This is a genomic window from bacterium (assembly GCA_020444325.1).
Lineage (GTDB): Bacteria > Bacteroidota > Ignavibacteria > SZUA-365 > SZUA-365 > BM516.
This window is the reverse complement of the sequence record JAHLLD010000008.1, coordinates 57,672-113,493: the sequence shown is the minus strand read 5'-3', so window position 1 is coordinate 113,493 and position 55,822 is coordinate 57,672. Positions and strand designations below refer to the sequence as shown.

The window sequence follows — 55,822 nt, the reverse complement described above, 5'->3', positions numbered from 1 at the left end:
CGTCGTCGAGTCCTTCGTCAAAAAAGCGGTGAAGTAATTCCGTGGACTGCATTGTAATGGTCTATGCCTGGACTTTAGAAATTTCTATCGTGAAAGATCAGCAATGTATGGCTGCAGAATGCTGCGCACCTGGTCTTTGGCCCGCATGACGCGCACCTTGAGCGAGGAAACAGAGTCCCCCGTAATTTCCGCGATCTCCTTGTATGACAGCCCCTGGTAAAAGCGCAGGATGAACGCTTCCCTGTAGGTGTCGTCAAGCAATTCCAGCGCGGAGCTGATCATGGATAACAGTTCTTTTCGTTCGTACATCGGAACGCGATCAGCGATCTGTTCATCCTCGAACGGCGACCAGTACACCTTATTGCGGCGTGTGTTCAGGAACACATTGCGCGCACTGGTCAGGAGATAGGCAAGGATGTTGCTGACACGTTCATTTTCTTTGAGCGTCTGCTTGTAAAAGCGCGTGAACGTTTCCTGGAAAATGTCGTTTGCATCATCCGGGTTTCCGCACAACCGCAGGCTGAACATGTAGACTTTTCGCTCGTACCTCGAGAACAGCTCTCTGAAAGCCGCGTCCTTCTCCTTGCCGCTCTGTTTGAACGCCTCGAAGAGCTGTTCGTCGGTATGTCTGCTATAATTTTCAGGCATCCGTTGATGCGCTGTAATTGATCGCCTGTTTCTGGCGGTTACCAGTGAATAGACACCGTTTTACGAAGTGGGTTACATAAAGATACACGCTGGAATGCAGCAATTCAGGGCGAAAGCCCGATTCCCCGGAAAAACACCCCCAACGAGCCCGGATCAAGCAATATTGTCGTGAAAAAACCGGTCGCCGCACCGTAGAGATGCACATCGTGACCGATATTTCCCCAGTTCCGCTTCGCTCCAATGACACTTCCTGCGATGAAAAGAACGGCGAAAACAGGCCAGGGAAGCGGTATCGGCAGAAACAGCAGCATGACTTTGGCCGTCGGGAAATACAGCATTCCCGCGAAAAACAGTCCCGAAACAGCGCCGGACGCCCCGAGGGCCTTGTAATCCATGGTATTCCGCTTCACCCACACCGGTGGCAATGCTGCTCCGAGCATGGAGAGAAAGTAGATCGCGAGGAAGCGGCCCGTTCCCGTGACTGCCTCGATATACATCGCGACGGAGTAGAGTGCGATCAGGTTGAACGCGAGATGCATGTAATCCGCATGCAGGAAGCCGTAACTGATCACCCGAAAATACTCCTTCCCATGGTACACCTTCCATGGAAAAAGCAGGTATTTTTCCGTCAGCGTTCTGCTGCGAAATGCGATGAGACTGACAACCGTCGTCACAACAAGAATGACGAGAGACGCCGGAGCGTGCGATAGCATAAACTGGAGTTGCTGCATCAAAAATCCATGACGATCAGTGTTTTGGAAGTGCGGCTTCCAGCGGGCGGTCGCGCACGATGGCGCAGCCGAGGCTCATTTTCTCCTTGTGCCTGAGTGTCCCCCCCGCAAGCAGGGAATCGAGCGCGAGGCGAAGGGACTCTTCTTCCACGAAAAACCCGCTCTTATCATCATCGATGCGTCCATGATACTGCAGCTGCCAGGCGGGATCAAAGACGAAGACTTCCGGGGTGACGGTCGCATGCATCATATCCGCAGCGGCGGACATGTCGTCCCTGTACACGGGAAGAGGGTAGTCTTTCCGTTCGATATAATCCTGCATGCCGTCGACATTTTCATCCGCGTTGGCGTTGACTGCGATAAAAGACACGCCACGCTGTTCAAACGCAGTGCGCAAGTCTCGCAACCTGTCGATATAACCATCGGAGCAGGGACAACGGTATGAGCAGTATATCACTGTGGTCAGACGTCTGCCTGCAAGATCGTGCAGCATGACGGGACGCTGGTCCATGTCGACGAGAGCGACGTCGCTCATACGCGATCCGAATACCGGGGAGAGCCGGGACTCCGCATCATCCTTGCAGACCAGGGGTTCTTCCACGCTTCCGGCGGATTCGCCATCCACGAAGAGCACTACACTGAGCAGCAGCAATAGGGCCGCCGCTGCCACACCAACGCGGAGTCCGACACTGCGCCTGAGATCCATGCTCATTTGCCTGGAGCCTCTGAGAAACCAAGCCGGTCGATCATTCCCACAAGCGCAGCGCGTGCGGTCTGCGTGGTATCACAGTACACCGTGACCTCCTTGCTTTCGAGATCGGCATGCACCGAATCCACACCCTGCATTTTCGCAAGCGTCTCCTCCACTGTCGCCGTGCATCCGTCACAGTGCATACCGGGTGCCGACACCTGCACCATGGTGATACCGGGGGCAGCCATTCCCGCAGCTTCCTCCTCCGCATTGCTGTTCCCTGCATTCTGCTGGCATGCCGTGAATAGCAGCAGCACGGGGACAACCAGCAGCAAGAACCGAATGGTATGATTCATCTTCTTCATCACATCTCCTCTCGAATCCATCGTACGAAATTTCCTTCCCTCACGCCGTGTCTGTCACAGAACCCGGCATTGACTTCGACGACATACGTCGCCGGCGCCGTGGATGGGACGGATTCTTCCGAGTATGGAATGGTATTGCGCTGAATGGTAACGATGCTGCCTGCGCTGTTGACGAAGATAATGTCCAGCGGCAGGGGCGTATTCGCCATCCAGAACGACCGATATTCCTCATTCGGAAAAATGAACAGCATGCCCTGCTGTTCGCCCATATGTTCCCTTCCCATTAAGCCCTGCGTCCGTGTATTCTCGTCTTCCGCGATTTCGACGGCGATGGAGGTGAGGGTATCGCCCTCCGCTTCGGTGAAATACAGCATCGCGTCGTTACGGAACTGGATTGCCTCATGTGCCGGCTGCTCCCGCTCCTGCTTGATCACACGGGTGATCTCCGGGTCCCGATGATCCATCAGATAGTTTGAAATAAGGAGAAAGATGATGGTCAGAGCGATTACCGTGAGTCCGATAATGATGAGCGGCGAAGGGAAGCGCCTCTTCGTCCCCGGCTTTTTGTTCGTTTTTGTGTTCATGGTCTCTGTGTGTTCATGATACCTGGCAGATAAAGTAGCATTTTTCGGCGCACCTGCCCATTACATGGTATAACAACCGGCAGGCGGTTTGTATTCCCGGACTTCCTTTACTGGCGCTTGTCTTCAGCGAGCCGTATTTTTTCTCCTGCATTTCCAATTCCCCTGTAACCATCGCAGGATGCGGATTGTCAGTTTTCTGACAGGTCAAGTACATAAAAGCCCGGCCTGTAAACTGGACAACTGACATGAACGCGCTTCCCCGGAATACAGATGAACGAACGCGAACGGCGACAGCGTTTTAACGAATTATACGCGCTTTACGACAAGCGCATACTCGCCTATTGCATTTACGTTCTCAGTGACCGGGATCTGGCCAATGACGTGTATCAGGAGGTGTTTGTGAAGGCGTATCAGTCGCTGCATACACTGCGCGAGGAAGGAAAGGAAGCAAACTGGCTTTTCCGCATCGCGCGCAACGAATGCCTGAACAATCTGAAATCGCGTCAGCGCAGCGACAAACGCTCAGTGCCGATTGATAATGCGGAACGTTTTCTGGTCACCGGTGATGGCGCGGTGGAGCGCAACGAGGCAGAACATCTCCACCGGGCTCTGGATCAGCTGCCGGACGATTACCGGGAAGCACTGCTGCTGGCGGAATTTGAAGGATTTTCGATGAAGGAAATCGCGGAAATTACCGGTGCAAGCCTCTCCAACGTGAAAGTGCGCATCCACCGGGCAAAACAGAAATTGCATAAGATTCTCGAACCGATATTGAATGATTATGAATGAGCGCATCCAGGAACTGATCACCGCCTATTTGCACCGTGGCAGCACGGCCGAACAGGAACGGGAGTTATTCGACGCCTGCAAACGCGATCCGGAAGTCGCCGAGCAGCTTCGACAGCATCTGATTCTGTCACTGAAGCTGCGGAAATTGCGTGACGATGTCACCGTCCCTCCCACATTGCATGAAGCGCTGAACAGTCGCATTGCATCCCTGGCGGTTGACAATTCCGCCGCCGAGGACACCGACACTTCGTCCACCGCTGTTCCCGCAGCGGCACCTGCGCCGGCGCCCCGCCGATTCCGACTTGTCCATCTCTTCGGCACAGGCGTGGCGACAGCCGCTGCAGCTGCGGCGCTGGTGCTGCTGCTTCTCCCCGGACCCGAAACAACACTGCCGATCAGCGGCAGTCCGGTCGCCCGGCTCACCGACACGATGTACATCATCAAGAAGGATACTGTCACGCAGTTGCGTGAGGTTACGCGCGAAGTGTACATTGCGCGCAATGACAACCCTGCTCCCAGTTCAGTGCAGCAGCCGCAAACAGTTTCGACAACGGAGCAGCGACCTGCGACACCCGCGTCCTCTCCTGCGATGGCGGGAAACGGGACCGGCGCGGACCATGGCGAGGTGGATACACCGCCCGCGAACAAGCTGCATCCTGAAGAGCGTCCCTCGGTCACGCCCGAAGACAGAAACAACAACGGCGACAGTGGTGAATACTTTGCGGATGCGCGTCCCGTCGAGACGCTCACTCCGCATGAAAAAACCGAGAATTATCTCGACCAGTACAGTGCAATGCTCGTCACCGTCGCTTCCGTACAACTGACGAGCGCGGATAGAATATCACAGTAATGAAACAGTCGATTCCCTTCATACTTGGTCTGCTGCTGTTTTCAGGTTCCCTCCTGCAGGCACAGGACATCACGCCGTACACCCTTCGCAGCGGTGAAGAAGACATTTTCCAGCGGGAGGTGAATTCGGCAATCGCACAGGCTTCGCTCGACGAACGCCTGCCGAAACTCGGCTGTACGGTGGAATACCTGCGCCGCCTCGACGGTGAAGATATCGTCTACCGGCGTGGACCGATCGACATGCACCTGCACGGTGCGATGGGAGCCATTTCCACTGCCTCAAAACACCAGGTCGGCACACGACCGGTGTCGCCCGACGATGCGGCCACATCCTATTTCACCGGTGGTATTCTCGTCGATCTGCCTCGTCCCGGAGAGAGCGGCGAAGAACTGGCGATGCTTCCTGAAGGCTATCGCTACATGCTTCGTGTCGCACTGATTCCGCAGCGCTATGTCGATGGCAGGTTAAACGCCACGATTTTCCTCGAGCGTGCGGTTGTACGGGAAACAGGCAACCGCCTTGAACTCCATAGCAGCGAAGTCTTTTCCCGCTCGGTCGAGCTCGACGGGAATCTTCCCTTGAAATTTGATCTGCCGTCGTGGGACAGTACGCTGCCCGGCGGCGAACCCGCCGTCCCTGAGCGCCTCCGCGAAGGCGTGCTCATTACACTGGAGACGCCGCATCAATTCAGTCTTCCCGGAAGCTATCCGCAGCCGTTCAATGACAGGGCCCAGCTGACCTACGCCGTCCCGCGGACAAGCATGGTGCGGCTGACCATCCACGTACAGGGCGAAGAACGTGTGCTGGATGAAGGCCAGCGCAAACCCGGGACCTACGATGTGATCTGGGATGCGGAGGATCTGCCCGATGACAGCTATACGGCGACGCTCGTGGCAAGGGATGATGAAGGTACGACATTGTACAACAGCGAACACACATTGATCAAAAGCCGCGAAGCGGATTCCTGGAAACCGGAATCCATCACCATGCTGCGGCGCGATGGGTCTCATAACTTTGTCCTTTCAACAGAAAGTGGCATCGCCTACCAGTTCCCGCAGGACAATGCGCGGGGACTCCGCAACATGTTTACGCATGTCGTCTTCCGTCTCGGGTACCGCGTTTCCAGCAGCCTCGAACTCGGCGTCGTCGTCGGTCAGGATGCCTTCCACGAAACGCCCGGCGACGATGTGGACGTCGCACGTATTTCGGATTATGGTGGCGTTGTGGGCTACACATATGGATATGTCGGACCCTATCTGCGCTGGAACATCGGCAGCGCCATGCTTCAGCCCTTCCTGCAGACCTCCGCGGCGTTCTCCGATTCCGCGCCGGTCGTGGAAGCGGCATTCGGTGCACGCTACCAGGTGTTTCGCAACGTAAATGTCTACGCCGCTCCCGCGGTGCTTCTCCACATGCAGAGCGACGTCAGCTCCAAGTTCGGTATTCATTACGGCGTGCAGGTGGCATTCTGATGATGACATACAGGTACATTGCGTCCATGATATTTGCAGCCGTTCTGCTGCTGACGGCATGTGATTTCCCTTCCGATCCCCCGCTGAAGTCTCCTGAGAGCAATGATCCCGTGGTCGTGCCGACGGGACCGGATCAACTGCTTCCTCTCGAAGACGGGAATCTCTGGATTTACGTCGTTACAACACGCTCCAGGCCGAACAGCTCCGCTATCGGTGCGCTCATGCGCAAGCTGACCTTCCAGAATATGAACTACTACCTGCTGCGTTATGGCACCCTGCTCGGTCCCGCGGGCACAACGAAGCGGGCATTTCCCATGCTGCTCGCGCAGGACAGTGCCGGACTCGGCTTTTATCAGCCCGGGGATCCTGATGATACGCTTCGCCTCAACTCAAAGCCTATGCTCTCCTTCCACCTGCCCTACCCGGCGCAACCTGATGAAACCTGGGCACAGTATAACGGTGCGGAATTCGCGACACGCCTGACGGACGTCAACCTTGTCGTTCCCATGCTGACCACTGGCATTGAATTGCTGTGCAACCGCTACGAGGTGGCGCTTAATAACCGCCTCGTCGAAGTACTGTACATCGTTCCCGGCGTATGCATCCTGCGCGTCGATATTGAGGATGAGCAGTATCACACCGTTGGCTGGCATCTGAAACGCTGATGCCCCTTTCCCCCGTTCATGAGAATCACGATATTGCGGAATGTCTGCAGTATACGGTATCGGCTTACTCTGCACCACGCATTCGCTCGGTGGCATAGAGCTCAACGTGCTCCGCTTCGCCCGTTGGATGCGCGCGCGCGGGCATCGCGTTCTCATCATCGGAAGCAGCGGCTCGCCAATGCTGCAGATCGCACAGGATGAAGAGATACCCGCTTTTGCGCTGGGCACGCCACGCAAATACGGTGATCTCGGCGCGGCACGACGCCTCCTGCACACGCTTCGTGAGCATCAGCTCGACATCCTCCAGCTGAACACGACCCGCGACCTCAATCTCGGCATCCTCACCCGCGCACTGAGCCGGGATGCACTGAAGCTCGTGCATGTCCAGCACATGCAGTTTGGAGGGACAAAGACCGACCTGCTTCACCGCCTCCAGCATGCCAGGCTCTCCGCCTGGGTCGCACCGCTCCCCTCGCTCGCTGAGCAGACCCGGGAAAACACCACCATTCATCCAGACAGAATTCACATCATTCCATTCGGTATTGACCTCACGCAGTTCAAAGCCATGCCTGATGGTGATATGGCCCGAAAGCAATATGGATTGAAAACGGACGTTCCGGTCGTGGGTACCGTGGGGAGATTGGATAGAGGCAAAGGACAGGAATTCCTTTTCCGTGCCGCCGCACTGCTTCGCGAACAGGGCACGGAAGTGCAGTTGCTGATTGTCGGAGAGGACACCCGAGCGGAATCCCAGGAGTACGGAAGCATGCTGCGCGACCTCGCTGCGAAACTCGCTATTGCCGACGCGGTTACGTTCGCCGGCTTCGCTTCAAGCGTCGTTCCGGCGTATGCCGCAATGGACGTCTTCGCGCTCACCTCGCTTTCAGAAACCTATGGGATGGTAACGATAGAAGCCATGGCCGCGGGACTCCCTGTCGTTGGATCCGACAGCGGAGGAACGCCGGAAATTCTGCAACACGGCATGAGTGGACTGCTTGTGCCACCCCGTGACCCACAGGCACTGTCAGAAGCGCTTGCACGACTGCTCGGAAACCCCGATGAGCAGTTGCGGCTGGGCGTCGCAGCACGAACGCATGCAAACAAGGCATTCAGTCATTACGCGCAGTGCAGTGCCTATGAGAAGCTCTACGCGACAATCGGTGGAGCTTCGGAACACGCCACAACCTCTGACAACCCTGCCTCATAATGAATACCCGGCACTTGATGTTTTCTCGCAGAGACCGGATATTACTGTATTACACTCTTGTCTCATAACAAATCGAATAGAGGTACCATGAAAAGAATCATTCTCCTGGCCGCCGTCGTGCTCATTGCCACCGGTTGTTCCAAGCAGGAGGAGGAGAAAACGGACGGCAAGGCAATGGTCAAGGAAGCCATGGAGCATCCCGCGCCTGCAAAACGTGATGTCTCCGACGAAGCTCTGATTGCCATCGATCCTGACATACAGAAATACGCCGACCGGCTCTCGGCTGCTGAAGCCGCCGTGAAGGAAGAAGACAACGCCGAAAATCAGATCGAGCTCATCGAAGCGCACATGGCCTACGCGGATTATATGACATACGAGAGCTCCGTCTCCCCGCGAGAAGGGAAATACCACCGCGCACTGATTGAGTACAAGCACGCACTGGAACTCGATCCGGACAACGAAAAGGCACAGGTGGAAATCGCCCAGATCGAGGATATCTACCGCAGCATGAACCGGCCGATTCCCGGTGAAGAATAAACGAATTTCGATACAGGTATTTCCTGTTATAGCCCCGGTATCCGTACCGGGGCTTTTTTATTGCAGCAGACTCTCATATACAGCTGCAGTTCGCGTGAGCATTCCCTGCATCGAATAATGCGTGGTGACATGTTCACGAGCGGCTTCCCCGTAAGCCAGCATCCGTTCAGGATGCCGTACCGCAAATTGCATGGCATCTGCCAGTGCCTGTGCATTCCTCCGCGCATAGCGCAACCCTGTTTTTTCATGCAGTACGAGATCGTCGACCGACGGGAGGTCACTCGCGATTACAGGGAGACCCCGAGCCATCGCGTCAAGATTGACATAACCGAGTGCGTCCAGCGCAAGCGAAGAAAAAATGAGCACATCCACACCGTCACTCCGGTTGAGCGGAGCCTTCGTCCAGCCATAAAAACGCACGAAGGCAGCAAGTCCCTCCTCCTTCACCTGATTCTCCATCGCACCACGCTGACTCCCGCTGCCGTATACCTCCAGGCGCACATCTTCCAGTCCGCGGGAGCGAAGAATGCGCATCGCCTCAATGACAATTTCGAGCCCTTTCCCCTCCTCGATGCGGCCGATCCAGGCAAACACCCTGCTGCTGCGCTCCCTGCGGTGCCAATCTCCAGGGATATCGATGCCGTGAGGAATCACATGCACCATGCGTGCGCTGCCGTCCTTCATCCGGGTTGGGATCAATGCAGTCAGCGCTGAAGAAGGAACGATGACGCTGCGGGGAATGAGTGCAGCGGCGCGTTCGTCATCGAAGAGATTGTGCAGCGTATACACATGCGGTCGCATCGCGGCGATGCGTTGTCCGAGAAGCAGCGCATAGCGGCTGTGGGTGTGCAGAATGGAGATGTTTTCCTGTGCGACAAGCTGCCGCAGCCGGGACATGGCACGCAACGCGCCAATCGCACGCTTGCGACTGCCTGTGCGATTATACAGCGGCAGGAAGCAGAACCTGGGATCGTTCAGCAGCGGCGCTTGCTCCGGTACCCATGCCGCAACCCTGCTTTCATAGCCGAAGGTGGTGAGTCCGTCAGCGAGATCAAGCACATGCCGCAGCACACCTCCACCATCGAGGCGGTTGACAAGGTGAAGCACGGTACGTGTGGGTGGGGTCGGCATGCGGTTACCTCGCTGCTGCTCGAGGGAGGAGGATGCCAGTACCGAATGCAGCGAGTTCAACCGTCACGCTGTCGTCCTGCTGACGAAACGGAAGGTCACCCCAGGCCATCATAGCCTGCTCAGTGGGCAGCGTCACTGTCAGCTTCCGCGGTCCGGCATTGAGAAGCACGTAGGCCCGCTGCAGTTGCAGTCTGCGCTCGGCGACCAGCAGTTCTTCCGGCAACGCCCCTGCATACCGGTGCATACTCCCGCGTCGGAGTACAGGGTATCGAGCACGCAGACGATTCAGTGCAGCGATGTGCCGATACAGGCGTCCACCTGTCTGAAAACAGTCCCCTGCCGGCGCCGTGCCTTTCCATCCCCCGGCAAACATGGATTCCCGGTTTTTCCAGTCCTTCCCTGTCCCACCTGAAAAGCCCTGCTCCGTTCCATAATAGAGAAGAGGAATTCCCTCGAGGCCGTAGAGGAAGGTCAACGCATGCGTCAACCGCTCAGGTGTCGCATCGGGAAGTGAAAGGAAGCGGTCCATGTCATGATTATCTATGAAATTCAGAAGCTTCGATCGTGCATCCGTATGATAGAGCGACAGGTCGTCGAAGGCGAGGCGCAGACGGAAAGTTCCTAGATTACGTCCGAGCGCATCCCGCAATCCTTCCGCGAGACTGAAATTATAGACTGCGTCGAATCCGGGGTGACCGTCTGCATCGGGCTGCGTGTACACCGCACAGAGTGAGTCGCTCGTACTGAACACTTCTCCGAATACGAAGAAATCCCGTTTCCCACGGCTGCGCGCATTCCGCCGAATGGCTTCGAGCCAGGCGTACCAGAACGGGAGGTCCACATGCTTGACTGTATCGACGCGAAATCCATCGCAGCCCGTCTGCTCCATCCACCACGTCCATATATCGATCATGATCGCCAGCACGCGCGGATCCTCGGTACGGAAGTCGTCGAGTCCCCCTGGCAACTCCCCGAGCACCTGATACGGAAACTCATAACGGGGAATCTCCCCGTAGTTGTGATACAAGCTCAGATCCTGCAACGCTTTCGGTGTGGGCATCCTGCTGCTGTCGTTCCATGCCAGCGTATATCCATCGTCATTCCATTTCCAGCCTCCCTCCTTCGTCCCGATGAGTGGAGCAGTATGATTGCAGACCACATCGAGATAGACACGCATTCCACGTGCATGCGCGCGGTTGATCAGGCGCCGCAGATCTTCCATACTTCCCAGGCGCGGATCGATACGCTTGAAATGTTGAATCCAGTACCCGTGAAAAGCGCCCGGGATGTTCTGCTGCACGGGAGTGATCCATAGCGCATTCACACCGAGGCTGTCGAGGTAGGGCAAGCGCTGTTCAACGCCGCGCAGATCACCACCCTGCACCGCCAGCGGATTCCGCGCATCTGATATTCCATTGGCGTTGTTGTTCGCCGGGTCCCCATCCTCGAAGCGATCGAGCATCACCAGGTACATGCTCAGGTCGTCAACGGCTGGAAGCGTTGCCGACTGCCGGACAGGCAGCAGCATCACGCTGACCGCGATAACGCACAGCAGGAAAAGCGCAAGCAGGGTTCGATTTCTGTAGGAAAGCTTCATGGCATTCGTTTTTCGCATGTTAACAATTTGCTGCTTCCTATCCCATCAAAAGAAAATCCGGCACGGTATATGCATTTTCCTTCCTGAGATCGTAATATGTGGCAAAACAGCGTGCACATGAAAATTTCGTCCTTACTTCCTCCACGATCCCGTCTGCTGCTGGGTGGACTCCTTCTCCTCGCCTTGCTGGTGAGCACGTTCGTGTACATCGAGGTCACGCAAACGCGTGAAGAGCTTATCAGTAACGTGCGTGACGAAGCGCTGCTGCTGACAGAGACGCTCAACCGGAGCAGTGAGATCACACTTATCGCGGGGAATGAACTCGACAACGCCCTGCTGCAGCGCCTGCGCATTTCCGCCAGGCTCATCGATGAAATGCAGCGGCATGGCACACCCGGCACGCGGGAGCTGCAGAGAGAGGCGGAGGACCTCGGTCTCGCGGCGATTCTGCTGTTCGATGCCAACGGCTCGATAGCTGCATCAAACCGACCCCTGAAATCGGCAACACGATCAGAAGCGAATGCCAGGCGTGAAAGCGCTGATCTCCTCGCTCCCGTGCTTGATGGCAGCTATGCCTGGACAGCGGATGACAACAGCTATCTGCCATGGACGGGGGACACACTTTTCGCGTTTACGCATGAACGCACAGGGGGCGGTGCCATCCTGCTCGGACTGTCCAGCGACAAGCTGCTGCAACTCCGCAAGAAACTCGGCATCGGGAAACTGGTGCAGGACATCGGTGCCACAAGCGGCATCGCATACGTACTGCTCCAGGATGCATACGGCATCATCACGGCGAGCAAGGGAATCCAGGAAATGCGGGCGATCGATGAAGACCGCTTCCTCGGCCACGCCCTGCAATCGGACAGCGCATTTACGCGCATCCGGGATTACAATGGCAGCAAAGTTTTCGAGATTGTACGGCGCCTGTCCATTGATCTCGACAACCCGATGATCTCCCGTATCGGACTTTCACTCGATCGCGTTCGTGATATTCAGCAGCGATCGATGCGGCGCACGGTATTTATCGCGGTTGGATTTTTCGTGACTGCGGCGATTCTGCTCGTCCTTCTCCTCACCCGCAAGCGCTTCGCCCTATTGAGCGAAGCGCACCGGCGCATTACCACATACACCGGGCTTGTACTCGACAATATCGCGGATGCCGTCATCGCCATCGATGCTGATCAGCGCGTTACGGTGTTCAACAGTGCGGCAGTGCAGCTGTTCGGCATCGAAACCGAAACTGCGGAAGGCAGCCGTTACGAAACGCTTTTCCCTGCCGATACGCTTCTGCTTGCCGAGACGCTGCAGGGAAATCTTGCGATTCCATTCAGGGAGATACAGTTCGCTGACAGCAATGGAGACCAGCGCTTCCTTGTGGTGAGTACTTCAATTATTCGAAGTGATGCTGGAGCGACGGAAACCCTCGTCTCCATCGCACGGGATAACACCGAGCAGCGCAGGGCACAGGAACAGCTGCAGCGCCGTGACAGGCTCACCGCCATGGGAGAACTGGCCGCGGGTATCGCACACGAAATCCGCAATCCATTGAATGCAATCAGCATCATTGCGCAGCGCTTCCAGGCCGAGTTTCGTCCTGCCGACGATGTCGAGGAATTCGAGCAACTTACGCGCACGGTACGATCCGAAGTGCAGCGTGTCAACGGTATCATCACACAGTTCCTCGAATTCGCGCGTCCCACAAAGCTGTCACTCAGCCTGGTGCCTGCCAGTGAGCTCTTCGACAACAGTATTAATGTGGTACGCAGTCAGGCCATGGCGCGGGACATCCGGATCAATGCGTATGTGGATGATGGACTCGCGCTGCAGTGTGACCGTGAAAAAATGCAGCAGGTTCTGCTCAACCTCCTGCAGAATGCCATCGATGCCATGGAAGACGGCGGCGAGATCAAGTGTGTTGCCTGCAGGAAAAACGGCTGCGTCTCACTGTCGATCGCAGACACCGGTCCTGGCATCTCCGAGAAGCAGCAGTCCCAGATTTTCGACCTCTACTACACGACAAAATCCACCGGCACCGGACTCGGCCTGAGCATCGTGCATCATCTCATCGCCGAGCATGACGGAGAAATTTCCGTCGTGAGTGGAGAAGGAGAAGGGACCACCTTTTACATCACACTTCCTGCCGGAGAATAATTCCGGCATGGTGATTGCTGTATACTGTTGAGAGAGTATAACGCAGCAGGAGAAAAATGAACACCTTCAGCATACTTGTCATTGACGACGAAGCCGCGCAGCGGGAATCCATCGCAGGGTTTCTCAGGAAAAAGGGATACGACCTTTCCACCGCTCCAAGCGGTACTGCAGGCATACAGCATGTACGTGACCATCATGTGGATCTGGTCCTAACCGACTACAAAATGCCGGACATGACCGGTGCCGATGTCCTTCAGCATGTACGCGAGATCAACCCCCTCATCCCGGTCATCGTGATCACGGCGTACGGAAGTGTCGAGACGGCGGTGGGCATCATGAAACATGGCGCCTTCGACTACGTGCAGAAACCGATCGACCTCGACGAACTGCTCCTCATCATGGAACGCGCGCGTGAACATACGCTGCTGGTATCGGAAAACAAACTGCTGCGGGAGCAGCTGGCGGAGAGATATTCGTTCAGCAACATCATATCACAGAGCGCTGAAATGGAGGATGTGCTCAACACCGCGGGACGCGTGGCCGCAAGCAAGGCATCCGTGCTGGTACGTGGAGAGAGCGGTACGGGAAAAGAGCTCATCGCCCGCGCCATCCATCAGGCCAGTCCCAGAAGCGACGCGCCGTTCATCGTTGTCAATTGTGCCGCGATCACAGAAAGCCTCTTTGAGAGCGAACTGTTCGGTCACGAGAGAGGGTCCTTTACCGGGGCGGAAAAACAGCGCATCGGCAAATTTGAACAGGCGCATGGCGGCACGCTCTTTATCGACGAAGTCGGTGACATTCCGCTCGCAATCCAGGTCAAGCTACTGCGCGCCCTGCAGTTCGGCAACATCGAACGTGTCGGTGGCACGGAAACCCTCGAACTCGATGTGCGCATCGTTGCGGCGACCAACCGGAATCTGGAGGAAATGATGCTGGCCGGGGAATTTCGAGAGGACCTCTTTTACAGACTCAATGTCGTGACGATTACCCTCCCTCCGCTGCGGGACAGGCGCAGTGATATCGCACCGCTCGTGCACGAATTCACAAAAAAATACGCAGATATCAATGGTAAATCCGTCGACAGCATCTCCTCTGAGGCCATGGATACGCTCATGCGCTACGATTTCCCGGGTAACGTTCGGGAGCTGGAAAATATCATTCAGCGGGCAGTTGTCATGTCGCGTGACACAACGCTGACAACGCGGGATCTTCCTCCGGGCATGCAGGGTGTCGGGACTGTCGCTGCAGCCTCGCAGGACGAACTGCTGACGCTGGGAAATCTCAACGAGAAAGTCGAGGCACTCGAACAGCGGCTCATCGAGCAGGCGCTCGAAGAAAGCGGGGGGAATCAGGTCCGCGCCGCCGAACTCCTGGGCATTTCAGAGCGCACCCTGCGCTATAAACTCTCAAAAATCAAGAAACAGTAGCCCCGCTTCGACAATCCTTGCCTGCCGAAATCGACAATTTTGTCGATTTCGGCAGGTTTCCAGGATTTGACAGCTTCACAAACGTCCGATTCGGCAATCACCGCTGGCATGGTTGTTGCAATTATACTTCTGTAGTTCGATACACCCGAGAGGCAACAATGAAAACATACATACTTATCCCGGCCATGCTGCTTCTGCTCCCGCTTTTCGCTGCGAGTGCAGTCGCCCAGGAGCAGCCGAAGAAGGGCAACGCGAAGCAGGAGACGTCACAGAACGAAAACAGGCAGTCTGGTGGCGAAGAGTTCGTCGATGAGGACGGTGACGGCATCAACGACCGACGCGAGGAGGCAGGACAGGAAGAATCGCAGTCCAATCGCAAGCAGATTCGCAATCGCCGTCGTGACCATTTCATCGATGTCGATGGCGATGGCATCAACGATGAGCGCTGTAACGGACTCGGCGTCCACTCTGGTGCCCGTCGTGGACAGCAGAAAGGCGGTGGCCAGTAATGCGTCATATCATCCTCATTACGACAGTCCTGCTGCTGTCAGCATCCCAACTTCATGCACAGTGGCTCGGAACAGTCACGCTGGACAACAGCTACGACGACAATGTCTTCCGCAATTACTCCGCCACGTCATCCGCAAGTACTGACCTCTCCCTCATGTATGGCTATTTCCCGAAGGACGCGGACTGGGCCGTCAACTACAGTGGGATGGTTTCCAGCTTCTCCGCGTACCCTGAAAGGCTCTACACATTGCAGAATCTGGCCGCCAGCTACACGCATACCTATGGCGCGAACGACGACAATTCCCTGCGCTTCCTCGCCAGCGGCGGTTTCCGCATCGATGGTGCCGACTATGTGCTCTATGATTACTCTCAGGCGCTGGGTTCGCTGACATGGAAGCAGCAGCTTATCGGAGATATTCCCCTGCTCGCATCGTATCAGGCACGTTACCGCAACTATCCCAATTTTGGAGAGCTGAGCTACCTCGAACATACTGCCTCCCTGGGGACGATGATGTTTTTCGAGACGCGAACCAGCATTCGCATTCAGGCCGATTACGGCTTCAAGAATTATCTCCGGAACGCCTATTCGAACACCCTCGCAGCATCGACCGGTGCTGGAATTCTCGGCAGCGAAAGTACCGGCATGACCATCGAAGGTGATGGTCCCGGCAGTGGCGGCAACGGCGGAGGGAATGGTGGTGGAAACGGTGACGGAAGTGGCGACAGCGAAGGAAGCGGGAGTGGAGGCAACGGCGGCAGCATGGGCAATGGAAATGGAAGTGGGAGAATGGGACTGAACACCGACGGCCAGCGTGGCGGCATGGAATCAACTGTTGAATATCTCATGTACGAGGAGCCGTCGACCAGCCAGCTGCGTGCGTGGATCAATATCGGGCAATCGCTCGGTGAGACCACCGGACTGAGTGTGCGTTTCCTCCAGCGATTCAATCTGACGGACCGTGGACGTGCCTTCGTAGGCGGCGCTGTCGATTTTATCGGGGAGGAAGAACTGTTCGATGATCCCTACAGCTATGAAAGCAGTGAGGTCAGCCTCAAGTTGACGAAGATGCTGAACTGGGGGGTCCGAGTACAGGCCGGGGCATTTTACCTCGCGAAGCGGTACGACTACCCGTCCACACTCGACTACAGCGATCCCACCGTGCCCTCGCGAACAGATGATCGCAGCGGCGGTTGGCTTCGCATCGAAAAACGTTTCGGCGGCGAATGGCTGATGTTCAATGACCTGCGCCTCAGTCTCGGGTATGTGTATCTCAGGAATCAGTCGAACACCTCGTACTATGACTACGCAAGTAATGCCGTGAGCCTCGGACTGAGTACGGATTTCTGAATTCTCTGGGCCGAGAGGCTTCACGTTGTTTCGCGAAACAGAATTTCAGATTGCAAAACAGCGATCCGCTCCCATCGAAGCGGATCGTTGTTTTTCACGCGGAACGGCTGCAACGAAGGAAGAAAAAACCGGCGACGCGCAGGAACTATGATCGTGAAAAAAAGCTTGTATAAGAGTTGCCAAAATTCGTTGTGTGCTTCCCTGAACAACACGATCACAGGATTCCGGTATGAGCCGCATAATCGTTATTGGGTCTGGTTTCGGGGGAATGGGTACGGCCCTTCGTCTTCGAGCTGCCGGACATGATGTTACCATAGTTGAAAAACTGGACAAGCCGGGGGGACGCGCTTACGTCTTTGAACAGGACGGTTTCCGTTTCGACGCGGGTCCCACGGTCATCACGGCACCATGGCTCATCGATGAGCTGTTTGAACTGTTCGGTAGGCGTAGTGAAGACTATGTCAACATCGTTCCTGTGCACCCCTTCTATCGCATCTACTTCCACGACGGCAGTTTTTTCGAATACAACAATGACCCGGGGTTCATAGAAGAGAACATCCGCAAATTCAATCCTTCCGATGTCGAGGGATACCGTGCGTTCATGAAAAAAACGAAACCGATATTCGAGAAAGGTTTTGTTGAACTGGCGGACAAACCTTTCCTGACCATCGGGAGCATGCTGAAGGTACTGCCGGATCTGGTAAAACTGGGATCACATCGCAGCGTGTACTCCTACGTTTCGCGTTTCATCCAGGACGAGCGCCTTCGCATGGTGTTCACTTTTCACCCCCTGCTTGTGGGGGGCAACCCTTTCCACACCACATCGATTTACGCGATGATACACTACCTGGAGAAGGAATGGGGTGTACACTATGCTATGGGAGGGACCGGCCAGGTCATCCAGGCGTTCACGAAGCTCTTCGAAGAGGAGGGTGGCCGATTGTTGCTGAACGCGGAAGTTGAGCGCATCGATGTGCGCGACGGACGCAGCAGCGGAGTGACACTGCGTGATGGACGCGTGTTGAATGCGGATGCCGTGGTGAGCAACGCTGATGTCGCCTATTCCTACCTCAACATGATCGATGCAAAAGAGCGCCGAAAGTACAGCGATCGCAAACTGCAATCCATGCGCTACTCCATGTCGCTTTTCGTGCTTTACTTCGGCACAAACAGGCAATACCCCGACATTGCACATCATGACATCATCTTGAGTCACCGCTACCGGGAGCTGCTCGAAGACATCTTCACGCGCAAAGTGCTCGCGGATGATTTCTCCATGTACCTGCATCGTCCGACCGCCACCGATCCTTCAATGGCGCCAGAAGGATGCGACGCCTTCTACGCCCTCATCCCCGTACCGCACAACGGATCCGGTATCAACTGGAAGGAAACCGCGCCCCAATTCAGGGATCGCATCGTCAATTTCCTCGAAGAAAAGTATCTTCCCGGTCTCAGCGAGAACATCGTGACAGAGCGCATGCTGACACCGGATGATTTTCAGCACAGGCTCAACAGTTATCTCGGATCGGCCTTTTCCGTGGAGCCCGTTCTCACGCAGAGCGCGTGGTTTCGTCCCCATAACCGTAGCGAAGATGTAGAAAATTTGTATTTTACCGGCGCTGGTACGCACCCTGGCGCTGGATTGCCGGGAGTACTTTCCTCTTCCAAAATTGTCGCTTCTCTCATCGGACCTGCGGCAACTGATTCTGCTTGATCCATATCTGGTAAGATAGATGAACACTTCAACAGCCTTGTCCGGTGCGACAGATACCGGACAGTGGATGCTGTATGGTGCGAACGGATACACAGGCAGATTGATCGCCGAAGAAGCTGTGCGGCGAGGATTTTCTCCCGTGCTCGCTGGAAGAAGCGCCGAAAGCGTCACCCCTATCGCAGATGCGCTCAACTGCAGCAGCCGCATCTTTCCCCTCGATGTCCCGGAACAAGTAGATGCCGCTCTCGCTGATGTATCGGCGGTACTGCATTGCGCTGGACCATTTGCACGTACCGCAGAGAACATGATCGATGCCTGTTTTCGCACTGGCACGCATTATCTGGACATTGGCGGGGAGATTCCGGTACTTGAGTCCATTCTCCTGAAAGGTGAGGCTGCAAAGAAACATGGTGTCGTTGTCCTGCCGGGATCCGGATTCGATGTCGTCCCGACCGACTGCCTTGCAAAGAAGCTCAAGGAGCTTCTTCCTGATGCGACAGAGTTACAGATTGCAATGGGAGGCACGGTGTCTCTGAGTCCCGGGACACTGAAGGTCAGCATTGAGACCATTCCGACCGGGGGCACAATTCGAAAGAATGGTAAACTGATGCGCGTCCCTCACGCCTGGCGCATCAAGTCCATCGAATTTGACGACCAGGAGCGATGCACGATCAGCATTCCCTGGGGAGACGTCAGTACGGCCTGGGTAAGTACCGGGATTCCGAACATCCAAATCTTCGGATCTGTCCCACGGCCTACGGCTATTACAATGCGCATGATACGTGGAATGATCACTATCCTCATGCGCAGTGATCGCATCCGCAGGTTTTCAGAAGACCTCGCCGGGAAACTGGTCCACGGTCCTGATGCGACCGCACGTTCTCAGAACATCATGCATATTCGAGGCGATGTCTGGAATGCGCAGGGCGAACATCGCTGTGTGCACATGCACACGCCTGAAGGATATGCATGTACGATTGAAACCACGCTCGCAATATTACCACGGGTTTTGCAGGGGGAAGTTGAGCCTGGAGTATGGACCCCGGCGCAGGCCTTCGGGAGCGATTTCGCCACGACGATACCTGGCATTACGTTCGTGCAAGAGAACGAGTACTAAAGCACACCTTCAATTCCGGAACGTATCATCATCACTGCGATGCCCGCCATGAAAAGCGAAGCGACTTTCGCGAATGCCTGGGATCCGGCCTCACCCATGATGCGGATAATCCATTTCGAATTGATGAGCAGCAGGAGAACGAGCACGAAGTTTGCAACCAGTGCGCCGAGTGTCATCGCCAGTCCCTGCGTATCATGCAGAATCAGGATGGTCGTCAGCGCAGCGGGTCCCATGATCAGCGGAATACCGATCGGTACCACACCGACAGTCGACTGTGGCTTGCGCCTGCTGTCCCCTCCCGACGATGAGAGGTCCTGTATGGCAAGAACGAGCAAAAGAATGCCACCACCGATACGGAAATCATGGGTGGTGATGCCGAGGAACTCGAACAGCGCTGTACCGGTGAACAGAAAAATGATAGCAATCACGAAGGCGGTGAGCGCGGCGCTGTAAATCAGTTTGCGCAGCTCACGTCCCTCGATACCCTGTGTCAGTCCCAGGAACAGCGGGATGAGTCCGAGCGTGTCCATGGCGACGAACAGGGGGATGAACGTCTTGATGAATACTTCAAACATGTTCGATTCGATTGTTTTCTCAGCGGCTCCCTGCCGCAAGGAATATTGCCTGTAACAGTTCTTTCTTCCCTATCCCTTTGAGGCTCGACAGCAGGAGCACACGATTACGATAGCCGAGCTCTTCAAAGCCAGCCGTCAGCGTCCGTTCCTGCCGCACCCGTTCCCCCTGCTTCAGCTTGTCCACTTTGGTCAGTACTGCCTGTACCGGAAAACCTTCCTCGACAAACCACCGCAGCACACGGGCATCCGATTCCTGCAGTGGCAGTCTGCTGTCGAACAGCTGCACGACAAGCGCGAGAGGACGTCCCGCCTCAAAATACTGTGTGATCAGTTTCCCCCAGCTCCGGCGCTTTGTCTGCGACGTTTTGGCGTAGCCATAGCCGGGAAGATCCACGAAACGGAATTCCTCGTTGACACGATAGAAGTTGATTTCCTGCGTCTTCCCCGGTGTCGTACTCACGCGTGCGAGCTGTTTTGCTCCGACAAGAGTATTGAGCAGAGAGGATTTGCCGACGTTCGATCGTCCCGCAAATGCGATCTCCGGGAGCCCCCCTTCGGGGAACTGCGACATTGACGCCGCACCTATTTCAAAAGTGGTATGTAGCTGCATGGCAAAAAAAACGCCGTGGCGCAGGGCCACGGCGCACATTGAACTATGGGGAGTGGGCGATCAGCCCTTCTTTTCTTCCTTGTCTTCGTCGGCTGCCTTGTCGTCAGGTGTGACCGCATCCTTGACATCTTCGACGATGTCTTCTGCAGCTTCCTTGACGTCTTCTGCAGCGTCCTTGACGTCTTCGACAACATCCGCGGCAGTTTCCTTCGCCTCTTCGACAGCCTCGACGGCGGTATCCTTCACGTCTTCCACAACATCAGCTGCGGCTTCGACGACCTCTTCCGCGGCGTCTTTGGCTTTTTCTGCTGTCGTTCCGGAACCGGCGTCAGCCTTTTTCTTCCGTTCCTCGGCAGCCTTGCGGCGCTGGGCAGCAGCCTTCGAACGCGCGGCGCGCTCATTGCGCTGCTTGTTGTCCTGTGCCTCGTTGTAGTCCACGAGCTCAATGACGGCCATTTCCGCGCCATCGCCCTGGCGATGACCGAGTTTCAGCACGCGCGTATAGCCTCCGGAACGCGTCCCGACTTTTTCCGCGATTTCGGAGAAAAGCATTTGCAACGCTTCCCGGTCACGGATGAATTTTGCGATCTCACGGCGGGCATGTACATCAACCGCTTCCCCGCTCTGCTCACGCAGATATGCATTGCGAGCGCGCGTGATCAGCGGCTCGATAATGCGGCGCGTTTCCTTGGCTTTCGCCGTGGTCGTGCGGATGCGTTTGTGCTTGATAAGCGCCGTGGAGAGCGCAGACAGCAGCGCCTTGCGGTGGCTGGCGGACCTGCTGAGTCTTTTTCCAACTTTTGCGTGTCTCATGGTGTGTTCTATTCCTCAGTTTACTCGTCTTCCTGCGAAGAACCGTCAGAAATGTACTGTTCGACATTCATACCGAAATGCAATCCGAAATCATCAACAATGGCTCCGAGCTCTGCAAGGGATTTCCGGCCAAAGTTGCGGAATTTCAGCATTTCCGCCTCTTCGCGGCGGACAAGATCGGCGATGGTCTTGATGTTTGCTGCCTTGAGGCAGTTATGCGAACGAACCGACAGCTCAAGATCGTCGACAGAAGTCAGAAGGATCTTGCGCACGCGTGCCGTTTCATCGTCTTCAGGAGTGCTTTCCTCTTCATCCTTCTTCGACATATCGAAGTTGATGAACATCTGGACGTGATCGAGAAGAATTTTTGCAGACTGCGAGAGGGCATCTTCCGGCGTAATGGAACCGTCGGTATTGATCTCAAGCGTCAGCTTGTCATAGTCCGTGCTGCCGCCGACGCGCGTGTTCTCCACGAGCAGCCGGACATTCTTGATCGGCGTAAAGATGGCGTCGATGGAGATCGTACCGATCGGCTGATCGGGCACCTTATTCTCATCGGCAGGCACGTAACCACGGCCGCGATTGATACGCAGCTCAATATCGAATGCTGCTTCAGGACCGAGGGTGCAGATATATTTTTCCGGATTCAGCACTTCGAATTCGGAGGTCGCCGCCTGGATATCAGCTGCGGTGAAGGTGTGCTGCCCCTTCAGCGAAATATTCACTGTACTTGCCTTGGGATTCAGGGCCTTGAAACGCACTTCCTTGAGATTGAGAATAATCTCCGACACATCCTCCACAACCCCGTGGATGGTGGAGAACTCGTGCATCACTTTGTCAATCTTGACAGAGGTGATCGCCAGACCGGTCAGGGAGGAAAGGAGAACACGGCGGAAGGAATTTCCGATCGTGGTACCATACCCCTTCTCGAGCGGCTGAATGACGAATCGTCCGAACGTGTCAGTGTAGGTTGCCTCGTCAAGAACAATGCCATCGGGCATTTGAATCATAGTCGTACTCATCTGGTATTCTGTTCTCCTGTTAAAGGGTTCTGACTCTGGTCGTTAACCAACGCCACAACAGTGGCGTGCGGGCGACTGCCCGCCGGTTTCTCCGGCGCAGCATGCGCTGTCAGACTCTCCGGCGTTTCGGAGGACGGCAGCCGTTATGCGGGATGGGGGTGACATCACGGATCGCCATGATCTCGAGACCAGTGGTCTGAAGGGCGCGAATTGCGGCCTCACGACCCGAACCAGGACCCTTTACATACACTTCAACCTTGCGCAATCCCAGATCGTATGCTTCCTTTGCGGCATTCTCCGCGGAGGTCTGGGCGGCATACGGGGTGTTTTTCCGCGATCCCTTGAAGCCGTTTTTCCCGGCTGAAGACCACGAAATCGTATTGCCGTAGACGTCCGTCAGTGTGACGATCACGTTGTTGAACGTGGCCTTGATATAGGCGCGTCCCGTCGTATCGACCTGGATTTTCTTTTTCGTTTTCTTTACGGATTTAGCCACTGCTACTCCTGTATATGCTCACGTTGACTTACTGACTATTTCTTGCCCGGGGCTTTCTTCTTTCCGGCGACGGTTTTCCTGCGTCCCTTACGCGTGCGGGCGTTGGTCTTTGTGCGCTGGCCGCGTGCGGGGAGTCCGCGACGATGGCGGAGACCGCGGTAGCAGCCGATGTCCATCAAACGCTTGATGTTCATCTGCATCTCGCTGCGCACGGCACCTTCAACTTTCATACCCTGCACGATGTTGCGGATGGCGCTGACTTCATCGTCGTTGAGAGCCTCGATTTTTTTGTCGTGAGGGATGCCTGCCTGATCGAGAATGTTTCGGGCAGTGGAACGCCCCACACCGTAGATGTACGTCAACGCGATGACGGCGTGCTTCGTTCTTGGTAAATCGACTCCTGCTATACGTGCCAACTGTAACTCCTTGCAGCTCGGTGGTGAGTTCTAATAGTGTTCGACATTAACCTTGGCGTTGCTTGTGCTTGGGATTCGTGCAAATAACGCGAACCACACCTTTACGGCGGATCACCTTACACTTGTCACACATTTTTTTCACAGACGCACGGACTTTCATGGGTTCTCCACGATATCTATTTGTAGCGATAAGTAATTCTGCCCTTGGTCAGATCATAGGGCGACAGTTCGACCGTCACCTTGTCACCCTGGAGAATGCGGATGAAATGCATGCGCATTTTACCGGAGACATGCGCCAACACTTCGTGTCCATTCTCAAGCTTCACCTTGAACATTGCATTGGGGAGTGTTTCCGTGATTACACCGTCTACGGTAATTGAGCCCTGTTTAGCCATTCTCTCGTTCGAAGTGATTAGTGAGCGTTTCTGGACCGTCCTTCGAAATGTGTACCGTGTGTTCGAAATGCGCTGATGGAGCACCATCCCGCGTGAACACCGTCCATCCGTTGGACGCGATTCTGACTTTGAAGCTGCCGTAGTTTACCATGGGTTCGATTGCCAGGGTCATGCCGGCTTCCAGTGCCGGTCCGCTTCCCGCTCTGCCGAAATTCGGCACGGGCGGATCCTCATGCAGCTTCCTGCCGATGCCATGGCCGACGAGGTCTCGAACCACGGCAAAACCGTTGTCTTCGACATACTGCTGAATTGCAGCAGATATGTCATGCAGCTTTCCGCCGGGCACCGCCTGGTCTATTCCGCGGTACAGTGCTTCTTTCGTCACCTTCAGCAGGCGCTGCTTTTCCGGGTCAATCCTGCCGACGGCAAGCGTCATCGCGCCATCGCCGAAAAACCCGTTTTTCTCAGTCCCGACATCAATCGAGACAATCTGCCCTTCCTCCAGCATCCTTTCCGTCGGAATCCCGTGAACCACCTCATCGTCAATGGAGACACAGAGGGTCGCGGGGAAGTCCGGTATCGAAGGGCTGCCGGACTGGTACCCTTTGAATGCAGGGCGGGCACCGTTTGCGCGAATGAAATCTTCCGCCATGGCGTCCAGTTCCGATACCCGGATTCCGGGCTTGACCATGGGGGCGAGCAGGCGATGCACATCGGATACAATCTGATTGCTTTCGCGCATCAGTTCGATTTCCTGCTCTGTCTTGCGATGGATCATGTGTGCTATCCCGCCGTCGACTGCGAGGTCAGCCCCGGCCGATACGGCCGCGGATTTTTCCACTCTTCATGAAACCATCGTAGTGACGCATGAGCAGATGCGATTCGATCTGCTGCAGCGTATCGAGGGCGACACCGACAATAATCAGAAGGCTGGTGCCGCCGAAGAACTGTGCGAATCCCGGAGTGACATTCATGCGCATCATGAAGGTCGGGAGAATCGCGATGATTGCCAGGAAAATCGATCCCGGCAGTGTGATCTTGGTCAGGATGTTGTCGATGTAATCACGGGTGTGTGCGCCCGGACGAATACCGGGAATAAAGCCACCCTGCTTCTTCATGTTGTCACTGACATCCTGAGGATTGAAGGAAATTGCCGTGTAGAAATACGTGAAGAAGATGATCATCACCGCATAAATCGCCGCGTAGACGAAGGAATCGTAGCGGAAATACACCGCGATGTTCTGCATGAACTCGTTCTCGGGGAAGAACATGGTCACGGTTTCGGGGATGAACATCAGCGCCTGCGCAAAGATGATGGGCATGACGCCTGCAGTGTTCACGCGGAGAGGAATGTACTGCGTAACGCCGCCATACACCTTGCGTCCCACAACACGTTTTGCGTACTGGACCGGTATCCTTCGTGTCCCCTGTGTCACCATCACCACTGCCGCGGTAATGAAGACCATGAGAATGATAACCACGATTTCAATGACGATATTTTCGCCGCGGGTGAATTCGCCGAGAGCCGATTGTGGCAATCTCGCGACAATACCGATGAAGATGATCAGGGAAATACCGTTACCGATACCCCGTTCTGTAATCTGCTCACCGATCCACATCATCAGCATCGTTGCCGACGCGATGATAATCATCGTTGAAAGCGCGAAGAAAATGCCCTGCACCTCCGGCGGAACCACGGGACCGCCATTCGGCGTCGTCAGGTTCTGCAGACGAATCTGCACGCCCCAGCCCTGGAGCGCCGCAATGAGGATAGTGCCATAGCGGGTATACTGGTTGATTTTCTTTCTGCCTTCTTCACCACCGTCCTTCTGCAGTTTCTGGAAATACGGCACGACTGCACCGAGAAGCTGAAGAATAATGGACGCGGTGATGTAGGGCATGATACCCAGCGAGAAAATGGCGGCATTACTGAAGGCGCCACCGACGAACAGATCAAACATTCCGAGCAGTCCGCTTCCGCCTGACTGCGACTCGAGCCAATCGGCGAGGAGTCCGGCGTTGACACCCGGAAGCGTCACATGCGCGCCGAAGCGCACGATGATCAGCATCAATAGAGTAAACAGGACCCGCTGCCGCAGCTCCTGAATCTTGAACATGTTACGAAAGCTTTCGCTGAAACCAGCCATGTATCAACCTGTCTTACGCTGTAATAGTGGTAGCGGTACCGCCTGCCGCCTCAATTTTCTCTTTCGCGGTCGCGCTGAATGCGTGCGCCGTGATTTCGAGTTTGCTCTTGATGTCGCCGTTGCCGAGAATTTTCACCAGGGAGCGACGCTTGGAGACCACTCCAATAGTGTAGAGCACGTCAGGAGTAATCACGCCGTCGGTGATCACGCCCTTTGCGACCAGCTCTTCAAGACGGGCAACATTGACGCCCTGGTAGTCTTTGCGGTTGATATTGGTGAATCCGAATTTCGGCACGCGGCGCTGCAGCGGCATCTGACCGCCTTCGAACCCGCGCTTGGACTTGTAGCCGGAACGTGACTGCGCACCCTTGTGCCCGCGTGTGGATGTACCACCACGACCGCTGCCATGTCCGCGGCCAACGCGTTTCTTTTTCTTTCGTGAACCTTCTGCGTAACGCAGATTTCCAAGGTGATTTGCCATGATATAGTACCCGTATTCCTTTTCTAGCGTTCGCGTTATTCTGCCACTTCCTCGACCTTGACGAGGTGGGCCACCTTGCGGATCATGCCGCGAATCTGAGGAGTGTCATTCTGGACCACAGCGTAGTTGGGGCGGCCAAGACCGAGCGCCTCGATAGTGCGCTTCTGATTTTCAAGCCGTCCAATGATACTGCGAACCTGTGTAATTTTGATCTTCGCCATTGCGTTATCCGTTTCGGTCATTTACTCTGGGGGACTTGGGTGAAAACTTCCTGCATCGTCATATTGCGACGCGCTGCCATGCTACGTGCATCGACGAGGGACTCCAGTGCATTCATCGTCGCTTTGACGACGTTGTGCTGGTTGGAGGTCCCGAGGGATTTGGTCAGGATATCCTGCACGCCTGCGCTCTCGAGCACCGCACGGACACCGCCGCCTGCGATCAGGCCGGTACCGGGGGATGCGGGTTTGAGCACGACACGACCGGCGCCATAGCGACCGACGATGGCATGCGGGATGGTTCCCTTGATGATCGGGATGCGCAGAACACGCTTACGTGCATCTTCCACACCCTTGGAGATGGCGTCGGTCACTTCATTTGCCTTGCCGAGTCCGATGCCGACGTGCCCGTTTCCGTCTCCAACCACCACAATGGCGTTGAAACTGAAACGGCGTCCGCCCTTCACAACCTTCGCGACGCGCTTAATCTGTACAAGGCGCTCCTTAAGTTCGAGCTCACTTGCTTTAACGACTGTAGCCAAGAATCACTCCTTCTGCTATCGTGCTGTTTAGAATTGTAATCCACCTTCGCGCGCGCCGTCTGCAACGGCCTTGACGCGTCCATGATACAGGTACCCGTTGCGATCGAACACGACGGTCTCGATGTTCTTTTCTTTCGCAACGCGGGCGATTTCCTTACCGATGATCTCAGCCTGGGCGACCTTGGTGCCAGCAGCCTTCACGGCGTCGGCGAGATCTTTGCTCTTCGTGGATACCATGCCGAGCGAAATGCCCTGGGTATCGTCGATGAGCTGCACATACATGTGCTTCAGGCTGCGGTACACCGAAAGACGCGGCTTCTCGGGTGTGCCATTAATTTTCTTCCGGATGCGGATCTTCCGCTTGTCACGGATCTTGTACGCTTTTACTTTCCGAATGGACATTCTGTCATATCTCCAGATATCAACGTCTAATCAATTACGCTTTCGCAGTCTTACCGGCCTTGCGGCGAATGTACTCACCCGCATACTTGATACCCTTGCCCTTGTAAGGCTCGGGGGGACGAATCCCGCGGATCTTGGCGGCGATCTGTCCAACCAGCTGCTTGTCGATGCCGGAAACGCTCATTGCCGTCGCCGAGGTTACCTCGAAGGTAATTCCCGTGGGAGGGACGAACGCGACCTGATGCGAGAAGCCGATGCTCATAACAAGATTCGGACCGGATAGTTCGGCTTTGTACCCCACACCCACCATCTCGAGGCTCTTCTTGTACCCTTCGGTCACGCCTGTAACCATGTTCTGCACATTTGCACGCGTTGTGCCGTGCAGGGAACGATGGGGTTTGCTGTCGCTCGGACGCGTCACCGTGACGGCTCCGTCCTCAATGGCGACATTCATTTCCGGGTGAATGGGCGTGGAAAGCTCACCCTTCGGGCCTTTAACTGTCATGATGCCGTTCTCAAGCTTCACTTCCACACCGGAAGGAATGACGACTGGGTTTTTACCTACTCTAGACACGTGGCTGCTCCTTTAACGATTACTCTCTTACCAGATTCTGCACAGGACTTCACCGCCGACGTTCTGCTGACGTGCCTGCGCGTCGGTGAGCAATCCCTTCGGTGTGGATACGATTGTGACTCCCAGGCCATTCAGGGTCCGGGGAATATCATTTGCGCCCATGTAGCGACGCAATCCTGGCGTGCTGATGCGCTCGAGTCCTTCGATCACGGGCTTGTTATCCCGGTACCGAAGATAGATGCGGATGCTGCCCTGGGGAGAATCCTTCAGAATGGAATAGCCGTTGATGAAATTCTGCTGATACAGAATTTCCGTCAGACTGACTTTCAAATTGGAAGCCGGGATGTCGACATGTTTGTGCTGCGCGCGGCCGGCATTACGAATGCGCGTCAGGTAATCTGCAATGGGATCTGTCATGATGATCTCTATTCGATGAATTCGTCTTGATTACTCTTACCAGCTGGCCTTGCGGACGCCGGGAATCTTTCCTTCCAGCGCGAGTTCGCGGAAGCAGAGGCGGCAAATGCCAAACTTGCGGTAGTATGCGCGCGGACGTCCGCAGCGCTGACACCGATTGTAATCCCGCACGCCGAATTTCTGTTTTCTGTTCGCCTTAACAATAAGTGCTTTACGAGCCACAGTGCTGTCCTTCTCCTATCGTGAACGTTTACGCTTGCGCGACTTCTTTCTTACGGAACGGAAGGCCGAAGTGCTCAAGCAGCGCTTTGGCTTCCTCATCGGTTTTCGCGGACGTGACAATGGTAACGTCCATTCCGAAAATACGCGCGATTTTGTCCACGTCGATTTCCGGGAAGATGATCTGCTCTTTCACACCCATCGTGTAATTGCCGCGCCCATCGAACGACTTGTCCGATACACCGCGGAAGTCACGAATGCGCGGAATGGCCGTGCTGATGAGGCGATCGAGGAACTCATACATGCGTGCGCGGCGCAGGGTCACACGAAGACCGATCTGCATGCCCTCACGCAGTTTGAAGTTCGAGATGCTTTTCTTGGCCTTCGTGATGACGACTTTCTGGCCCACAATGGTCTCCAGATCATCAGCCGCCTGCTCCAGCACTTTTGCATCCTGGATGGCGTCGCCGAGACCCATGTTCACGCTGACCTTCTGGATCTTCGGAACTTCCATGATACTCTTGTACGAGAACTGCTTCATCATGGCCGGTACGATCGTCTCTTTGTAACGTTCAAATAAACGCAGACTCTCGATAGGATCGTCGCCGTGCTCTTTTACTTTCGCCGCGGATTTTGCCGAAGCGCCTTTTTTGTCTTTCTTCGATGCCATGTCTTTTGCTAACTCTCAGCGATTGAATTATTCGATGGTTTCTCCGCTGGCCACGCTGCGGCGCACATAGCGGGTTTTGCCGGTGTTCTCGTCGATGATCGGAGCCTTGCCGACGCGCGTCGGCTCATTCGACTTCGGGTCGATGAGCATGACATTCGACACGTGAACAGGAGCTTCCTGGCGCGTGATTCCACCCTGCGGATTGTTCTGCGTCGGCTTGCGATGCCGGCTGACCAGATTTACGCCTTCAACAATAAGGCGCTGCTTTTCGGGATAAACGCGAAGCACCTTTCCGCTGCGGCCCTTGGAGTTGCCGGCGATCACCACCACCATGTCGTTTTTCTTGATCTTCATTTGTATTCGCGCGTTACGTTATTGATGTCTTACAGTACTTCGGGTGCGAGCGATACGATTTTCATGAACGACCTCTCTCGCAGCTCACGCGCCACGGGTCCGAAAATGCGCGTGCCACGCGGTTCCATGTTCTGATTGATAAGCACCGCGGCATTCTCATCAAAGCGGATGTAGGAGCCGTCAGGACGACGGTATTCCTTCTTGGTGCGCACGATGACCGCGCGGGAGATCTCTCCCTTTTTCACGCCGCCGCCGGGAATGGCAGACTTGACGGTGACGACCACGATGTCGCCAACCGAGGCGTAGCGCCGGCCCGAGCCGCCCAGAACGCGGATGCAGCGGATTTTCTTTGCGCCGGAATTATCGGCCGCGACAAGATTAGTTTCTTCCTGAATCATCGGTATTACCTACAAGTTTAGCGTGCACGTTCAACGATTTCGACAAGACGCCAGCGCTTCCGGCGGCTCAACGGACGGGTTTCCATAATGAGCACTTTGTCACCGAGATCTGCTGTCTCGTGTTCGTCATGGACGAGATACTTCTTGCTCGTCTTATAGTATTTCTTGTACAGCGGATGTGGGACCTGCCGCTCGATGGTAACGGTAATCGTCTTGTTCATCTTGCTGGACACGACGATGCCGATCCTCGTCTTGCGGGCGTTGCGCGTCTTGCTCGTGCTATCCTGTGCAATTGCCATGATTATTTTTCTTCTCCGCTAAGTTCGCGTTCTTTCAGAATGGTTTGCATGCGTGCGAGATCCTTGCGAAGCAAGGGGAGCTGCGCGGTATTCGCGAGCTGCGCACTTGCCAGCTGAAAGTGCAGCGTAGTTAAAGTCTCCTGGTCCTCCGCCAGACGTTCGCGGATTTCCTGAGTGCTCATTTGACGTATTTCTGTGGCCTTCATGTCTATACTTCTCCAGCGCTTAGTCGCCTGTGTAATCAGGACGTGTGACAATCTTCACCTTGATCGGAAGCTTGTAGGACGCAAGCTTGAGTGCGTCATGAGCGAGTTCACTGCTCACACCGCCGACTTCAAACATCACGCGCCCCGGCTTGATAACGGCGACCCAGAACTCAGGGGCGCCCTTTCCCTTACCCATACGGGTCTCAAGCGGCTTCTTTGAAACCGGCTTGTCAGGGAAAATGCGAATCCAGACTTTTCCGTCACGCTTCATGCGGCGCGTGAGCGCGACACGAGCAGCTTCAATCTGACGGGAGGTGATCCAGCCAGGCTCCAGCGCCTTGAGACCGAAGGATCCGAAGGACACCCGCGAACCGCGGTGCGCCTTGCCCCGCATGCGGCCGCGCTGCTGTTTCCTGAACTTGACTCGTTTGGGCATTAACATGGTCTAAATCCTTCTTCAATTCAATTCTTGATTCGGCGGCTTACATCCGGGAAGCGGGACTGGCTTTCTTGCCGAGCACTTCGCCCTTGCAGATCCAGACCTTCACGCCGATGGTGCCATAAATGGTCTTGGCCGTAGCCTGTGCGTAATCGATGTTGCTGCGCAGCGTGTGCAGGGGGATACGTCCGTCCTTGTACTGTTCGGTACGGGACATTTCCGCGCCGCCGAGGCGTCCTGCGCACATGATGCGCACGCCGTCCGCACCCATGCGCATGGCTGCGGTGATTGAGGATTTCATCGCGCGACGGAAGGACACGCGTCCTTCGAGCTGGTTGGCGATGTTCTCCGCAACGAGATAGGCATCGAGCTCGGGACGCTTGATCTCAGAGATCAGAATCTTGACGTCCTTGCTCGTCACCTTCTTCAGCTCTTCTTCCAGCTGGGCGATTTCCTTACCGCTCTTTCCGATCACTACGCCGGGACGAGAGGTGTGAATTGCGAGAACAACACGCTTCGGGGTGCGCTCGATCACAATCCGCGAAATGCCGGCCTTGCGAAGGCGGTTGCGGATATAGTTACGGATCATAAGATCCTCGTCGAGCTTCGTCGCAAAATTCCGCTCGTCGTACCAGTTGGCATCCCATTCACGGGTGATGCCGAGTCGAATTCCTGTGGGATTAGTCTTCTGGCCCAAAATGCTTCTCCTGCTAGCCTACTCTTGTTCGGAAACTACGATGGTAAGATGATTCGACCGCTTACGGATGCGGAACGCACGTCCCTGCGGTGCGGGGAGAATACGCTTCATCACGGGACCGCCGTCGACGGTAATGGTCGTGATGATCACGTTCTCCGGATTGACCCGTCCGCCATCCTTGGCGTTGATCAGGTTGGATACTGCGGAACGCAGCGTGGTCTCACAGACCTTCGATGCCTGTTTGGGCGAGAAATGCAGGATATCCAGTGCTTCCTCGACTGACTTGCCGCGGATCAGATCCGCCAGCAGTCGCATTTTCCGCGGGGACCCCGGGATGTATTTCTTGATAGCGCGTGCTTGCAAACTCATGGTGTACCTACGTCTCGCTTTATCGTGAGGATTTTTCTGCTTTACCACCGGGGTGGCTGCGGAAGATGCGCGTCGGGGAGAACTCTCCGAGCTTGTGGCCAATCATGTTCTCCTGCACGTACACAGGGATGAACTTGTTGCCGTTATGCACCGCAAATGTGTGTCCAATGAAATCAGGCGGAATGGTGCAGCGTCGCGCCCACGTCTTGATAACGCGCTTCTGATTGGTCCTGTTGAGGTCCTCGACCTTGGCGGCGAGCTTCTCGTCAATGAACGGTCCTTTTTTGAGCGAACGTGCCATTATTTCTTCTTCCGCGACTTGATGATGTACTTATTGGACTGGTTCTTTTTCTTGCGCGTCTTGAGTCCCTTGGCATACTTGCCCCAGGGCGAAACCGGGTGCTGACGGCCACCGCCGGACTTCGACTTGCCTTCGCCGCCACCATTGGGGTGATCGACGGGATTCATACACATGCCGCGGACATGGGGACGTTTGCCTTTCCAGCGCGAGCGTCCCGCCTTGCCCCAGGTGATGTTCTCGTGTGTCTTGTTGCCGACTTCGCCGAGCGTGGCGTAGCATTCGACGCGGATGAGGCGCACTTCACCGGAAGGCATTTTCACCTGTGCATACTTGCCTTCCTTGGCAACCAGCTGCGCGGCATTGCCTGCGCTGCGGGCGATCTGTCCGCCCTTCCCGGGCTTGATCTCGATGTTATGCACAAAGGTGCCGACAGGAATATTCTGCAGCGGCAGCGCATTTCCGTCCTTGATTTCCGCATCCGGGCCGTTCATGATCTGTTCGCCGACCTTCAGCTTGTCCGGTGCGAGGATGTAGCGCTTCTCACCGTCCGCATAAACGACCAGGGCGATATAGGCGGAGCGATTGGGATCATATTCAATGGTCTCAATGCGACCGGGAATACCAATCTTGTTGCGCTTGAAATCGATGATGCGGTAGCGCCGCTTGTGTCCACCGCCACGATGACGCGAGGTGATGCGTCCGTGGTTGTTGCGTCCGCCGGATTTTGACAGCGGGGCAAGCAGGGATTTCTCCGGCGTCGTACACGTGACTTCCTCGAAAGTGGAAATCGAGTAGAAGCGCGTAGCGGGGGTCATCGGACGTAATTTTCTAACAGCCACTGCTCTATCCTTGATTAATGGTTCTCGTTTTCTTCAGTTAGGCTTCCAGCAGCTCGATGGTCTGCCCTGCTTTCAGGGTGACAATCGCTTTTTTCCAGCTGGCGCGGGAGCCTTCCAGGCGGCCGCGACGGGTAAACTGCGATTTCCGCTTGCCTTTGTAACGGATCGTACGGATGCTCTCGATGTCTACGGAAAAACGCTTCTCGATCGCATCGCTGATCTCGATCTTGTTCGCGTTGATATCGACTTCAAACGCGTACTGGGAGCGCTCACCCAGCATGGTCATTTTTTCCGTCAGAATCGGCCGTTTTATAATGGTTTTCATTGCCTGTCCACAGAATTAGATTTTCGTAAACGTCTCTTCGATCACCGGAAGCGCACCCTTCTGGATAAGGAGCATCTGGTTGTTGAGCAGGTCATAGGTTGACACCTTGCCGGCTTCGCGGATTTCCAGCGTCGGGATGTTGCGTCCCGCCAGCCAGAGATTCTGATCGTATTCGGTGACCAGGAGAAGCGTCTTGGTATTCTCCAGCGACAGCGCCTTGAGAATGGTCTGCATCTCGCGCGTCTTCGCTTCCTTGATCTGGAAGTCTTCGATCACCATGACCTGTTCGTCCTGTGCTTTCATGGAGAAAGCCGACTTACGGGCGAGCTGACGCATTTTCGTGGGCAGCTTCTTGCGGTAATCGCGCGGACGCGGACCAAAGATGGTACCGCCACCGACCCACAGCGGAGAACGCGTGGATCCTGCGCGGGCCGTACCGCGGCCCTTCTGACGCCACGGCTTCTTGCCGCCGCCGCGAACCTCGGAGCGTTCCTTGGCCTTCGAAGTTCCCTGACGCCTGTTCCCGAGATGTATGCGCACGGCCTGATAGACCACATGCGCGTTCGGCTCGATTCCGAATACACCCTCGTTCAAAGCGACTTCTTCGCTTTTCGAGCCTGAAACGGTATATGCTTGAACGTTCATAATGACAGCGATTACTTAGCTTGTTTGTGAATCTCGAGAAGTCCCTTGCGATTCCCCGGCACCGCACCCTTCACAATCAGGATGTTGTTTTCGGGAATCACACGCAGGACGGTCAGATTTTTGTACGTCACGCGCTTGCCACCGGTACGCCCCGCCATGCGCATTCCACGGAACACGCGAGAGGGATAGGAGCTCTGACCAATGGAACCGGGTGCACGGAGGCGGTTGTGCTGGCCGTGGGTTGCCCCACCGACACCACCGAACCCGTGGCGCTTCATGACACCCTGGAAGCCTTTGCCTTTCGAGGTTCCGGTCACCGTCACTCTGTCACCGGCAGTGAAAAGCTCTACGGTCACTGTGTCACCGGAATTCATTGCTTCCGCATCGAATCCCTTGAACTCGCGCACGACCTGCATCGGCTTCGCGTTGTATTTTGTGAACTGACCCATATCGGGCTTGTTCACGTTCTTTTCGGATTTCTCGCCATATCCGAGCTGCACAGCTTCATAGCCGTCCGAATCTTTCGAACGCTTCTGCAGCACGGTGCAGGGGCCGGCTTCGATGACCGTACAGGGAATCAGTTTCCCATCGTCATCGAAAATGCTCGTCATTCCGAGTTTTTTACCAAGTATTCCAGGCATAGTGTCAAACCAGCTTGCTTATTTCTTACACTTTAATTTCAACGTCCACACCAGCGGGAAGCTCAAGCTTCATCAGCGAGTCGACCGTACGCTGCGTGGTGTTGAAAATGTCGATCAAACGCTTATGTGAACGGGTTTCAAACTGCTCGCGGGACTTCTTGTCGACATGCGGCGACCGCAAGACAGTATAAACCGACCGCTTCGTAGGCAGGGGAATGGGACCTGACACCACTGCGCCCGTGGTCTTGACCGTCTTAATGATCTTTTCCGCCGACTTGTCGATCAGGTTGTGATCGTATGATTTCAGTTTAATGCGAATCTTCTGCTGCGCCACAGTCTACCTACCTTTGAAATGAGGTGAAAAAAACAGTGGGTGGCGTTTCCACCCACTGTTTTCATTCACGAACAATTATTCGATGATCTTCGCAACGACGCCTGCGCCAACCGTGCGGCCACCTTCACGGATGGCAAAACGGAGACCTTCTTCCATGGCGATTTCGGAGATCAGGGTAACCTTCATACCATCGACGTTGTCACCGGGCATAACCATTTCCGTACCACCGGGCAGCTCCACGATTCCTGTCACGTCCGTCGTGCGGAAGTAGAACTGGGGACGATAGTTGTTGAAGAACGGCGTGTGGCGGCCACCCTCTTCTTTCTTGAGGACGTACACCTGGGCGTTGAAGACCTTATGCGGGGTGATGCTGCCGGGCTTGGCAACAACCATACCGCGCTCGAGTTCTTCCTTGTCGACGCCGCGGAAGAGCAGACCGACGTTGTCACCGGCCATACCGGAATCCAGCTCCTTGCGGAACATTTCGACACCCGTCACAACCGTCTTCTTGTGTGCACCGAGACCGATGATTTCGACTTCCTCGCCAACCTTGACCTGTCCACGCTCGATACGGCCCGTACCCACGGTACCGCGACCGGTGATGGAGAACACGTCCTCGACGGACATGAGGAGGGGCTTGTCGACTTCGCGCTCGGGGATGGGGATGTAGCTGTCACAGGCTTCCATCAGCTCCCAGATGCAGTTCAGACGGGGATCATCCATGCTGGCATCGGGATTCGTGCCGGCTTCGAGAGCCTGCAGGGCGCTGCCGCGCACGATGGGGATCTCGTCACCGGGGAATTCGTACGAGCTCAGCAGCTCACGAAGTTCCATCTCAACCAGCTCAAGGAGTTCCTCGTCATCAACCATGTCCACCTTGTTCATGAACACGACGATACGGGGCACGTTCACCTGATAGGCGAGAAGGATGTGCTCGCGCGTCTGCGGCATGGGACCGTCAGATGCAGCGACAACCAGAATCGCACCGTCCATCTGGGCGGCACCGGTGATCATATTCTTGACGTAGTCAGCGTGACCCGGGCAGTCAACGTGTGCGTAGTGACGCGTTTCCGTCTGATACTCGACATGTGCAGTTGCGATGGTGATACCGCGCTCACGCTCTTCCGGTGCGTTATCAATGGAATCAAACGTGCGGACTTCGGAAAGACCCTTGCGTCCGAGCGCCATCGTGATGGCAGCGGTCAGCGTAGTCTTGCCATGGTCGACGTGACCGATGGTTCCGATGTTCACGTGAGGCTTTGAACGATCAAATTTTTCCTTGGCCATGGTACTGTTGCTCCTGTGACTGTATGAGTGACGTAGAAATTCTTTATTACCTGATTACTTGCCCTGAAACTTCTCGACGATCTTCTCACTGATGCTCGTCGGAACTTCTTCGTAATGCGCGAAATGCATCGTGTAAATCGCGCGGCCCTGAGAGAGTGAACGCAATGTGGTCGCATAACCAAACATCTCCGAGAGCGGGACAACGGCACGGACAACCTGCGCGTCACTGCGCGTCCCCATACCTTCGATACGGCCACGGCGGGAATTGAGATCTCCCACGACACTGCCCATGTATTCTTCAGGCGTGACGACTTCGACCATGAATACCGGCTCGAGAATAACGGGCTTCGCCTTTTTCGCTGCCTCCTTGAAGGCCATGGAGCCTGCGACCTTGAATGCCATCTCGCTGGAATCCACCTCGTGATACGACCCGTCATAGAGACGCACCTTGATGTCTTCCATCGGATAACCTGCGAGGAGTCCGTTGCGCATGGCCTCCTGAATACCCTGCGAAACCGCCGGGATATACTCTTTCGGGATCGAACCGCCTACGATGGCGTCTTCGAACTCGTAACCCTTGCCCTTTTCGGAAGGTTCGATCTCGATCAGGACGTGACCGTACTGGCCACGGCCGCCGGACTGGCGCGCAAACTTCGTGTCGGCCTTGCTGGCTTCGCGGATGGTCTCCTTGTAGGCCACCTGCGGCTTGCCGATGTTGGCTTCGACGTTGAATTCACGCTTCATGCGGTCAATGAGAATCTCGAGATGCAGCTCGCCCATGCCACTGATAATGGTCTGGCCGGTCTCTTCGTCCGTGCGCACGCGGAAGGTCGGATCTTCGTCCGCCAGCTTCTGAATCGCTTCGCTCAGACTTTCCTGGTCCGCCTTGGTCTTCGGCTCGACTGCGACATCGATGACGGGCTCGGGGAATTCCATCTTCTCGAGCACGATGGGATCACTCTGATCACAGAGCGTATCTCCCGTCCTCGTGAATTTCAGTCCGATCGCGGCGCAGATGTCTCCCGTATATGCAGTTTCCACGTCTTCACGGTGATTTGCGTGCATGCGCAGAATACGACCGAGACGCTCTTTCTTTCCGCTGATCGGATTGTAAATATAGCTTCCCGCCTTCACCGCACCCGAGTACACGCGGAAGAAAATAACCTTCCCGACATACGGATCGGTTGCAACCTTGAACGCCAGCGCGGAGAACTTCGCCTCATCGGACGGCTCGCGCTCGACATGATCGGACAGGTTGATGTGATGACCGACGGTGGCGCCGACATCGCTCGGCGAAGGAAGCAGATCCACGACAGCGTCAAGCAGACGCTGCACACCCTTGTTTTTGAAGGACGAGCCGCAAAGCACGGGGATGATCTTCATCTTGAGCGTCGCATCGCGAAGCACGTCGACAATCTCTTCCGGACTGATTTCCTCACCCTCGAGATACTTCTCGAGCAGGGTGTCGTCGACTTCGGCGACGGCTTCGAGCATCTTCGTCCGATACTCGACCGTGATTTCCTTCAGGTCGTCAGGAATATCAATGTCGTCCCACGTTCCGCCAAGGGTATCATCGTTGTAGATGCGGGCGGTATTCGTGATAAGATCGATGATGCCGACGAAGGTCTCACCCTTGCCGATCGGCAGGACGATGGGTATGGCGTTGGCACCGAGACGCGTCTTCATCATGTCGACGGCGTTATAGAAATCGGCACCCACACGGTCCATCTTGTTGACAAACGCAATGCGCGGCACACGGTACTTGTCCGCCTGACGCCATACGGTCTCGGACTGCGGTTCCACACCGCCAACGGCGCAGAACAGCGCAACGGCGCCGTCCAGAACACGCAGGGCACGCTCCACCTCGACGGTGAAATCTACGTGTCCCGGCGTATCGATGATGTTGATACGATGATTGCGCCAGAAGCACGTCGTCGCGGCACTCGTGATCGTGATGCCGCGCTCTTTTTCCTGCTCCATCCAGTCCATGGTCGCCGCACCGTCATGGACTTCGCCCATACGGTGGAGTACGCCGGTATAGTACAGAATACGCTCTGTCGTCGTGGTCTTACCGGCATCGATATGCGCCATGATACCGATGTTCCTGGTTTTGTCTATGGGATATTCCCGCTTGGCCATTACCGCTCTTTCTTCACTCTAGCTAATTGGTCCGATTACCACTTGAAATGGGCGAATGCCTTATTGGATTCGGCCATACGGTGGACATCGTCCTTTTTCTTGATGGCGCCGCCTTCGTTGTTGGCTGCGGCGATGAATTCACTTGCCAGCCTGCGTACCATGGACTTGTCACCACGGGAGCGGGCTGAATTCAGGATCCAGCGAATCGACAGCGCGGTACGGCGCTCGGGACGCACCTCCATCGGAACCTGGTAGGTCGCACCACCAACACGGCGTGCGCGCACTTCCAGCACCGGCTGCGCATTGAAGAGCGCCTTGCGGAAGGTTTCGTATCCGTTCTGACCGGTGCGGCTCTCGATTTCGTCCATCGCAGCATACAGGATGCGGCGGGCCGTCGTCTTCTTCCCGTCAAGCATGACGGAGTTGATGAAGCGGGACACCAGGATATCGTTGAACTTCGGATCCGGTGAAAGATGTCTGCGTTCTGCGCGTCTTTTTCTCATGATTCCTTATACCCGTAATTGCAGTTTAGGATTTCGGCCGTTTGGCACCGTACTTGGAACGGCCCTGACGACGCGCCTCGACACCCTGCGTATCCAGTGTGCCGCGGATGATGTGATAACGAACACCAGGGAGATCCTTGACACGACCCCCGCGGATCATCACGATCGAGTGCTCCTGAAGATTGTGACCTTCGCCCGGAATGTATGCCGTCACTTCCTGACCGTTGGACAGGCGGATACGTGCAACCTTCCGCAATGCGGAGTTCGGCTTCTTCGGCGTCGTGGTATACACGCGCGTGCAGACGCCACGCTTCTGCGGGCAGGACTCAAGGGCCGGCGCTTTCTTCTTCGCCTTGATCACTTTTCTTCCTTTGCGTACGAGCTGACTTATCGTTGGCACTGCTTCGATCCTTTACTGAGGTACGTAAAAATCTCTTGCAAGATCAAAAGAACTCACAAGAGCTAATAAATTTAGCGAGAATCTCGTTCTTTGTCAAGTACGATTGGGCGAATTATTGCAATTTTCTTCTCCCGCAGGCTTTTCTTCCCGCGGGAGAAGGGAAATTGCGCTATTTGCCTTACGAATATTACTGTGCGGCAGGGATGAGTTCCTCGGGCTGAGCTTCCTCCTCGGCCTCATCCTGCATGGATGTCACAATAATATCCCGGAATTTCTTCAGTCCTGTACCGGCAGGAATAAGGTGACCAATGATCACATTTTCCTTGAGTCCGTGCAATCCGTCGATCTTGCCGGCGATCGCGGCTTCCGTAAGAACCTTGGTGGTCTCCTGGAAGGAGGCAGCGGAAATGAAGCTCTCGGTGGTCAGCGATGCCTGCGTAATACCGAGCAGAATCGGCTCGTAGTTGGCCGGTTCGGTATCGCGGTAGGCAGGGGCCTCCTTGCTCTTCTTTTTCAGCTCAAAACTGGCCTCACGCACTTTCTTCTTCGAAACCTGCTGGCCTTTCTTGAACTTCGAATCCTTTTTGTCGGTGATGATCACCTTGTCTTCGAGTTCGCTGTTTTCCTCAACGACACGGGGGCGCTCGACGACGTCGCCTTCGAGGAACTGTGTGTCGCCCGGTGCGATGATACGCACTTTCTGCAGCATCTGACGCACGATGATTTCGATGTGCTTGTCGTTGATGGGCACACCCTGCATGCGGTACACTTCCTGGATTTCATTGACCAGGTATTCCTGCACCGCACCGGCGCCCTTGATGCTGAGGATGTCATGGGGATTGATGGAGCCGTCTGTCAGACGCTCTCCGGCCTTCACCACATCATGCTCCTGAACCAGCACGTGCCGTCCGATCGGCGACAGGTACGTACGTACGTCGCTGCCGTCGTGACTGGTGACGATCAGCTCGCGGGAGCCGCGCTTCTGCGCGCCGAAGGTTACCGTACCGTCGATCTCGGAGACGATGGAAGGATTCTGGGAACTGCGGGCTTCGAACAGCTCGGTGACACGCGGCAGACCGCCGGTAATGTCACGCGTCTTTCCGATTTCCCTCGGGATCTTGACAAGCACGGTACCGCTGATGATACGCTGCCCGTCATCCACGATGAGGTTTGCGCGCACAGGGGTGTTGTACTCCGCCAGCACTTCACCGGCGTCATCGACAATCTGAATGCGCGGGTTGAGCGTCTTGTCCTTGGAGTCGGTGACGACCTTCTGAATATGGCCGGTCTGCTCATCGGGTTCCTCACGGAATGTGCGTCCCTCGTAGAGGTCCGCGAAGCGTACGGTACCGGGATGCGCTGCGATAATGGTCGCATTGTACGGATCCCACTCGTAGAGCACTTCTCCGCGGGCGACGGACTGCTTTTCTTCAACCAGCAGTGTCGCGCCGTAAGGGATATCATATTTCGAGAGTACGCGGTTGTCGTCATCAAGGATGTTGATCACACCGTTACGATTGACGACGATGACCTGGTCTTCGAGATCATCATGATAGGTCACATGCTTGAGACCTTCGAACTGCACGCGTCCGTTGAAGCGTGTGGAAATCTGTGACTGGGCAGCGATACGGCTTGCGGTACCACCGACGTGGAAGGTACGAAGTGTCAGCTGCGTACCCGGTTCACCGATGGATTGCGCCGCAATGATGCCTACAGCCTCACCGACGTCGACGAGGCGGCCCGTGGTCAGGTTACGGCCGTAACAGCGCGCACACGCGCCGTGACGGGCTTCACAGGTAAGCACGGAGCGGATGACGACGGATTCGATGGAGGTCTGTGCGATCGTGCCCGCCTTCTGCTCGTCAATCATCTCGCCGGCCTTGACGAGCAAGTCGCCGCTCAGCGGATCCTTGACGTCGTAGAGGGAGACACGGCCGAGAATGCGTTCGGCCAGCGGTTCCTTGATGTCCTCGCCTTCCTTGAGTGCTTCGACTTCCACACCACGAATGGTGTTACAGTCGAATTCCGTGATGGCGACGTCCTGTGCCACGTCGACGAGACGACGGGTCAGGTAACCTGCATCAGCGGTTTTCAGAGCAGTATCGGCGAGGCCCTTACGCGCACCGTGCGTGGAGATGAAGTACTCGAGCACGGAGAGTCCGTCGCGGAAATTCGCAACAATCGGGTTCTCGATGATTTCACCTGTCTGACCGGTGAGACTCTTCTGCGGTTTCGCCATCAGTCCACGCATACCGGCCAGCTGACGCACCTGCTCTTTTGAACCTCGCGCACCGGAGTCCATCATCATGTACAGGGAGTTGAAGCCCTGCTGACTGCGCTGCAGCGTGTCGAACAGCTTGTCGGCGACGCGGTTTGTCGTGCGCGTCCAGATGTCGATGACCTTGTTGTAGCGTTCACCGTTGGTGATGAAGCCCATCTGGTACTGCTGCATGATGTTCTCGACGTCGGACTGTGCCTTGTCGATCAGACCGGTCTTCTCATCCGGAATTTCCACATCGTGGATGCTGATGGAGAGTCCGCCGCTCGTGGCATATCCGAAACCGAGGTCCTTGAGATCGTCAAGGAATTTCGTCGTGGCGAGATTGCCCATCTTGTGGAAAATCATACCGATAATCTGCACCAAACGACGCTTGGTGAGGATTTCATTGATGAAACCGATCTCGACAGGGACGATGCGGTTGAACAGGATGCGTCCGAGTGTGGTCTCGATCACTTCGTGTGTCGGACCACCTTCAGTCAGCCTGTCGAGGGCGATGGGAACACGCACTTTCACGCGCGCGTGCAGACCGACAACGCGATGATCAAAGGCCATCATCGCTTCCTCTGCGGAGGAGAAAATCATGCCTTCGCCGCGGTCGCCGGGCAGCGCCTTGGTGATGTAGTAGCAGCCCAGGACCATCTCCTGCGAAGGAATGGTGATGGGATTGCCGTTCTGCGGTGAAAGGATGTTGTGCGACGAAAGCAGCAGAATGGATGATTCGAGCTGAGCGTCGAACGAGAGCGGTACGTGCACCGCCATCTGGTCACCGTCAAAGTCAGCATTGAACGCCGTACACACGAGCGGATGGAGGCGGATCGCCTTACCCTCGACAAGCAGCGGCTGGAAAGCCTGGATGCCGAGACGATGCAGCGTCGGTGCACGGTTGAGCAGTACTGGGTGTCCATCGATGATCTTTTCGAGAATATCCCAGACCTCGGGACCTTTCTTGTCGACCACCTTCTTGGCGCTTTTGACGGTCTTGACAATGCCGCGCTCGATCAGCTTACGGATCACAAAAGGCTTGAACAACTCGACCGCCATGTCCTTGGGAAGACCGCACTGATGCAGTTTCAGTTCGGGACCGACGACGATAACCGAACGGCCCGAGTAATCAACGCGCTTTCCGAGAAGGTTCTGACGGAAGCGTCCCTGCTTGCCCTTGAGCATGTCAGAAAGGGATTTCAGCGCCCGGTTGTTGTCGCTGCGCACGGAATTCACGCGGCGGCTGTTGTCGAACAGCGAATCCACCGCTTCCTGCAGCATGCGCTTTTCGTTGCGGAGAATCACTTCAGGAGCCTTGATATCGATCAGGCGTTTGAGGCGATTATTGCGGATGATGACGCGGCGATACAGATCGTTCAGATCCGACGTCGCGAATCGTCCACCCTCAAGGGGAACGAGGGGACGCAGTTCAGGCGGTATGACGGGAATGACATCCAGCACCATCCATTCGGGACGGTTGATGTATTCCGTATCGTGCATCGTCGTAAACGCGGTGACGACGCGCAGACGCTTGATGGCTTCCTGGCGCTTCTGCTGCGACGTCTCGAAACGGATCTGCAGACGAAGGCGCTCGGCAAGCTTCTCGATGTCCACTCCACGCAGCAGCGCCTTGATGGCATCGCCACCGATCAGCGCTACGAATTTCTCGGGATCGTCGTCGTCGAGATCGAAATTCTCTTCCGGGAGTCCATCAAGCACCTCGAGGAACTCTTCTTCGGTCAACAGGGTGATGTCGTTGCGGAACAGCGCCTTGTCGACCTTCTCCCCTTCCTCCGCCTCGGGGAATTCGTCATCGAGTGCACCGAACGGCTTCGGGAAGCTGGTGGGACCGGGGTTGATCACCACATAGTTTTCGTAATAGATGATGCGTTCGAGTTCTTTCGAGGAGAGGCCGAGAATATTGGCGATCTTACTCGGAAGCGAACGGAAATACCAGATATGGACGATGGGTACCGCCAGAGAGATGTGTCCCATGCGCTCGCGGCGCACGGACTTCTGCGTGACCTCGACACCGCAGCGGTCGCAGATAATGCCTTTATAGCGGATGCGCTTGTACTTTCCGCAATGGCATTCCCAGTCACGTACCGGACCGAAGATCTTTTCACAGAAAAGACCGTCTTTCTCGGGACGGAACGACCGGTAGTTGATGGTCTCCGGCTTGGTTACCTCACCATAGGAACGGGAAAGAATCGCATCCGATGAGGCGAGGCTCACCGAAATGCGCGTAAAATTCTTCTTGACTTGCTCCTGCGGCTTGAATGGCATCTTTATCTCCAATCAGATTCATATTCAGACACTCGGGAAAACCGGTTGAACGCGGGTGCGTACGGTCACTCAATCTTGATTTCCAGTCCAAGACCCTGCAACTCGCGAACGAGCACGTTGAAGGATTCGGGAACGTTGGGATCCGGCAGGTTTTCGCCCTTGACGATGGCCTCATACACCTTGGCGCGGCCCTGCACGTCATCACTCTTGACGGTGAGGATTTCCTGCAGCACATGTGCGGCACCGTATGCTTCGAGCGCCCACACTTCCATTTCACCGAAGCGCTGGCCGCCGAACTGCGCCTTGCCGCCCAGAGGCTGCTGCGTAATAAGGCTGTAGGGTCCGATCGACCGGGCGTGAATCTTGTCGTCCACCAGATGTGACAGCTTCAGCATGTAGATGAAGCCGACCGTCACCGGCTGGTCGAAACGCTCGCCCGAGCGTCCGTCGTAGAGGTCGATTTTCCCCGTGCGGTTGAGACCGACGGAGTCCATGAGATCCTGGATTTCTTCAAACTTTGCACCGTCAAAAATCGGGGTCGCGAAACGGACACGATCGCCGAGACGCTTGGCTACCCAGCCAAGAGCTGTTTCATACAGCTGACCGAGATTCATACGGGAAGGCACACCGAGCGGATTGAGCACGATGTCGACCGGCGTTCCGTCCGCCAGGTACGGCATGTCCTGCACGGGCACGACGTTGGAGACGACACCCTTGTTGCCGTGACGGCCTGCCATTTTGTCGCCGATGGAAAGCTTGCGCTTCTTGGCGATATAAACTTTCGCGAGCTGGACAATTCCGGGCTGCAGTTCGTCGCCCATCTGAATCTTGCCCTTCTCTCGCTTGTAATCTTCTTCGAGATCGTGGCGCGCATACTTGAAATTATCGTAGATGCGCTGCACGAGATTATTGGATTTCTCCGAATCCGTCCACGGCTGCGTGGGATCCAGCATCGCGAGCTGATCGATGACATTCGTGAAGGTTTCTTCTCCGATCATGGTGCCGCCGCGAATAACGCTGCTGCCCTGCAGATCGCGAATACCCAGAACCTTCTCTCCCTGGAGGAGATTGGTGAGCTTCTGTGCGATCAGATTCATCAGGTCGGCACGGCGCTTATCGAAATCGGCCTCAAGGTTTTCCATGCGGCGCTTTTCTTCGCGCTTGGCATCGCTTTCCTTTTTCTTGCGGCTGAAGAGCTTGGTCTTGATGACGATGCCCTTCATTCCCGGAGGCGCCTTCAGGGAAGCGTCTTTCACGTCGCCGGCCTTGTCGCCGAAGATTGCTTTGAGAAGCTTTTCTTCCGGTGTCGGATCGGATTCACCCTTCGGCGTAATCTTACCGATGATAATATCGTTCTCACCGACTTCCGCACCGACGCGCACGATACCGTTCTCGTCAAGATCCTTGGTGGCTTCTTCGCTGACGTTCGGAATTTCACGCGTGAGTTCTTCTTCACCGCGCTTGGTGTCACGCACCTGCAGCTCGAACTCTTCGATGTGAATGGAGGTGAACACATCTTCCGCAACCAGTCGCTCACTGACGATGATCGCATCCTCGAAGTTGTAGCCGCGCCAGGGCATGAAGGCCACCAGCACGTTGCGTCCGAGTGCGAGCTCGCCCTGATCGGTCGAACTTCCGTCGGCCAGCACTTCACCCGCCTTGAACTTCTGGCTGGGTTTTACGATGGGACGCTGGTTGATGCAGGTGTCCTGATTCGTGCGGAAAAACTTGGTCAGATGATATTCTTCAATCCCGTTGCTGTCGAAGGCAGCCATCTTGTCCGCTTCCGAGCGTCCGAGATCGTACTGCACACGGATGACATTGGCATCGACGAACACCACCTGTCCGTCATGCTTGGCCACGATCATTGCATGCGAGTCACGGGCGACTTTCTCCTCGAGTCCCGTACCGACGACAGGGGCTTCGGGACGCAGCAGGGGCACGCCCTGGCGCTGCATATTCGATCCCATGAGTGCGCGGTTTGCATCATCGTGCTCGAGGAAGGGAATGAGCGCGGCGGCGGGACTCACAATTTGATTCGGCGCGACGTCCATGTACGCCACGTCTTCGGGCGGAACGACGGGGAATTCGCTTCCGAGGCGGCACTTGACCTTGTCGAGTTCAAAGGTGCCATCGTCCTTGAGCGGCGCGTTGGCCTGCGCGATGACGATATCATCCTCTTCTTCCGCCGTCAGGTAAATGGTGTCTTTGGTGACCTTGCCGTTCTTCACCACGCGGTACGGCGTTTCGATGAATCCGAAATCATTGATGCGTGCGTGAATGCAGAGGGAGGAAATCAGACCAATGTTCGGTCCTTCAGGCGTTTCGATGGGACACAGACGGCCGTAATGCGTGTAATGCACATCTCGCACCTCGAAGCCCGCACGCTCACGCGTCAGTCCACCCGGTCCGAGAGCCGACATACGGCGTTTGTGCGTCAGTTCGGAAAGCGGATTGGTCTGATCCATGAACTGCGAAAGCTGGTTGGTGCCGAAGAAGGCGTTGACCACGCTGGAGATGGTGCGCGCATTCACAAGATCGGAAGGCGTGAAATTCTCCACGTCGCGGATATTCATGCGTTCCTTGATCGTACGCGCCATGCGTGAGACACCGACATTGTACTGGGCTGCGAGCTGCTCGCCCACGGTACGCACGCGACGGTTTCCGAGATGATCGATATCGTCGACGTTCTGCTGTCCCTGCATCAGATCGATCAGGTAACGCACGATGCTGACGATATCCTCGCGCGTAAGCGTGGTGACCTCGGGCTCGATATCGAGTTCCAGCTTCTTGTTGAGGCGATAGCGGCCAACGATACCGAGATCGTAGCGCTTCGGGTTGAAGAACAGGCGTTCAATCAGACCCTTCGCCGTTTCCAGGTCAGGTGCTTCACCACTGCGGAGCTGCTTGTAAATCATTTCAAGCGCTTCCTGGTCGTTGTTTGCCTCATCCTTGCGGATCGTGTTGGCGATGACCAGGGCGTTTTCATTGTCCGTCCTGTAGACGCGGACAGACTTCACACCATGTTCGCGGACGGACTCGACGAGTTCCTCATCGAGTTCGGTATCCGCACTTACGAGAAGTTCACCTGTCGTTTCATCCACGACCTCCTCGCACAGCACGCGGCCGTAATGATCTTCGAGATTCTTGGCGGAGAGCGAAACATCGTCGACGAGGTCGAACAGCTCCAGCAGTTCCTTGTTCGAGGAGAAGCCCAGCGCGCGCAGCAGCGTCGTGACGGGGAATTTCTTCTTCCTGTCGATGTACGCATACATGACGTGATTGATATCCGTTGCGAATTCCACCCAGGAACCGCGGAACGGGATGATGCGCGCCGAGAACATCTTCGTGCCGTTCGGGTGAATCGATTCACCGAAAAACACGCCGGGAGAACGGTGCAGCTGGCTGACCACGACGCGTTCGGCGCCGTTAATGATAAATGTGCCCCGGTCGGTCATATAGGGCAGGTTGCCAAGATATACTTCCTGTTCAACCGTTTCGATGTACTCGTTGCTGTTCGGTTCTTCGGACTTCGAGGAAAGACGCAGACGTGCCTTGAGGGGAACGGCGAAGGTCAGTCCGCGCTCCTGGCACTCCGGCACGGAGTATTTCGGCTTTTCGATGAAATAATCGATGAACTCGAGGATATAATTCTCACGGGCATCCGTGATGGGGAAATTTGTGGCGAAGACCTGCTGCAGTCCCATGTCCTCTCTCTTGGATGCATGGACTCTCTCCTGCAGAAAGCCCTCATACGAGGAACGCTGGACGTCGAGAAAGTTCGGATACTCGAACAGATCCGAAATCTTCCCGAAACTCCAGCGTCCATTGGACATGGCGTGCAGCTCAAGACTGTTGAATGTATCGTTGAAGCCGTTCGTCTTTGAGTTACTCAATTCCTAGCTCCTTAACATGGTGCGTGCGTGGCGGATACCTGGTGCCGCGATCCGGCGGATTGCAGCAGAAATCAGGTCAGGCGATAAAACGACAAGTGCGGGACGAACTAAATTCGACCCGCTTCCTGTCGTACACATCGTTGAATCGTTGTTTTCGCTAAACAGAACGTTCTGTCAGATGGTGAGTGTTCCAGTACGTTGAAAAGCAGTGCCGCTTACTTGAGGGTAACGGTCGCGCCTGCTTCCTCGAGTTCCTTCTGAAGCTTCTCGGCCTCTTCCTTCGGCAGCTGCTCCTTGACGATGCTCGGGGCGCCTTCGACGAGGTCCTTGGCTTCCTTGAGACCGAGGCTGGTCGCTGCGCGCACAACCTTGATCACGTTGATCTTGTTGGAACCGATACCGGTCAGCTCAACATCAAATTCGGTCTTTTCTTCGGCTTCGGCTGCGGGAGCGCCGCCGGGCATGGCACCAGCCATCATCATCGGGGCAGCAGCGGTAACGCCGAACTTGTCTTCGAGGGCGGTCTTGAGCTCAGATGCCTCAAGAAGAGTCAATTTCTCAATTTTCTCAACGATTTCTTCGATCACGGACATTGTATTACTCCTTGAAGGATAGAATTATTTAGATACTCTTTTATCAGGGATGGGCGATCAGGCCGCCTGTTCCTGTTTCTGCTTTTCGATGGCGTCGATAACGCCGACCAGGTCGCGCATGACGGCATTGATAGCGCCGGCGATGCCCTGCGCAGGAGCCGCAATGCTTCCGATAATGGAGGCAATGAGGTCGTCGCGAGTGGGCAGGGATGCGAGTTCTTCCAGTCGTGAACCGTCGAACACTTCCTTTTCAAGCACGCACACCTTGACGGCGAGCATGTTCTCATTGGTTTTGACAAACTCCTTGAGAATACGTGCAGGCTGTACGGGATCGTCATATGCGAATACAACGCCGGTCTGGTTAACCAGATAAGGATAAACCTCATCGTAACCGCCGATCTCTTCGAGAGCCCGCTTCAGCAGGGTGTTCTTGATAACCTTGTAGTCCACACCAGCTTTGAAGAACTCACTCCGGAGCGCATTGGCCTTATCAACGGTCAGCCCCGAAAAGTTTGCCAGGTACAGACCGTTGGAACGGCTGAGTCGTTCAACCGTATCCGCGATCACCGTGGCTTTCTGTTCTTTAGTCATTCGATCCTCTGGGGGATACGTTCGAATGGGACAACGTGAATTAGAGAAATAGAAGCATTGAGAGTGCGTAGTCTGACCGGATGCAGGTCAGGTACAAAATCTTTATCAGTGCAGCGCAGCTGCTTCGGATTTGTCAATTTTGATGCCGGGGCCCATCGTGGTAGAGATGGTCACGCCCTTGATGTAGATGCCTTTCGCTGCGGTGGGACGCATGCGATTGAGCGTCGCGATGAAGGACTGCACGTTCTCCACGATCTTTTCGGCGGTGAAATCGGTTTTGCCAACCATGGCATGCACGATGCCGGCCTTGTCGACACGGAAGGAAATCTTTCCTCCCTTCACATCCTGCACGGCCTGACCAACGTCGTTGGTCACCGTACCGGATTTCGGATTCGGCATCAGTCCGCGGGGACCGAGCACTTTACCGAGCTTACCGACTTCGCCCATGACGTCGGGCGTCGCGATAACGACATCGATATCCGCCCATCCGTTCTGGATTTTTTCGAGATAGTCCTCGTATCCGACATGTTCGGCGCCGGCATCTTTCGCTTCCTGCTCCTTACCACCGCGGGTAAGAACCAGAACACGAACCTTCTTCCCGATTCCGTTCGGGAGCGAAGCCGTGCCGCGTACCATCTGATCGGACTTCTTGGGATCCACACCAAGCTTGACGGCGATATCCACCGACTCGTTGAACTTCGCCTTCGCGGTCTGCTTGAGAATATCAACGCCTTCGTTGAGGGAGTATTCCCTCTGGCGCTCGACCAGCGAGGTGGATTCTTTCATGCGCTTTGAGAGTTTCATAGCCTGTACCGTTAACCTTCTACTGTGATACCCATGCTGCGAGCGGTGCCCGCAACCATTTCCATTGCCGCTTCAACCGTGTGCGCGTTCAGATCCGTCATCTTGGTTTCGGCGATCTCACGCACCTGGTCCTTCGTAACCTTGGCGACCTTGACGCGATGCGGTTCGGCCGAGGCCTTCTCCAGCTTCGCAGCCTTCTTCAGCAACACAGCCGCAGGGGGCGTCTTGGTGATGAAGGTGAACGACTTGTCGGTGAACACCGTGATGACAACGGGAATGATCAGACCGGCCTTATCCTGCGTCCTGGAATTGAACTGCTTGCAGAATTCCATGATGTTGACGCCTTTCTGGCCCAGCGCCGGTCCAACAGGAGGAGCAGGATTCGCTGCGCCTGCAGGGATCTGGAGTTTGATATACCCGTCAATTTTTTTCGCCATGGGGGGATCCGCCTATGCTATTATGTATCGAATTCAACCTGACTGAAATCCAGTTCCACCGGGGTTTTCCGTCCGAAGATGGAAACCATCACCTTCAGCTTGGTCTTCTCCTGGTTGACTTCCTGAACGAAGCCGCTGAAGGTGTTGAACGGACCGTCGATGACCCGCACCGGATCGCCGACGCGGAACTGAATCTCGGGCATTTCCGTATCCTTGCGCTCTTCCATGCGGCCGAGGATTTTATCTACCTCGTCCCTGCGCAGCGGTGCCGGATTGTTCCTGGGTCCGACAAAGGATATGACCGAGGGCGTATTGAGAATAAGATGCTTGGTATCCTTATCGAGAACGCAGTTGATAAGGACATATCCGGGAAAGAAGTTGCGCGTCTTCGTGCGCTTCTTCCCGTCCCGCATCTCATATACTTTTTCCGTGGGAACAATGACAGAGACGATCCTCTCCTCCATCCGGAGTGCGGGATCGGCCTGCTTTACTTCGCTCTCGATGTATGCCTTTACTTTGTTCTCATGGCCGGAGTACGACCGTATGGCATACCATCGGAGGTGTTCTGTCTGCGTTTCTTCCGAAGCCATGAATTACCATCTGTTGACCGCGGTCAGCTTCACCCGGAGGCTCAGCTTCCCAGCAGCAGTTCCAGAAACTTTGTGAACACGGCATCGACGACAAAAATGAATAGCGAAAGGATAATTGTCGATGCCAGTACTATCGTTGTATAGTCCTTGAGCTCGTCCTTGGTCGGCCACGTCACCTTCTTCATCTCTTTGGTGACACCGTCGAAAAATGCTGTTATCTTTTCTTTCATGACCCGGCTACGAAGTTCAGTTAACGTTTATTGCACGAGAGGAGGGACTCGAACCCCCAACCTGCGGTTTTGGAGACCGCTGCTCTACCAATTAAGCTACTCTCGTAATAGCTTACTTGGTTTCCTTGAACATCACGTGCTTACGGACCACGGGATCGTACTTCTTGTATTCAACCCGCTGAGGATGCAGCTGCTTGTTCTTGGTCATCGTGTAACGATATCCGGTACCGGCAGAGCTCTCCAGCGTGATGTTGATGCGACCTTTGTTGTTTTTGGCCATCGTTCTGCCTCTCGTTGCGTTGAGCGTGAAACGGTACGCTGTCGTACCTGGAGCTCACGACCGGATTTGAACCGGTGACCTCTTCCTTACCAAGGAAGTGCTCTACCGACTGAGCTACGTGAGCGTGGAGCGGGAGACGGGACTCGAACCCGCAACCAACAGCTTGGAAGGCTGTGACTCTACCAATTGAGTTACCCCCGCGTACGGGTGTCCGGCCTCTGGCCGGTTAACTCTGTGGTGGGGGTAGGATTCGAACCTACGAAGTCGATTGACAACAGATTTACAGTCTGTCCCGGTTGGCCACTTCGGTACCCCACCGTATGTTCACCAGAGCTGGCGACCGGACTTGAACCGGTGACCTGCTGATTACAAATCAGCTGCTCTACCAACTGAGCTACGCCAGCAGGAAATCCGCCGCAATAGCGAACAGGATCACAAAGATATACGTTGTTTTTGTTAAAGTCAAACAGAGAAATGCACGCACCTGAAAAAATCTACGGTTTTCAGAGATTTTTTTTCAGGAAGGACAGGATTTCCGCGTCAAGTCCCACGCCTGCGTCCAAAATATCAGTGCCGTGACCGGCATCCTCGTAGATTTTCGTGGCAATACCCGGTACGATTTCCTTATACGCGTCGACGGTTTCCACCGAGCGCAGGTCTTCGCTGCTGGCGACGGCGAACAGAGGCCGTCCGCCAAGGCGACCCACGGCATCCCGCGTCGGAAGGACGTTGAAATAGTTGAGTCCCGGACTCAGCAGCACGAGGGCACGGACGTTCCTGTCACCCGCTGCGTAAATCACGGCGTTACTGCTGCCGTACGAGGCACCGATGATACCGATGCGCGCCGCATCGACGGAAGGCTGCGTGCGCAGAAAATCCATTGCAGCGGCAACATCCTTTTCGGCCTTGCGATCGGGACGGACGGACTTCCCGGATGAAGTCTTCGTCGAACCGCCGTAGCCACGCATGTCGATAGAGAGGACGGTGAAACCGGCACGCTGCAGCTGCGCGGCAAGGGCGTTGAAGCTGCTCCGGTCGCTGCGCCACTGGTGCAGGCAGAGGACGGTCGGGGACTTCTGTCCCGCAGCATACAGACTGCCGTGAATGACGATGCCGTCGCTGGTGGTGAACTGCACGTCCTTCCCTTCTGCCTGGACGGCCCGTGCAGGCGTCGTGTTTCGTGCCTGTGTCGAAGCCTGTCCGGCAGCGAGCGCCGTCGGTTCTGACTTCGGCATATCCTGACCGTTTTCACGATTCTCGGACTGGCAGTTCGTGAACAGAACCAGGGTGAGTATGGCGATTGCGAGCTGTCTGCGAATCATCTGTGCTTCCTCCAAATCTTCTGCTTCGTCAATGCTGCGCCTCGAATTCCCGGAAATCGCGGATGATCCGTTCGGCGCATTCCCGCGCATCAGTCTCCGCCTCCATGTCGTACCAGCGGAGCCCGGGTTCGCGGCGGAACCAGGTCAGCTGGCGGCGGGCAAAGCGGCGGGTGTTCGTCTTGATCTGTTCCACCGCCGTGTCATACGGGAGCAAGGAAGTAAGATAGGCGGATAATTCCTTATAACCAACGGTGTTCAGGGCGTTCCAGGCGGGATCGGCGCCGTTCGCAAGCAACGTGCGCAATTCTTCGAGCAGCCCGTCCGCCATCATACGATCCACACGCGCATTGATACGTTCATGCAGCGCGCCGCGTTCCCAGCGCAGCGCGACAGGGAAATACCGGTGCGGACTGCGGCGCATGTTTGCTTCTCTGATTTCGGAGTAGGGTTTCCCGGTCAAAAGGCATACTTCGAGGGCACGCACGATGCGCACGGGATTCTGTGCATCGATCTGCTCGACCATGCGGGGGTCAACGGCAGCAAGTTCCCTGAGCAGCACTTCTTTCCCTTCTTCTTCGAGACGCATTTCCAGTCTGGCCCGCAGTTCGGGATCAGCTGCGGGACCCTCGAACAGTCCCTGCAGCAGCACGCGCACATACAGGCCGGAGCCACCGACGATGAGCACGCGCCGCCCACGCCTCATGATATCTTTGATCCATGCATGCGCGTCCTCGAAAAAGCGTCCCGCCGTATACGTGTCGTCGATATCGCAGATATCGATGCCGTGATGCGCGACACGCGCCTGCTCGGCTTCAGTCGGTTTCGCCGTCCCTATATCCATGCCCCGATACACCTGGCGGGAATCAGCACTGACGATCTCGGCGCCGAGCATCTCCGCACAATGCAGGCTGACTGCGGTTTTGCCAGAGGCTGTCGGACCGGTGATGACGAGAATACTGTGGCTGTGCATGATGAATCCGGGAGCTGCTTCCCTCCGTGTGGCGCTTCGCAGACCGGAGCCTGCACGCGCCGGTGGTCAGCGCGTCCAGCCTTCCTTCCCGAGCAGAGGGACGAACTTGAATCCGGCATGGCGGCTCTGTACGAACTCATCGCCGCGCCGCTCGACCACGATCATGGTCTGTGACCCCTGATCCCCTACCGGAATCACCAGCCGTCCGCCGTCGTCGAGCTGCCGGAGGAGGGACGGCGGGACGTCAGGCGCACCGGCGGTGACGATAATGCCGCGGTAAGGAGCGAACTGAGACCAGCCGATACTGCCGTCTCCCACCTTGGATGCGACGTTATACCCGAGCTCCTCGAATCGCTCTCGCGCCTGCTCGAGGAGATCAAAATGGCGCTCGATGGTGAACACGCGTACCCCCATCGCGGCAAGCACACAGGCCTGGTACCCACTCCCCGTCCCGACCTCGAGAACTTTGTCCCCACGACGCGCCTGGAGAAGCTGCGTCATGACGGCGACGGTATAGGGCTGACTTATGGTCTGCTGGCAGGAAATCGGCAGTGCACTGTCTTCATACGCCCGGTGCTGAAATACTTCCTGCACGAAGATGTGGCGTGGCAGATCAGCTATTGCCTGAAGTACGGCGTTGTCATCTATCCCCTTGCTGCGGAGCCCTTCGACGAGCTGTGAGCGTGCAAGGTCATGCTGGCGGTTGGAGTAGGTACGGCTCATCCTTCCTTGATGTCGTTCTGCGAATCGGATTTGAATGGGGAATCGAAAATACTTTTGACACTGACATTCAATCCCTGGCGAAGCTTCTGCCGAAGCTTATCCGGTGTCAGATTTCGTGTGAGTGTGCCGTCGGCCGCGAGCGAGATGGTCCCTGTTTCCTCGGATACCACGATGGTCAGCGCATCGGTCTGCTCGGAAATTCCCATCGCCGAACGATGCCGCATCCCCATGATAAATCCATCCACCTGCAGCTGACTGCTGAGCGGCAATGTGCAGCGCGCTGCCTCGATAATGCGGTCCTTGATCACGACCGCCCCGTCATGCAGTGGCGCCTTGGGATGGAAAATGCTCATCAGCAGCTGCTTGCTGACCGTGGCTCCAAGAGCGATGCCCGACTCGATGACCATGCGAATTCCGGTCGTTCGGGGAATCACGATGAGCGCGCCGATCTGCCGCTGCGCCATTTCGTCGCAGGCTTCAACGATGGCCTCGATACTCTCGTCCATACTGCTGCGCACCAAGTTCGCCATGAGTCGTCCCCTGCCGAGAATAACCAGCAGCCGCCGCAATTCCGGCTGGAAAAGAATGATGAAGGCGACGACCCAGATATCCGTCAACGTCTCCAGAATCCAGGAAACGGCTTTCAGTTCGAGGGAGGACGCCAGGAATGAGCCCGCGACGATGACCAGTAATCCGGCAAAAATCTGTATGGCGATGGTCCCACGCATGATCAGATAGAGCCGGTAGAAGACGAAGGTCACGACGAGGATGTCGAGAAGATCGGTCCAGTTGATCTCAAGAAAGCCGATTTTAAAGAGCATGTGCTGCCTCCACACCATGGTCGATCGCATCGGTCACGTCGAGCGCAGCGCGCATGTCGCGTACGTCATGCACGCGCAGCAGGCGAGCGCCCTTCCGGCAGGCGGCGAGATTGCTGGCGATACTGCCGGCAAGCCTGTCGTCCACTTCCCTCCCGGTCAATTGTCCGAGAAATGATTTCCGGGATGTCCCGATGAGTACGGGGCACCCGAGTTCGGCGAACCGCGGAATCGCACGCAGCAGGTCCAGGTTGTGCTGCAGCGTCTTCCCGAATCCGATGCCGGGATCCAGCACAACCTGCCGTATCC

General features: G+C 55.8%; 69 protein-coding genes and 5 tRNA genes (2 of these 74 only partly in view). 12 read left to right on the top strand and 62 right to left on the bottom strand.

Features of this window, described 5'->3' with window-relative positions:
• The 6 genes from KQI65_11790 to KQI65_11765 all read right to left on the bottom strand — a co-directional run.
• Positions 1-52 carry the start of a hypothetical protein gene (locus KQI65_11790; protein ID MCB2205420.1) on the bottom strand. The gene continues 1,373 nt to the left of window position 1, outside the view, so the window shows 52 of its 1,425 coding nt (coding positions 1-52); it begins with the start codon at positions 50-52; its stop codon lies off the left edge, out of view.
• A 32-nt stretch (positions 53-84) separates the two neighbouring features.
• Positions 85-648: an RNA polymerase sigma factor gene (locus tag KQI65_11785; protein MCB2205419.1), complete on the bottom strand. Its 564-nt coding sequence runs from the start codon at positions 646-648 to the stop codon at positions 85-87.
• 104 nt (positions 649-752) lie between these two features.
• Positions 753-1,379 (bottom strand): rhomboid family intramembrane serine protease, encoded by a 627-nt coding sequence (locus tag KQI65_11780; protein MCB2205418.1) that lies wholly within the window; start codon positions 1,377-1,379, stop codon positions 753-755.
• A 16-nt stretch (positions 1,380-1,395) separates the two neighbouring features.
• Positions 1,396-2,091, bottom strand: coding sequence for a redoxin domain-containing protein (locus tag KQI65_11775; protein MCB2205417.1), 696 nt, complete (start codon positions 2,089-2,091; stop codon positions 1,396-1,398).
• Positions 2,088-2,297 carry a heavy-metal-associated domain-containing protein gene (locus tag KQI65_11770; protein MCB2205416.1) on the bottom strand — a complete coding sequence of 70 codons (210 nt, stop codon included), beginning with the start codon at positions 2,295-2,297 and terminating at the stop codon, positions 2,088-2,090. Before KQI65_11770 ends, KQI65_11775 begins: the two co-directional genes overlap by 4 nt.
• A gap of 137 nt (positions 2,298-2,434) precedes the next feature.
• Positions 2,435-3,019 carry a DUF192 domain-containing protein gene (locus KQI65_11765; protein MCB2205415.1) on the bottom strand — a complete coding sequence of 195 codons (585 nt, stop codon included), beginning with the start codon at positions 3,017-3,019 and terminating at the stop codon, positions 2,435-2,437.
• A 270-nt stretch (positions 3,020-3,289) separates the two neighbouring features.
• Between KQI65_11765 and KQI65_11760 the strand changes: the two genes are divergently transcribed.
• The 6 genes from KQI65_11760 to KQI65_11735 all read left to right on the top strand — a co-directional run bounded on the left by KQI65_11760 (position 3,290) and on the right by KQI65_11735 (position 8,539).
• Positions 3,290-3,808: an RNA polymerase sigma factor gene (locus KQI65_11760; GenBank protein ID MCB2205414.1), complete on the top strand. Its 519-nt coding sequence runs from the start codon at positions 3,290-3,292 to the stop codon at positions 3,806-3,808.
• Complete coding sequence (locus KQI65_11755) at positions 3,801-4,658, top strand: hypothetical protein (GenBank protein MCB2205413.1); 858 nt, start codon at positions 3,801-3,803, stop codon at positions 4,656-4,658. Before KQI65_11760 ends, KQI65_11755 begins: the two co-directional genes overlap by 8 nt.
• Positions 4,658-6,130, top strand: coding sequence for a hypothetical protein (locus KQI65_11750; GenBank protein ID MCB2205412.1), 1,473 nt, complete (start codon positions 4,658-4,660; stop codon positions 6,128-6,130). Before KQI65_11755 ends, KQI65_11750 begins: the two co-directional genes overlap by 1 nt.
• A complete protein-coding gene (locus KQI65_11745; GenBank protein ID MCB2205411.1) occupies positions 6,130-6,795 on the top strand; it encodes a hypothetical protein in 666 nt (221 codons plus the stop codon). The genes KQI65_11750 and KQI65_11745 overlap by 1 nt, the downstream gene beginning before the upstream one ends.
• Positions 6,796-6,835: 40 nt before the next feature.
• On the top strand, positions 6,836-8,002 hold the full coding sequence (locus tag KQI65_11740; GenBank protein ID MCB2205410.1) for a glycosyltransferase family 4 protein: 1,167 nt from the start codon (positions 6,836-6,838) through the stop codon (positions 8,000-8,002).
• An 87-nt stretch (positions 8,003-8,089) separates the two neighbouring features.
• Positions 8,090-8,539, top strand: coding sequence for a hypothetical protein (locus KQI65_11735; protein ID MCB2205409.1), 450 nt, complete (start codon positions 8,090-8,092; stop codon positions 8,537-8,539).
• A gap of 57 nt (positions 8,540-8,596) precedes the next feature.
• Here KQI65_11735 and KQI65_11730 read toward each other — a convergent pair whose 3' ends face one another.
• Both KQI65_11730 and KQI65_11725 read right to left on the bottom strand, forming a co-directional pair.
• Positions 8,597-9,670: a glycosyltransferase family 4 protein gene (locus KQI65_11730; protein MCB2205408.1), complete on the bottom strand. Its 1,074-nt coding sequence runs from the start codon at positions 9,668-9,670 to the stop codon at positions 8,597-8,599.
• Positions 9,671-9,674: 4 nt separating this feature from the next.
• Positions 9,675-11,285: a hypothetical protein gene (locus KQI65_11725; GenBank protein MCB2205407.1), complete on the bottom strand. Its 1,611-nt coding sequence runs from the start codon at positions 11,283-11,285 to the stop codon at positions 9,675-9,677.
• Positions 11,286-11,384: 99 nt separating this feature from the next.
• On the opposite strand from KQI65_11725, the gene KQI65_11720 reads away from it, so the two are divergent.
• From KQI65_11720 to KQI65_11695, 6 genes are all read left to right on the top strand, one after another.
• The gene (locus KQI65_11720; protein MCB2205406.1) at positions 11,385-13,421 is read left to right on the top strand and encodes a PAS domain S-box protein; all 2,037 of its coding nucleotides are present in this window, start codon (positions 11,385-11,387) and stop codon (positions 13,419-13,421) included.
• Positions 13,422-13,477: 56 nt separating this feature from the next.
• Complete coding sequence (locus KQI65_11715) at positions 13,478-14,848, top strand: sigma-54 dependent transcriptional regulator (protein ID MCB2205405.1); 1,371 nt, start codon at positions 13,478-13,480, stop codon at positions 14,846-14,848.
• A gap of 158 nt (positions 14,849-15,006) precedes the next feature.
• A complete protein-coding gene (locus KQI65_11710) occupies positions 15,007-15,357 on the top strand; it encodes a hypothetical protein (GenBank protein ID MCB2205404.1) in 351 nt (116 codons plus the stop codon).
• Positions 15,357-16,706, top strand: coding sequence for a hypothetical protein (locus KQI65_11705; GenBank protein ID MCB2205403.1), 1,350 nt, complete (start codon positions 15,357-15,359; stop codon positions 16,704-16,706). The genes KQI65_11710 and KQI65_11705 overlap by 1 nt, the downstream gene beginning before the upstream one ends.
• Positions 16,707-16,935: 229 nt before the next feature.
• Positions 16,936-18,420 carry a phytoene desaturase gene (locus tag KQI65_11700; protein ID MCB2205402.1) on the top strand — a complete coding sequence of 495 codons (1,485 nt, stop codon included), beginning with the start codon at positions 16,936-16,938 and terminating at the stop codon, positions 18,418-18,420.
• A 19-nt stretch (positions 18,421-18,439) separates the two neighbouring features.
• Entirely contained in the window at positions 18,440-19,537 is a 1,098-nt protein-coding gene (locus KQI65_11695) for a saccharopine dehydrogenase NADP-binding domain-containing protein (GenBank protein MCB2205401.1), read from the top strand.
• Here KQI65_11695 and KQI65_11690 read toward each other — a convergent pair.
• The 54 genes from KQI65_11690 to folP all read right to left on the bottom strand — a co-directional run.
• A complete protein-coding gene (locus KQI65_11690; GenBank protein MCB2205400.1) occupies positions 19,534-20,112 on the bottom strand; it encodes a MarC family protein in 579 nt (192 codons plus the stop codon). The genes KQI65_11695 and KQI65_11690 overlap by 4 nt on opposite strands.
• Before the next feature lie 19 nt (positions 20,113-20,131).
• A complete protein-coding gene (gene yihA / locus KQI65_11685; protein ID MCB2205399.1) occupies positions 20,132-20,722 on the bottom strand; it encodes a ribosome biogenesis GTP-binding protein YihA/YsxC in 591 nt (196 codons plus the stop codon).
• A 60-nt stretch (positions 20,723-20,782) separates the two neighbouring features.
• Positions 20,783-21,535, bottom strand: coding sequence for a 50S ribosomal protein L17 (rplQ, locus tag KQI65_11680; GenBank protein ID MCB2205398.1), 753 nt, complete (start codon positions 21,533-21,535; stop codon positions 20,783-20,785).
• A 20-nt stretch (positions 21,536-21,555) separates the two neighbouring features.
• Positions 21,556-22,557: a DNA-directed RNA polymerase subunit alpha gene (locus KQI65_11675; protein ID MCB2205397.1), complete on the bottom strand. Its 1,002-nt coding sequence runs from the start codon at positions 22,555-22,557 to the stop codon at positions 21,556-21,558.
• 109 nt (positions 22,558-22,666) lie between these two features.
• Positions 22,667-23,053 (bottom strand): 30S ribosomal protein S11, encoded by a 387-nt coding sequence (rpsK, locus tag KQI65_11670; protein MCB2205396.1) that lies wholly within the window; start codon positions 23,051-23,053, stop codon positions 22,667-22,669.
• A 35-nt stretch (positions 23,054-23,088) separates the two neighbouring features.
• Complete coding sequence (rpsM, locus tag KQI65_11665) at positions 23,089-23,469, bottom strand: 30S ribosomal protein S13 (GenBank protein MCB2205395.1); 381 nt, start codon at positions 23,467-23,469, stop codon at positions 23,089-23,091.
• A 46-nt stretch (positions 23,470-23,515) separates the two neighbouring features.
• Positions 23,516-23,629, bottom strand: a complete 114-nt coding sequence (gene rpmJ / locus KQI65_11660; GenBank protein ID MCB2205394.1) for a 50S ribosomal protein L36 — start codon at positions 23,627-23,629, stop codon at positions 23,516-23,518.
• A gap of 16 nt (positions 23,630-23,645) precedes the next feature.
• Entirely contained in the window at positions 23,646-23,864 is a 219-nt protein-coding gene (gene infA / locus KQI65_11655) for a translation initiation factor IF-1 (GenBank protein ID MCB2205393.1), read from the bottom strand.
• The gene (map, locus tag KQI65_11650) at positions 23,857-24,642 is read right to left on the bottom strand and encodes a type I methionyl aminopeptidase (protein ID MCB2205392.1); all 786 of its coding nucleotides are present in this window, start codon (positions 24,640-24,642) and stop codon (positions 23,857-23,859) included. Before map ends, infA begins: the two co-directional genes overlap by 8 nt.
• A gap of 28 nt (positions 24,643-24,670) precedes the next feature.
• Positions 24,671-26,011: a preprotein translocase subunit SecY gene (gene secY / locus KQI65_11645; protein ID MCB2205391.1), complete on the bottom strand. Its 1,341-nt coding sequence runs from the start codon at positions 26,009-26,011 to the stop codon at positions 24,671-24,673.
• A gap of 13 nt (positions 26,012-26,024) precedes the next feature.
• On the bottom strand, positions 26,025-26,492 hold the full coding sequence (gene rplO / locus KQI65_11640) for a 50S ribosomal protein L15 (GenBank protein ID MCB2205390.1): 468 nt from the start codon (positions 26,490-26,492) through the stop codon (positions 26,025-26,027).
• Positions 26,493-26,527: 35 nt separating this feature from the next.
• Positions 26,528-26,713, bottom strand: coding sequence for a 50S ribosomal protein L30 (gene rpmD / locus KQI65_11635; protein MCB2205389.1), 186 nt, complete (start codon positions 26,711-26,713; stop codon positions 26,528-26,530).
• Between the two features lie 17 nt (positions 26,714-26,730).
• Positions 26,731-27,252 carry a 30S ribosomal protein S5 gene (gene rpsE / locus KQI65_11630; protein ID MCB2205388.1) on the bottom strand — a complete coding sequence of 174 codons (522 nt, stop codon included), beginning with the start codon at positions 27,250-27,252 and terminating at the stop codon, positions 26,731-26,733.
• Between the two features lie 27 nt (positions 27,253-27,279).
• Complete coding sequence (gene rplR, locus KQI65_11625; GenBank protein MCB2205387.1) at positions 27,280-27,654, bottom strand: 50S ribosomal protein L18; 375 nt, start codon at positions 27,652-27,654, stop codon at positions 27,280-27,282.
• A 34-nt stretch (positions 27,655-27,688) separates the two neighbouring features.
• Positions 27,689-28,228, bottom strand: a complete 540-nt coding sequence (rplF, locus tag KQI65_11620; protein MCB2205386.1) for a 50S ribosomal protein L6 — start codon at positions 28,226-28,228, stop codon at positions 27,689-27,691.
• Between the two features lie 27 nt (positions 28,229-28,255).
• Positions 28,256-28,651: a 30S ribosomal protein S8 gene (gene rpsH / locus KQI65_11615; protein ID MCB2205385.1), complete on the bottom strand. Its 396-nt coding sequence runs from the start codon at positions 28,649-28,651 to the stop codon at positions 28,256-28,258.
• 30 nt (positions 28,652-28,681) lie between these two features.
• Positions 28,682-28,867, bottom strand: a complete 186-nt coding sequence (locus KQI65_11610; GenBank protein MCB2205384.1) for a type Z 30S ribosomal protein S14 — start codon at positions 28,865-28,867, stop codon at positions 28,682-28,684.
• A 28-nt stretch (positions 28,868-28,895) separates the two neighbouring features.
• On the bottom strand, positions 28,896-29,534 hold the full coding sequence (gene rplE / locus KQI65_11605; protein MCB2205383.1) for a 50S ribosomal protein L5: 639 nt from the start codon (positions 29,532-29,534) through the stop codon (positions 28,896-28,898).
• A 27-nt stretch (positions 29,535-29,561) separates the two neighbouring features.
• A complete protein-coding gene (gene rplX / locus KQI65_11600; protein MCB2205382.1) occupies positions 29,562-29,888 on the bottom strand; it encodes a 50S ribosomal protein L24 in 327 nt (108 codons plus the stop codon).
• Positions 29,889-29,917: 29 nt separating this feature from the next.
• Entirely contained in the window at positions 29,918-30,286 is a 369-nt protein-coding gene (gene rplN / locus KQI65_11595) for a 50S ribosomal protein L14 (protein MCB2205381.1), read from the bottom strand.
• 17 nt (positions 30,287-30,303) lie between these two features.
• Positions 30,304-30,585: a 30S ribosomal protein S17 gene (gene rpsQ, locus KQI65_11590; GenBank protein MCB2205380.1), complete on the bottom strand. Its 282-nt coding sequence runs from the start codon at positions 30,583-30,585 to the stop codon at positions 30,304-30,306.
• A 2-nt stretch (positions 30,586-30,587) separates the two neighbouring features.
• Positions 30,588-30,791: a 50S ribosomal protein L29 gene (gene rpmC, locus KQI65_11585; protein MCB2205379.1), complete on the bottom strand. Its 204-nt coding sequence runs from the start codon at positions 30,789-30,791 to the stop codon at positions 30,588-30,590.
• 19 nt (positions 30,792-30,810) lie between these two features.
• Positions 30,811-31,233 carry a 50S ribosomal protein L16 gene (gene rplP, locus KQI65_11580; GenBank protein MCB2205378.1) on the bottom strand — a complete coding sequence of 141 codons (423 nt, stop codon included), beginning with the start codon at positions 31,231-31,233 and terminating at the stop codon, positions 30,811-30,813.
• A gap of 40 nt (positions 31,234-31,273) precedes the next feature.
• On the bottom strand, positions 31,274-31,927 hold the full coding sequence (gene rpsC / locus KQI65_11575; GenBank protein ID MCB2205377.1) for a 30S ribosomal protein S3: 654 nt from the start codon (positions 31,925-31,927) through the stop codon (positions 31,274-31,276).
• Positions 31,928-31,945: 18 nt separating this feature from the next.
• Positions 31,946-32,290 carry a 50S ribosomal protein L22 gene (gene rplV / locus KQI65_11570; protein MCB2205376.1) on the bottom strand — a complete coding sequence of 115 codons (345 nt, stop codon included), beginning with the start codon at positions 32,288-32,290 and terminating at the stop codon, positions 31,946-31,948.
• 25 nt (positions 32,291-32,315) lie between these two features.
• Positions 32,316-32,597 carry a 30S ribosomal protein S19 gene (gene rpsS, locus KQI65_11565; protein MCB2205375.1) on the bottom strand — a complete coding sequence of 94 codons (282 nt, stop codon included), beginning with the start codon at positions 32,595-32,597 and terminating at the stop codon, positions 32,316-32,318.
• Complete coding sequence (rplB, locus tag KQI65_11560; GenBank protein ID MCB2205374.1) at positions 32,597-33,436, bottom strand: 50S ribosomal protein L2; 840 nt, start codon at positions 33,434-33,436, stop codon at positions 32,597-32,599. Before rplB ends, rpsS begins: the two co-directional genes overlap by 1 nt.
• Before the next feature lie 37 nt (positions 33,437-33,473).
• A complete protein-coding gene (gene rplW / locus KQI65_11555; protein ID MCB2205373.1) occupies positions 33,474-33,761 on the bottom strand; it encodes a 50S ribosomal protein L23 in 288 nt (95 codons plus the stop codon).
• A gap of 15 nt (positions 33,762-33,776) precedes the next feature.
• Positions 33,777-34,406, bottom strand: a complete 630-nt coding sequence (rplD, locus tag KQI65_11550) for a 50S ribosomal protein L4 (protein ID MCB2205372.1) — start codon at positions 34,404-34,406, stop codon at positions 33,777-33,779.
• A gap of 11 nt (positions 34,407-34,417) precedes the next feature.
• A complete protein-coding gene (gene rplC / locus KQI65_11545) occupies positions 34,418-35,047 on the bottom strand; it encodes a 50S ribosomal protein L3 (protein MCB2205371.1) in 630 nt (209 codons plus the stop codon).
• Between the two features lie 25 nt (positions 35,048-35,072).
• Positions 35,073-35,381, bottom strand: a complete 309-nt coding sequence (rpsJ, locus tag KQI65_11540; GenBank protein ID MCB2205370.1) for a 30S ribosomal protein S10 — start codon at positions 35,379-35,381, stop codon at positions 35,073-35,075.
• 75 nt (positions 35,382-35,456) lie between these two features.
• Entirely contained in the window at positions 35,457-36,668 is a 1,212-nt protein-coding gene (gene tuf, locus KQI65_11535) for an elongation factor Tu (GenBank protein ID MCB2205369.1), read from the bottom strand.
• Between the two features lie 54 nt (positions 36,669-36,722).
• Complete coding sequence (fusA, locus tag KQI65_11530) at positions 36,723-38,807, bottom strand: elongation factor G (GenBank protein MCB2205368.1); 2,085 nt, start codon at positions 38,805-38,807, stop codon at positions 36,723-36,725.
• Between the two features lie 35 nt (positions 38,808-38,842).
• A complete protein-coding gene (rpsG, locus tag KQI65_11525) occupies positions 38,843-39,310 on the bottom strand; it encodes a 30S ribosomal protein S7 (protein ID MCB2205367.1) in 468 nt (155 codons plus the stop codon).
• A gap of 25 nt (positions 39,311-39,335) precedes the next feature.
• Positions 39,336-39,710, bottom strand: a complete 375-nt coding sequence (gene rpsL / locus KQI65_11520; GenBank protein MCB2205366.1) for a 30S ribosomal protein S12 — start codon at positions 39,708-39,710, stop codon at positions 39,336-39,338.
• A 187-nt stretch (positions 39,711-39,897) separates the two neighbouring features.
• Positions 39,898-44,259 carry a DNA-directed RNA polymerase subunit beta' gene (gene rpoC, locus KQI65_11515; protein ID MCB2205365.1) on the bottom strand — a complete coding sequence of 1,454 codons (4,362 nt, stop codon included), beginning with the start codon at positions 44,257-44,259 and terminating at the stop codon, positions 39,898-39,900.
• A gap of 65 nt (positions 44,260-44,324) precedes the next feature.
• Positions 44,325-48,095: a DNA-directed RNA polymerase subunit beta gene (gene rpoB, locus KQI65_11510; protein ID MCB2205364.1), complete on the bottom strand. Its 3,771-nt coding sequence runs from the start codon at positions 48,093-48,095 to the stop codon at positions 44,325-44,327.
• Positions 48,096-48,370: 275 nt separating this feature from the next.
• Entirely contained in the window at positions 48,371-48,748 is a 378-nt protein-coding gene (gene rplL / locus KQI65_11505; GenBank protein ID MCB2205363.1) for a 50S ribosomal protein L7/L12, read from the bottom strand.
• Between the two features lie 57 nt (positions 48,749-48,805).
• Complete coding sequence (gene rplJ / locus KQI65_11500) at positions 48,806-49,339, bottom strand: 50S ribosomal protein L10 (GenBank protein MCB2205362.1); 534 nt, start codon at positions 49,337-49,339, stop codon at positions 48,806-48,808.
• 105 nt (positions 49,340-49,444) lie between these two features.
• Complete coding sequence (gene rplA / locus KQI65_11495; GenBank protein MCB2205361.1) at positions 49,445-50,143, bottom strand: 50S ribosomal protein L1; 699 nt, start codon at positions 50,141-50,143, stop codon at positions 49,445-49,447.
• Positions 50,144-50,154: 11 nt separating this feature from the next.
• Positions 50,155-50,580 (bottom strand): 50S ribosomal protein L11, encoded by a 426-nt coding sequence (gene rplK, locus KQI65_11490; GenBank protein MCB2205360.1) that lies wholly within the window; start codon positions 50,578-50,580, stop codon positions 50,155-50,157.
• Between the two features lie 20 nt (positions 50,581-50,600).
• On the bottom strand, positions 50,601-51,170 hold the full coding sequence (gene nusG / locus KQI65_11485; protein MCB2205359.1) for a transcription termination/antitermination protein NusG: 570 nt from the start codon (positions 51,168-51,170) through the stop codon (positions 50,601-50,603).
• Positions 51,171-51,211: 41 nt separating this feature from the next.
• Positions 51,212-51,400 (bottom strand): preprotein translocase subunit SecE, encoded by a 189-nt coding sequence (gene secE, locus KQI65_11480; GenBank protein MCB2205358.1) that lies wholly within the window; start codon positions 51,398-51,400, stop codon positions 51,212-51,214.
• Positions 51,401-51,433: 33 nt separating this feature from the next.
• Positions 51,434-51,506: transfer RNA gene (locus tag KQI65_11475), tRNA-Trp, on the bottom strand.
• A 6-nt stretch (positions 51,507-51,512) separates the two neighbouring features.
• Positions 51,513-51,680: a 50S ribosomal protein L33 gene (gene rpmG / locus KQI65_11470; GenBank protein MCB2205357.1), complete on the bottom strand. Its 168-nt coding sequence runs from the start codon at positions 51,678-51,680 to the stop codon at positions 51,513-51,515.
• A gap of 48 nt (positions 51,681-51,728) precedes the next feature.
• A tRNA-Thr gene (locus tag KQI65_11465) sits at positions 51,729-51,804 on the bottom strand.
• Position 51,805: 1 nt separating this feature from the next.
• Positions 51,806-51,881: transfer RNA gene (locus KQI65_11460), tRNA-Gly, on the bottom strand.
• A gap of 34 nt (positions 51,882-51,915) precedes the next feature.
• Positions 51,916-51,998, bottom strand: a tRNA-Tyr gene (locus KQI65_11455).
• Between the two features lie 13 nt (positions 51,999-52,011).
• A tRNA-Thr gene (locus tag KQI65_11450) sits at positions 52,012-52,084 on the bottom strand.
• A gap of 99 nt (positions 52,085-52,183) precedes the next feature.
• Entirely contained in the window at positions 52,184-53,002 is an 819-nt protein-coding gene (locus tag KQI65_11445; protein MCB2205356.1) for an alpha/beta fold hydrolase, read from the bottom strand.
• 28 nt (positions 53,003-53,030) lie between these two features.
• On the bottom strand, positions 53,031-53,972 hold the full coding sequence (gene miaA / locus KQI65_11440; GenBank protein MCB2205355.1) for a tRNA (adenosine(37)-N6)-dimethylallyltransferase MiaA: 942 nt from the start codon (positions 53,970-53,972) through the stop codon (positions 53,031-53,033).
• 66 nt (positions 53,973-54,038) lie between these two features.
• On the bottom strand, positions 54,039-54,695 hold the full coding sequence (locus KQI65_11435) for a protein-L-isoaspartate(D-aspartate) O-methyltransferase (GenBank protein ID MCB2205354.1): 657 nt from the start codon (positions 54,693-54,695) through the stop codon (positions 54,039-54,041).
• Positions 54,692-55,516 (bottom strand): diadenylate cyclase CdaA, encoded by an 825-nt coding sequence (gene cdaA / locus KQI65_11430; GenBank protein ID MCB2205353.1) that lies wholly within the window; start codon positions 55,514-55,516, stop codon positions 54,692-54,694. Before cdaA ends, KQI65_11435 begins: the two co-directional genes overlap by 4 nt.
• On the bottom strand, positions 55,506-55,822 hold the 3' end of the coding sequence (gene folP / locus KQI65_11425) for a dihydropteroate synthase (GenBank protein ID MCB2205352.1). It continues 553 nt past the right edge of the window; only the last 317 of its 870 coding nucleotides appear in the window; the start codon falls outside the window, past its right edge — the gene reads right to left on this strand; its stop codon occupies positions 55,506-55,508. Before folP ends, cdaA begins: the two co-directional genes overlap by 11 nt.

Bases quoted from the DNA above. Each gene is read 5' to 3' on its own strand.
- KQI65_11785 (MCB2205419.1), bottom strand. From the start codon at position 648: ATGCCTGAAAATTATAGCAGACATACCGACGAACAGCTCTTCGAGGCG.
- KQI65_11780 (MCB2205418.1), bottom strand. From the start codon at position 1,379: ATGCAGCAACTCCAGTTTATGCTATCGCACGCTCCGGCGTCTCTCGTC.
- KQI65_11775 (MCB2205417.1), bottom strand. From the start codon at position 2,091: ATGAGCATGGATCTCAGGCGCAGTGTCGGACTCCGCGTTGGTGTGGCA.
- KQI65_11770 (MCB2205416.1), bottom strand. From the start codon at position 2,297: ATGGTGCAGGTGTCGGCACCCGGTATGCACTGTGACGGATGCACGGCG.
- KQI65_11765 (MCB2205415.1), bottom strand. From the start codon at position 3,019: ATGAACACAAAAACGAACAAAAAGCCGGGGACGAAGAGGCGCTTCCCT.
- KQI65_11760 (MCB2205414.1), top strand. From the start codon at position 3,290: ATGAACGAACGCGAACGGCGACAGCGTTTTAACGAATTATACGCGCTT.
- KQI65_11755 (MCB2205413.1), top strand. From the start codon at position 3,801: ATGAATGAGCGCATCCAGGAACTGATCACCGCCTATTTGCACCGTGGC.
- KQI65_11750 (MCB2205412.1), top strand. From the start codon at position 4,658: ATGAAACAGTCGATTCCCTTCATACTTGGTCTGCTGCTGTTTTCAGGT.
- KQI65_11745 (MCB2205411.1), top strand. From the start codon at position 6,130: ATGATGACATACAGGTACATTGCGTCCATGATATTTGCAGCCGTTCTG.
- KQI65_11740 (MCB2205410.1), top strand. From the start codon at position 6,836: ATGTCTGCAGTATACGGTATCGGCTTACTCTGCACCACGCATTCGCTC.
- KQI65_11735 (MCB2205409.1), top strand. From the start codon at position 8,090: ATGAAAAGAATCATTCTCCTGGCCGCCGTCGTGCTCATTGCCACCGGT.
- KQI65_11730 (MCB2205408.1), bottom strand. From the start codon at position 9,670: ATGCCGACCCCACCCACACGTACCGTGCTTCACCTTGTCAACCGCCTC.
- KQI65_11725 (MCB2205407.1), bottom strand. From the start codon at position 11,285: ATGCGAAAAACGAATGCCATGAAGCTTTCCTACAGAAATCGAACCCTG.
- KQI65_11720 (MCB2205406.1), top strand. From the start codon at position 11,385: ATGAAAATTTCGTCCTTACTTCCTCCACGATCCCGTCTGCTGCTGGGT.
- KQI65_11715 (MCB2205405.1), top strand. From the start codon at position 13,478: ATGAACACCTTCAGCATACTTGTCATTGACGACGAAGCCGCGCAGCGG.
- KQI65_11710 (MCB2205404.1), top strand. From the start codon at position 15,007: ATGAAAACATACATACTTATCCCGGCCATGCTGCTTCTGCTCCCGCTT.
- KQI65_11705 (MCB2205403.1), top strand. From the start codon at position 15,357: ATGCGTCATATCATCCTCATTACGACAGTCCTGCTGCTGTCAGCATCC.
- KQI65_11700 (MCB2205402.1), top strand. From the start codon at position 16,936: ATGAGCCGCATAATCGTTATTGGGTCTGGTTTCGGGGGAATGGGTACG.
- KQI65_11695 (MCB2205401.1), top strand. From the start codon at position 18,440: ATGAACACTTCAACAGCCTTGTCCGGTGCGACAGATACCGGACAGTGG.
- KQI65_11690 (MCB2205400.1), bottom strand. From the start codon at position 20,112: ATGTTTGAAGTATTCATCAAGACGTTCATCCCCCTGTTCGTCGCCATG.
- yihA (MCB2205399.1), bottom strand. From the start codon at position 20,722: ATGCAGCTACATACCACTTTTGAAATAGGTGCGGCGTCAATGTCGCAG.
- rplQ (MCB2205398.1), bottom strand. From the start codon at position 21,535: ATGAGACACGCAAAAGTTGGAAAAAGACTCAGCAGGTCCGCCAGCCAC.
- KQI65_11675 (MCB2205397.1), bottom strand. From the start codon at position 22,557: ATGAGTACGACTATGATTCAAATGCCCGATGGCATTGTTCTTGACGAG.
- rpmJ (MCB2205394.1), bottom strand. From the start codon at position 23,629: ATGAAAGTCCGTGCGTCTGTGAAAAAAATGTGTGACAAGTGTAAGGTG.
- infA (MCB2205393.1), bottom strand. From the start codon at position 23,864: ATGGCTAAACAGGGCTCAATTACCGTAGACGGTGTAATCACGGAAACA.
- map (MCB2205392.1), bottom strand. From the start codon at position 24,642: ATGATCCATCGCAAGACAGAGCAGGAAATCGAACTGATGCGCGAAAGC.
- secY (MCB2205391.1), bottom strand. From the start codon at position 26,011: ATGGCTGGTTTCAGCGAAAGCTTTCGTAACATGTTCAAGATTCAGGAG.
- rplO (MCB2205390.1), bottom strand. From the start codon at position 26,492: ATGGCAAATCACCTTGGAAATCTGCGTTACGCAGAAGGTTCACGAAAG.
- rpmD (MCB2205389.1), bottom strand. From the start codon at position 26,713: ATGGCGAAGATCAAAATTACACAGGTTCGCAGTATCATTGGACGGCTT.
- rplR (MCB2205387.1), bottom strand. From the start codon at position 27,654: ATGTCCATTCGGAAAGTAAAAGCGTACAAGATCCGTGACAAGCGGAAG.
- rplE (MCB2205383.1), bottom strand. From the start codon at position 29,534: ATGGCATCGAAGAAAGACAAAAAAGGCGCTTCGGCAAAATCCGCGGCG.
- rplX (MCB2205382.1), bottom strand. From the start codon at position 29,888: ATGAAGATCAAGAAAAACGACATGGTGGTGGTGATCGCCGGCAACTCC.
- rplN (MCB2205381.1), bottom strand. From the start codon at position 30,286: ATGATTCAGGAAGAAACTAATCTTGTCGCGGCCGATAATTCCGGCGCA.
- rpsQ (MCB2205380.1), bottom strand. From the start codon at position 30,585: ATGGCAATTGCACAGGATAGCACGAGCAAGACGCGCAACGCCCGCAAG.
- rpmC (MCB2205379.1), bottom strand. From the start codon at position 30,791: ATGAAGGCCACAGAAATACGTCAAATGAGCACTCAGGAAATCCGCGAA.
- rplP (MCB2205378.1), bottom strand. From the start codon at position 31,233: ATGTTAATGCCCAAACGAGTCAAGTTCAGGAAACAGCAGCGCGGCCGC.
- rpsS (MCB2205375.1), bottom strand. From the start codon at position 32,597: ATGGCACGTTCGCTCAAAAAAGGACCGTTCATTGACGAGAAGCTCGCC.
- rplW (MCB2205373.1), bottom strand. From the start codon at position 33,761: ATGAAAACCATTATAAAACGGCCGATTCTGACGGAAAAAATGACCATG.
- rplD (MCB2205372.1), bottom strand. From the start codon at position 34,406: ATGAACGTTCAAGCATATACCGTTTCAGGCTCGAAAAGCGAAGAAGTC.
- rplC (MCB2205371.1), bottom strand. From the start codon at position 35,047: ATGCCTGGAATACTTGGTAAAAAACTCGGAATGACGAGCATTTTCGAT.
- tuf (MCB2205369.1), bottom strand. From the start codon at position 36,668: ATGGCCAAGGAAAAATTTGATCGTTCAAAGCCTCACGTGAACATCGGA.
- fusA (MCB2205368.1), bottom strand. From the start codon at position 38,807: ATGGCCAAGCGGGAATATCCCATAGACAAAACCAGGAACATCGGTATC.
- rpsG (MCB2205367.1), bottom strand. From the start codon at position 39,310: ATGAGAAAAAGACGCGCAGAACGCAGACATCTTTCACCGGATCCGAAG.
- rpoC (MCB2205365.1), bottom strand. From the start codon at position 44,259: ATGCCATTCAAGCCGCAGGAGCAAGTCAAGAAGAATTTTACGCGCATT.
- rpoB (MCB2205364.1), bottom strand. From the start codon at position 48,095: ATGTCCAATGGACGCTGGAGTTTCGGGAAGATTTCGGATCTGTTCGAG.
- rplL (MCB2205363.1), bottom strand. From the start codon at position 48,748: ATGTCCGTGATCGAAGAAATCGTTGAGAAAATTGAGAAATTGACTCTT.
- rplJ (MCB2205362.1), bottom strand. From the start codon at position 49,339: ATGACTAAAGAACAGAAAGCCACGGTGATCGCGGATACGGTTGAACGA.
- rplA (MCB2205361.1), bottom strand. From the start codon at position 50,143: ATGAAACTCTCAAAGCGCATGAAAGAATCCACCTCGCTGGTCGAGCGC.
- rplK (MCB2205360.1), bottom strand. From the start codon at position 50,580: ATGGCGAAAAAAATTGACGGGTATATCAAACTCCAGATCCCTGCAGGC.
- nusG (MCB2205359.1), bottom strand. From the start codon at position 51,170: ATGGCTTCGGAAGAAACGCAGACAGAACACCTCCGATGGTATGCCATA.
- secE (MCB2205358.1), bottom strand. From the start codon at position 51,400: ATGAAAGAAAAGATAACAGCATTTTTCGACGGTGTCACCAAAGAGATG.
- rpmG (MCB2205357.1), bottom strand. From the start codon at position 51,680: ATGGCCAAAAACAACAAAGGTCGCATCAACATCACGCTGGAGAGCTCT.
- KQI65_11445 (MCB2205356.1), bottom strand. From the start codon at position 53,002: ATGATTCGCAGACAGCTCGCAATCGCCATACTCACCCTGGTTCTGTTC.
- miaA (MCB2205355.1), bottom strand. From the start codon at position 53,972: ATGCACAGCCACAGTATTCTCGTCATCACCGGTCCGACAGCCTCTGGC.
- KQI65_11435 (MCB2205354.1), bottom strand. From the start codon at position 54,695: ATGAGCCGTACCTACTCCAACCGCCAGCATGACCTTGCACGCTCACAG.
- cdaA (MCB2205353.1), bottom strand. From the start codon at position 55,516: ATGCTCTTTAAAATCGGCTTTCTTGAGATCAACTGGACCGATCTTCTC.